Source organism: Parabacteroides sp. 52 (assembly GCF_010500925.1).
Taxonomy (GTDB): Bacteria; Bacteroidota; Bacteroidia; order Bacteroidales; family Tannerellaceae; genus QVMG01.
Genome location: NZ_QVMG01000009.1, coordinates 57,672 through 115,342, shown reverse-complemented (window position 1 = coordinate 115,342; position 57,671 = coordinate 57,672). Strand labels below are relative to the sequence as shown.

Here is a 57,671-nt window from a genome sequence, read left to right as displayed (position 1 = left end):
ATTCCTACATTGACGATGCTTTGTTCGTTCTTTAATAAAGACGGTGAGCCATTGGAGAGTGCTCCCGAATATACCCTACATAAAGCCTGCAATGCCTTTAAAGAGGTTACAGGCATGGAGTTTCAGGCGATGGGTGAGTTGGAATATTATGTGATTGCTCCGGACAATGTCTTATTCCCGGCCAGTGACCAACGCGGTTATCACGAGTCGGGGCCTTTTGCCAAATTCAATCAGTTCCGTACCCAATGTATGCAATACATTGCCCAGGCAGGGGGATTCATTAAGTATGGGCATTCGGAGGTAGGTAATTTCACCCAGGGTGGACTGATCTATGAGCAGAATGAGATTGAGTTTCTGCCCACAGCGGCGGAAGATGCTGCCGATCAATTGATGATAGCCAAATGGGTGATTCGTAACCTGGCTTCTACCTATGGATATACGATTACTTTTGCTCCCAAGATTACGGTAGGGAAAGCCGGTTCCGGTTTGCATGTACATATGCGTATTATGAAGGAGGGCAAGAATCAGATGTTGTCAGGAGGAGTGCTGTCTGAGACTGCTCGCCGGGCTATTGCCGGGATGATGGAGTTAGCTTCTTCGATTACAGCTTTTGGAAACACGAATCCGACCTCTTATTTCCGTTTGGTACCTCACCAGGAAGCGCCCACCAATATTTGTTGGGGAGACAGGAACCGTTCGGTCTTGGTGCGTGTGCCACTGGGATGGACCAGCAAATCGGATATGAGTGTGTTGGCCAATCCCCTGGAGGTCGACAGTGGGTATGATACGACACAAAAGCAAACGGTAGAGATGCGTTCGCCGGACGGATCCGCCAATTTGTATCAGTTGTTAGCCGGTCTGGCTGTTGCCTGTCGCCATGGTTTTGAGATGGACGACGCACTCGCTGTGGCCGAAAAGACCTACGTGAATGTCAACATACACCAGGCGGAGAACCAGGACAAACTGCGTCTTTTAGAGCAACTGCCGGATAGTTGCGAAGCCTCTGCCGAATGTTTGCAGCGGCAACGGGCTGTGTATGAAAAATATAATGTTTTTAGTCCCCATATGATCGATGGTATTATAAAAGGATTGAAGGCATACAAGGATAAAACCTTACGCAGTGATCTGGAAAAGAATCCGGAAGGTATGCGTAAGCTAGTGAATGATTATTTCCATTGCGGCTAAGCCTATGGAAGGGGAAAATATCTTATACAGTACGACACGATGAAAAAAAGGGAAAAAAAACCTTACAAAGTAGGCCTGGCACTCAGTGGGGGCGGAGCCAAAGGTTTTGCCCATCTGGGTGTATTTCGCTTGTTAGAAGAATGCGGCTTGAAACCGGATATCATTTCCGGAACCAGCGCCGGTGCCTTAGCCGGTTGTCTGTATGCTGATGGATATACTTCGGATGAAATCATGCAATTGTTTATCGGAAGGGAGTTTTCGGAGTTTGCCAAGATGCAACTGCCCAAGGCCGGGTTGTTTGACAACTCCAGGCTCTGCCACTTTTTAGAGAAACATTTACGGGCGAAGAATCTGGAGGATCTGGAGATACCCCTGGTGGTGGTCGCTACCGATCTGGATCATGGCATAAGTCATGAGTTCCGGACGGGTTCTATTGTTGATGCCGTGGCCGCCTCTTGCAGTGTGCCGATTATTTTCACGCCGGTGGAGATCGACGGCATTCATTATGTGGATGGAGGTTTGTTTCGTAACTTCCCGGTGACCAATATCCGGCAGGAATGTGATAAGGTGATCGGGGTAAATGTAAGCCCTTTAATACCTATTAAGTATAAACAGACAATATGGCATATCGCTGAACGTTCTTATCATTATATGTTCCGTGCCAATACGACGGAAGATCGCCTGTTGTGTGATGTACTGATCGAAGCGGAAGATGTAGGAGCCTATAAGATGTTTGATTTGGATAATGTAAACGAGATTGCCCATATCGGTTATGAAGCCGCCCTGCATGCTTTTAATGAATTGGTTCAGGACAGCAAATTCGATTTGTTGGTGCGGGAAGTACAAAAGATAAAAGCGCGTACGAAAGCTTAAACCTTTTGGCCCGCTTGTTGGTTATGCATACAAGAAGATGAAAAAACAATGAATGAGATGAATAAAATGGTTATATATCAGGTGTTGCCTCGCCTGTTTGGTAACCTACAGCCCTCTTCCGTAACTTATGGGAGTATTCGTGAAAATGGTGTGGGTAAGTTTGCTGCTTTCACGGCAGAGACTTTAGCGAAGATCAAAGAGCTGGGTATTACGCATATCTGGTATACCGGAGTGATTGAACATGCGACCAAATCCGATTTTACGCGGTATGGGATCCGCAGAGACCATAGTGCCGTGGTAAAAGGGACAGCGGGTTCTCCGTATGCCATCAAGGATTATTATGACGTAGATCCGGCCTTGGCAGAAAGTGTGCCGGACCGGATGAAAGAGTTTGAAGCGTTGGTGGATCGTACCCATGTTGCGGGTATGAAGGTGGTTATCGACTTTGTGCCGAACCATGTTGCCCGGCAATATCATTCCGATGTGCGGGAGTCGTTTGTGGAAGATCTGGGACAACACGATGATACGACCAAAGCCTTTGATCTGAATAATAACTTCTACTATCTCCCCAACCAGACCCTGGAACTTCATTTCGGAGCGAAGCAGGAGGATTTCGAATACAGTGAATTTCCGGCGAAGGTGACAGGCAATGATTGTTTTTCTCCCGCTCCCGGGCGTAACGACTGGTATGAAACCGTCAAGTTGAATTATGGAGTGGACTATATGAACGGAAGAATTGCTCATTTTGATACCGTTCCTAACACCTGGGGCAAGATGTTGGATATCCTTCTCTTCTGGGCCGGTAAAGGAGTGGATGCCTTCCGTTGTGATATGGCGGAGATGGTCCCGGTAGAGTTCTGGCATTGGGTGATACCTCAGGTAAAACAAAAATACGATGTTTTATTTATAGCGGAGGTATATAACCCGGAGGAATATCATAATTATCTTTATACCGGTCACTTCGACTATTTGTATGATAAGGTCGGTTTATACGATACTTTGCGTGCCGTGATTTGCGGGAGTGCACCGGCAAGCGATATCACCCGTTGCTGGCAGGCCTTGGAAGGCATTCAGGCGCGGATGTTAAACTTTCTGGAAAACCATGATGAGCAGCGTATTGCTTCCGACTTCTTCGCGAAAGATGCCCGGGCAGGCTTCCCGGGTATGATTGTCTCGGCCACAATGAATACCAATCCCGTTATGATATACAACGGTCAGGAACTGGGAGAGCGGGGTATGGATGCGGAAGGATTCAGCGGATTGGATGGGCGTACTACTATCTATGACTATTGGAGTATGGAGAGTGTGCGTCACTGGATTGCTAACTGGACATTTGATGGAAGTCAATGTACGAAAGAACAGAAAGAGCTTCGTGCGATGTATGCCAGGCTGTTGAATACTGTTCTTTCGGAAAAAGCCTTTGCGAAAGGCGTGTTTCATGATCTGATGTATGCCAACCTGGAGAATCCCTATTTCAATTCGCAACATCAATATGCTTTTATGCGTGCCTACCGCAATGAGGTCATTCTTGTGGTAGTCAATTTCGATAAGGCAGAACAAACAGTCCGGGTACAAATTCCTCAGGCAGCCTTTGAGGCTTGCCAGATAGAGGATAACCGGCCGGCTACACTGACGGATCTCTTTACAGGAGAATCGACGGTGGGTACGTTGACAACGTCTTGGCCGTACCAGGTCGTATTACCCGCTTATTCGGGGAAAATATTGAAGTTCGTGTACTAATTCTTTGTAGGTAAGGGTAGATATTGATAATTGTTTTGTACTTTTGCGGTACAATTCAAATCTATTTACTTTAAAGATTAATATTCGGAATCAATGGGTGCACAAACTCCTTACCTGGTGTTTTCGGGAACCAACTCCCGTTATCTTGCAGAGAAAATATGTAACAGTCTTAATTGTCCGTTGGGGCAGATGAATATTCAGCATTTTGCTGATGGTGAATTCACTGTGTCTTATGAGGAATCGATCCGTGGAAGAGATGTCTTTTTGGTGCAGTCTACCTTCCCGAACTCGGATAACCTGATGGAGTTGCTTCTGATGATTGATGCCGCCAAACGGGCATCGGCTCATTCTATTATTGCGGTGATCCCGTATTTCGGTTGGGCGCGTCAGGACAGAAAAGACAAACCTCGTGTATCCATCGGTGCCAAATTGATTGCTGATATGTTAAGCACAGCCGGTATTGATCGTTTGATAACCATGGACTTGCATGCAGATCAGATCCAAGGATTCTTTGACGTGCCTGTGGACCATTTATATGCATCCGGCATCTTCCTGGAATATATAAAAGAAACATTCCCGGTAGATAATCTGTGTATTGCTACTCCGGACGTAGGGGGAACCAAGCGTGCCAGCACCTATTCCAAATATTTAGGAACACCGATGGTTATCTGTCATAAATCGCGTTTGCGGGCCAATGAAGTAGCAGAGATGCGTATCATTGGAGATGTGACGGATATGGATGTGATCCTGATAGACGATATGGTAGATACTGCCGGTACGATAACCAAGGCGGCCAACCTGATGATGGAGAACGGTGCCCGTTCGGTACGTGCGATTGCCAGTCATGCGGTGATGTCTGACCCGGCTTCTCTGCGTATAGACCAATCGGCTCTCACCGAAATGATTTTTACCGACTCTATCCCTTACTCAAAGAAATGTGATAAGGTGGTGGTTCTTTCTATTGCCGATATGTTTGCTGAGTCTATCCGCCGTGTATGCAACAATGAGTCGATCAGTTCACTGTATGTGATCTAAAAGAAATACATAATTTACCTTATATAGCGGAGAGCATTTACAGCGTCTTTCCGGTAAAAAGGAAAAGGGGGTATCCGGTTTCGGATACCCCCTTTTCTTTAGTCAAGTGCAACTTATTTTTTGTTTTTGTGGCGATTGGCACGTTTCTTTCGTATCTCGGCTTTTTTCTTGGCCGCTCCGGATCCATGAAGGCCTTTGATATAGGTAGCCTTCTTAGCTTTTGTCTTTACTTTTTCTTCTTGGGGAGGTCGGTCGTCTAATTTCTTCTTGAAAACGATACCGCCCATCATTGCGTCTTCTATATCACTCATGCTTCATTGGTTTAATGTTGTTTTTCTTCTTCTATAATCATACCACTGCCCAGGCAAAGGCGATGGTCTTTGTCGTATACCACGCCAAATTGTCCGGGTGCAATACCCTGGATCTTCTCTGTGGATTCAATGCGATACAAATCGCCGATGCGACGGATGTATCCGGGTGTAAACTCGGGAGTATGGCGGATTTTGAAGGTGATTTCTTTCTCGTCCGTAAATTCTCCCCAGGGATCTTCTGTGATGAAATCGAACCCTTGCAGGTTGATTGTTTTCCCGTATTGCGTTTCCGGGTCATATCCGTTGGAGACATAAATAATGTTTCGTCTGATATCTTTCTGGATGACGAACCAGGGTCCACCGCTTAGTCCCAGTCCTTTTCGCTGTCCGATCGTATGGAACCAGTAGCCATTGTGTTTGCCTAAGACCTTGCCTGTCTCCAGTTCCACAATTTTGCCCGGTCGTTTACCCAGGTAACGTTCGATGAAATCGTTGTAATTAATCTTACCCAGGAAGCAGATGCCCTGGCTGTCTTTGCGTTTGGCGCTGGGCAGCTTTTGTTGTTCTGCTATGTCGCGCACCTCTTGCTTCATCAGGTGGCCGATAGGGAACATCAGTTTCCCTATTTGCAGCCGGGTGATTTGTCCCAGGAAATCGGTTTGATCCTTCACCGGGTCTTTGGCTGTGGAGAGCCATGTCTTCCCGTTAATTTCCGTCGTGGTGGCATAATGTCCGGTAGCAATCTTGTCGAAGTCTTTGCCCCATTTCTCTTCGAAGCAACCGAATTTGATGTATTTGTTGCACATCATATCCGGATTGGGAGTGAGTCCCCTTTTTACGGAATCGATGGTGTAACTGACCACCTTCTCCCAATATTCATCGTGTAGGGATACCACCTCCATGCGGCATCCGTATTTACGGGCGATATAGGTAGTGATTTCAATATCTTCCTCCGCGGGACAGTCGATATAACCATCCTTGTCTTCCATCCCTATCCGGATATAGAATATTGTCGGGTCGTAACCTGCTTCTTTGAGGCGGTGAACAACGACGGAGCTGTCTACTCCTCCGGAGACCAATGCTGCTATTTCCATACATTCAATTGTTTTTCAGCTTACAAAGGTACAAATATTAAAAGGAAAGTCCTACGTGATTTATTAATTCGCTACCTTTGTGAGGTTGAAGAATCAAATGAAAGTACAATATAAAGAATAGATGTAAATGAAAAAGATAATCGTATCAGTTATGACAGTAGTAGCAATGATGGGCTGTGCGGAGCAGAAGAAAGAGAAAAGGGAAGACGTACAGGAAACATTCAATTATGTAGTGGATAAGTTTGCGGACCTGCAGATCTTGCGTTATCAGGTGCCGGGGTTTGAATCGCTTTCGTTGCAACAGAAACAGTTGTTGTATCACCTTTCAGAGGCTGCGTTGATGGGACGCGATATATTGTTTGATCAGAACAACCGGTATAACCTGGCTATTCGCCGTATCCTGGAAACTATTTATCAAAATTATAAGGGAGACCGGGAAAACGAAGAGTTTCAGGCGTTGGAGACTTATCTGAAACGTATATGGTTCTCCAATGGTATACATCATCATTATGGAGAAGAGAAATTCATACCTGCCTTTACTCCTGTTTTCTTTCGTGCATGTGTGGAACAGATGGATGCCTCGAAACTTCCTGTTCGGGAGGGAGAAACGGTTGAACAACTTATCGCAGAGCTTACCCCCGTCCTGTTTGATCCGACGGTGATGGCGAAACGTACGATTCAAAGTGGAGACCAGGATATCATTGTGGCTTCAGCCAATAACTATTATGGCGAAGGGGTTCATCTGAAAGAGGTCGAAGCTTTTTATGGAAAGATGAAAGACCCCAAGGATCAGACACCTGTTTCTTATGGATTGAATAGCCGTCTGGTGAAAGAAAACGGACAATTGACGGAGAAAGTATGGAAAGTAGGCGGTTTGTACTCCGAAGCAATAGAAGCGATAGTAGCTGAGTTGGAGAAGGCCGTTGCCTTTGCAGAGAATGAGGCGCAAAAAGCAGTGATTGAAACATTGATAGCTTATTATAAAACGGGAGATCTGAAGACCTTTGATGCCTATTCGGTTTTGTGGGTGAAGGATACCACATCGGAAGTGGATTTTGTCAATGGCTTTATTGAAACCTATGGAGATCCGCTGGGAATGAAAGCCAGTTGGGAGTCTTCGGTCAACTTCATCAATAAAGAAGCGACCAAGCGTACGAAGGTGATTAGCGACAATGCGCAATGGTTTGAAGATCATTCTCCTGTGGATAAACGATTCAAGAAAGAGGAAGTAAAAGGTGTTTCCGCCAAGGTGATTACGGTAACGATGATCGGAGGGGATTGTTATCCGGCTACTCCCATAGGCATAAACCTGCCGAATGCCGATTGGATTCGCCGGGACCATGGTTCTAAGTCGGTGACCATCGAAAATATAACAGAAGCCTATGACAAAGCCTCTCAGGGAGGTGGTTTAGGAGCGGAATTTATATGGAGTGATACGGAAAGAGAGATCATAAAGAAATATGGTTTCCTTACGGGTAACCTGCATACGGACCTGCATGAATGCCTGGGACATGGATCGGGTAAACTCTTGCCGGGTGTGGATCCGGATGGCTTGAAAGCTTATAGCTCTACCTTGGAAGAAGCACGTGCCGATCTTTTCGGACTTTATTATATGGGAGATGATAAAATGGTGGAATTGGGGCTTGTTCCCGATGCAGAGGCGTATAAAGCAGAATACTATAACTTTATGATGAACGGCTTGATGACACAGCTGGTTCGTGTAGAATTGGGTAAAAATGTAGAAGAGGCACATATGCGTAACCGCCAATTGATAGCCCGATGGGTGTTTGAAAAAGGAGAAGCGGATAAGGTCGTCGAAATGAAAAAGAAGGATGATAAAACCTATGTCGTTATCAATGACTATATCAAGCTTCGCCATTTATTCGGTGAACTTCTGACAGAAGTGCAACGCATCAAGAGTGAAGGTGATTTTGAGGCAGGAAAGAAATTGGTGGAGGATTATGCCGTGAAAGTAGATCCTGTATTGCATGCCGAAGTTTTGGAACGTTATGCCGGATTAAACCTGGCGCCTTATCGTGGTTTTGTCAATCCGGTAATGAAACAGGTTAAGAATGAGAAAGGCGAAGTGACGGATGTTGTGTTGGACTATACGGAAGGGTTTGACGATCAGATGCTTCGTTATAGCAGCGATTATTCTTATTTGCCTACTTATAATTGATCCCCGGATATTGTTTTATGCATAATACACTCAAGGATATCCGCACGCAGTTTAGGCTGAGTATGAATGGGATCGTATCCCAGAGTATGCGGGAAAAGGGAGCGGTTTATAAATTGAACTTTGGAGTCTCTCTGCCTAAAATCAGAGAGATTGCCCAAAGGTATACAAAGGATGCCGCTTTGGCGGAAGCACTTTGGCAGGAAGATGTTCGGGAAATGAAGATCCTGGCGACATTGTTGCAGCCTCTTGATTCGTTTACAGTGGAGCAGGCGGAGTTGTGGGCCGCCGGAGTGAAGCAGCAGGAGATTGCGGAGCAGCTTTGTATGAACCTCCTGCAGGAATTGCCTTTTGCGGAGGAATTGGCCATGAAATGGATCTGCCGGGAGGAAGAATTCTTTGTGGTGATGGGCTTCCTCCTGTTGGCTCGTCTGTATATGAAAGGCTTTTGTTTGCGCCAGGAGTATATGCCTTTATTTATGCGTCGGGCGAAAGAGGTGATGGATGTCGGTTTGTCCCGTTCCCAACGGGCTTCTTTGCTTGCCCTGAAATATTATGGGCGGCAGTCGTCGGAGCAGGCCGATATCGTATTATTGGCTCTCGCCGATTATCCCTTATCCGGTTCTCCGGAGCGAGAGGAGTTTTATGAAGATTTAAAATTTGAATTTCAATATTACCAATAAGATCACTTTGTGTTTCAAATAAATGCGCTACCTTTGTCAGTCGCGTGAAGATACTACCATATGGAAGCAAAGATCTATAGTGATATGCGTAAAAAGTTTACCGGCTATCTTGAACAAAAGAAGCTCCGGAAGACAGAAGAACGGTACACTATACTGGAGTTGATCTGTGCTTTAACCAATCACTTTGATATATTTACATTGCATGAAAAGTTGGAAGAGCAAAATTTTCATGTAAGTAAAGCGACCCTGTACAATACGATTGATTTATTGGTAGAAGCCGGTTTGGTGGTTCGTCATCAGATAACCCCTCAGTCGGTCCAATACGAGTTGCGGGTTTTGGCGGATACACACCAACATCTGATCTGTACAAAATGCGGAGATGTGCGTGAGATCAGGGACCAGGCATTGAAGGCAGATATGAAAAATCTGAAGGTAAGTAGGTTTACTCCGGAGTATTATTGTTTGTATGTGTATGGCATATGCAGCAAATGCACTTTCAAAATGCGGCAACAAAAAAAGTAGAATATTAATAAGCCATATAGTATAATAAAAATGAAAGTAGATGTTTTATTAGGATTGCAGTGGGGAGACGAAGGCAAAGGTAAAATTGTGGATGTACTCACTCCGAATTACGATGTGATCAGTCGTTTTCAGGGAGGCCCGAATGCAGGACACACATTGGAGTTTAATGAACAGAAATACATTTTACGTTCTGTCCCGTCCGGTATCTTCCAAGGTGGTAAAATCAATATAATAGGAAATGGTGTTGTCTTGGATCCCCTCTTGTTTAAACAAGAAGCGGAGGCATTGGCTGCCAGCGGACATGATCTGAAGAAGAAGCTTTATATCTCAAAGAAAGCCCACCTGATATTGCCAACTCACCGGGTCTTGGATGCCGCTTATGAAGCTGCAAAGGGAGCCGGAAAGATAGGTACGACAGGAAAAGGAATCGGACCGACCTATACGGATAAGATAAGCCGCAATGGGGTACGTGTAGGAGATATATTGCATGATTTTGATACTATCTATGATGCGGCGAAAGCCAGGCATGAAGCTATCCTGAAGTCACTGCATTATGACTATGATATACGTGAATTGGAAAAGCAGTGGTTTGAAGGTATTGAATACCTGAAAGAGTTTACCCTGATTGATAGTGAACACGTAATCAATAACTACCTGAAAGAAGGAAAAACTGTTTTGGCAGAAGGGGCACAGGGCACAATGCTGGATATCGACTTCGGATCCTATCCGTTTGTGACCTCTTCCAATACGATTTGTGCCGGTTGTTGTACCGGTTTAGGAGTGGCTCCCCGCAACATCGGTGAAGTATATGGTATTTTTAAAGCCTATTGTACCCGCGTGGGCAGTGGCCCATTCCCTACTGAGTTGTTTGATGAGACCGGAGACAAACTGTGTGAGATCGGACATGAATTTGGATCGGTTACCGGTCGCCGCCGTCGTTGTGGCTGGATTGACCTGGTGGCTCTTAAATATTCAATCATGTTAAACGGGGTAACCCAGTTGATTATGATGAAGAGTGATGTATTAGACTCTTTTGAAACAATCAAGGCTTGTGTCGGTTATTTTATAGACGGTGAGGAAACAACGGAATTCCCTTATAGAATGGATGATTCTATCCGACCGATCTATGCGGAACTGCCCGGATGGAAGACTGACATGACAGAAATGACCAATGAGGATGAGTTCCCGGAAGAGTTTAATGCTTATATCTCCTTCTTGGAAGAAGAGTTGGGTGTGCCTATCAAGATTGTATCTGTAGGACCGGACCGGGCACAAACAATTGTCAGATATACGGAAGAGTAAAGACCCTAAATAAGATACAAAATGGCAGAAGACCCCCTTCGAAGAGGACCGTCTTCTGCCATTTTTGCCTTTGGCAGGCTTTTTGTTTTTGATTTTGTGAATATATAAAATAGAAAAGTATGAGTATTTATTGGATTATTTTTATTGGTGTTGCCTTGTTGAGTTGGTTGGTTTCTTCCAATTTGCAACGCAAATTTGAAAAGTATTCGCATATGCCATTGCCTAACGGAATGACAGGAAGGGATGTGGCAGAGAAGATGTTGCGTGACAATGGGATTTATGACGTACAGGTAATCTCCACGCGGGGGCATCTGACGGATAATTATAATCCTACAAACAAAACGGTTAATCTGAGTGAGTCGGTGTATGCCAGTAACAGCATTGCAGCAGCGGCAGTGGCTGCTCATGAATGTGGGCATGCGATTCAACATGCTACGGCCTATGCTCCATTGAAGATGCGTTCAGCCTTGGTGCCCATCGTTAGTTTTTCATCTAATATCATGACCTGGGTTTTATTGGGAGGGATGTTGTTGATAAATACTTTTCCGCAGCTTTTGCTTTTTGGTATTGTTCTGTTTGCTTCCACGACATTGTTTAGCTTGATTACTCTGCCTGTGGAGATCAACGCCAGTCAACGTGCTTTGGTTTGGCTGAACCGTTCAGGTATAACCAATGTGGCAACACATGACAAAGCGGTTGACGCCTTGCGTTCAGCAGCCTATACATATGTCGTAGCTGCTATTGGCTCTTTGGCTACGCTCTTTTATTATATTTTGATTTTCATGAGTGGGCGAAGCCGGGATTAAGATATATTACAAAATACCTTCTATTTCTTTTAAAGTCTTGACGGTGAAAGTGGGGGTGAATTCCGCAGAGGAGGGTATCTCTTGGGGATTGAGCCATATTTGGTCTATGCCGGAGTGGTAAGCGCCTACTATATCGGCTTCCCAGCTATCTCCTATCATCAGGCTTTCGTTTCGGCGGGAGTTGGTGTTCTTCAGGGCGAAATCGAATATTTCTTTGTGCGGTTTTTGTATGCCCGCATCTTCGGAAAGGATCATCCGTTCTATATAAGGAGATAAGCCTGCATTCTTTAATTTTTTGAACTGTACTTCGCGGAAGCCATTGGATAGAATGAAGAGGTGATAAGAGGGGCGAAGATATTCAAGAAGCTCGATGGCTCCCGGAACTAAGCGTGTTTTGGTTGTGGTACGTTGCAGGAAATCGTTGTTTATGGAGAGTACGGTCTCTCTGTCGTGGATGCCCATGGGAGAAAGGATGTAATGAAAACGTTCGAAGATAAGTGTTTGACGATCTATTTCCTGTTCCCTGTATTTCTTCCATAAGAGTTCGTTGTTGGGCATGTAGATAGCATAGAAAGCCTCGAAGGAGGCGTAATACTTTTCCCAGTGGTAATCGGTATACAGTTCTTCGAGGCATTCTTTGTTATTGTGGTACGTATCCCAAAGGGTATCGTCCAGATCAATAAAGAGGTTCTTGTACTTCATTATCCTACTTGAATAACCAGATATCTTCCCAGACTCCAGAATAATTCTTCGTTTGTAATCTTTAACGTGAGGTTTCCATCCGTATCTTTTACAAATTCATAGGTTCCTTCCGGGTGGGTAGAACGCAATTTGGCTTTGCCTGCAAAAAGAGGAATCTCTTTTACTTCGCGGATATCGATAGAAATGAAATAATCGCGGTTGAAGTCTTCTTCCAATGCTTTGGATTTAGAGAAGAGACCTCCTCCGGTGAGGATGTTCTGATCTTTTAATTCTTTTGAGGTGCCGAAGCAATAATACGCTTTGTGCAACTCTTTGTCTTGTTTGTTTAACGCTTCTGTTTGCAAGGCTGTTGTGGCAGCCAATACTTCTACGTCTTCGTTTAAAGAAGTAACCATATCATCCAGCTCCTGGATACGGATATTCTTCTTTGCCAGATTTTCCTGCAAAGAGGCAATCATCAGGGCTTTCTGATCCATTTCCGAGTTCAGGCGTTCGATGGTTTTACGTAAAGACAGGGAGTTGACGTTGCTTTTCTTTAGTTTTTCTTCCAGTTCACTGATCTGTTGTCGATTTCTTTTCAGTGTCTCGGTGATCAGTTGCATGTTTTGTTTGATCTGTTCCCGTTTTGTTTGATTCAGCTCTCCGCCGGCTTGTTGTTGCAGGGTAAGATAATTCTCTGCTTCACGGATTGCTTGTATATCCACTTCTACATCATTCAGGATGCCGAGCATCTCGTTTAGTTCGGTAGAGTTCCGGGCGGTCTCGATTTTTAGCGAGTCATTTTCTGCTTTCAATTGTTTGTACTCTTTGGAGTTCTGTACGCAGGAAGCCAGCAGTACGGTACTTATACAAATCATTAATACCTTTTTCATATCCACATCTATTTAATTAAACATTCGTTTTTGTTCCTTTTTCTTTTTTCTCTTCCGCCCCTGATACTATAATAACAATTTCCCCTTTCGGTTCGTTCAAGGAGAAATGGGCCGCTAATTCTTCCAGGGAGCCTCTTCTGGTCTCTTCGAATAGCTTGGATATCTCTCGGGATACCGAAGCTGGACGTTCCGATCCGAAATATTCGGCAAGTTGAGTAAGTGTTTTGACAAGCCGGTAAGGCGATTCATAAAAAATCATTGTCCTTGTCTCTGTGGACAATTTTTGTAACCGGGTTTGTCTTCCCTTTTTTTGTGGGAGGAAACCTTCAAAACAGAACTTCTCATTGGGTAATCCGGAAGTGACCAATGCCGGTACAAAAGCCGTTGCCCCGGGAAGGCATTCCACCTCTACTCCCTGGCGTACACATGCGTGAACCAATAGATAACCCGGATCGGAGATCGCTGGTGTGCCGGCATCTGATACCAAGGCAATTGTCTCTCCGGCTTTGATCCGCATGGCTATTTGTTCAACCGTCTTGTGTTCGTTGAATTTATGATGCGATTGCATCCGGTTTTGTATATCGTAGTGTTTCAATAGGAAGCCCGTGGTACGGGTGTCCTCGGCTAAAATAAGATCCGCCTCTTTGAGTACGCGGATGGCCCGGAGAGTGATATCTTCCAGGTTTCCCACAGGGGTAGGTACTACGATTAGTTTGGCCATAACTTATGAAAATCGTTTTTCGAGTAGTTTGATAAAGTCGGCAACTGCTTCATCCTCCATGTCCCATGATAGCTCCTGGTGTAAATAGTTCATGGAGTCTTCGTAGGACTGGATATTGTCCAGGTCGGCAATTACTTTGTTCATACGCTCTTCGTCTGCGTCAAATAGCTCGCGTCGGAAACGGAAGCGATCATTTAAGCTGAATGCTTTTCGGAAATCGGATAAATTTCTCTTTTCCAAAAGGTCATTCAGGAAAGCGGTTGTCTTTTTATCCGTAATAGATACAGGCGTTTCCGTTATTGGTTCTTCGGTGTGAAGAGGCCTTTCTTCTCCGGCTATGGCAGGTACAGTCTCCATTTGCTGTTCCGGTTCTTCCTCCCGTTCCGGCAGGGCTGTTGGTTCCGGCGTCGGAAGGGTATACAGCTGTTGTTTGTGTTCTTCCATTTGCCGGCTTAAAAACTCCAGTTGATCTGCCTCCAGTTGATGAAGGTCTGTCAGGATCTTATGAGCCAGTTCAAAGGTTTGACTAAAAAAAGATACAGGGTAAACTTCAGCATTATGCATAGCGGAGACTTGTTTTTCAAGATCCCGTATGTCTAATAATAGATAATCTATTCTTTCTTTACTTGCCATTTTTCTTTCTGTTTGAGCGAACTAATTGACTACTCTATTGCGACAAAAGTAAGTAATTCCGAGGATTGTTTTATCGTTTGCCTGTGAAATATTGCTTATTCTTCAAATTCCTTGGGCAAATTGACCAAATACAGGCGATGCGTTGCCCGGGTAAAAGCAGTATATAGCCACCGGTAAAAGTCTTCCCCCAACATCTCTTCGGTGATGAATCCGATATCCAGGAATACATTCATCCATTGTCCGCCCTGTGCTTTATGGCAAGTGATGGCATAGGCATATTTTACCTGAAGCACATTGTAGTAAGGATCTGTTTTCATCTTCTTCATCTTGCCCGCTCGGGTCGGTATATCTTCATAGTCTTCCAGTATGGTAAAGAAGAGTTTGTCATTCAGTTCCTTTGGCAATGCCGGGCTATCTGTCTGCAGGGTATCCAGGAGGATTTTTGTATCCATTTCCATGTCATAGTCCGCAAAGCGGATACTAACGTCTGCAAAACGAAAGCCATAAAGCTCCGTTAGGCGGCGTACGCGCAGTATTTGAATGATTTCTCCGTTGGCAATAAAATCCATTTCTTTATTCTCCGCAGTCCAGTAATAGTTGTTCTTGGCCACCATCAGGCGGTCGCCAGAGGAGAGTTCTTCCTCCCGGTAGAGTATCCGGTTGCGAATGCCGTTATTGTATAAGGTGGCACGTTTGTTGCTGCGGGTGATGATCATCGTCTCTTCCATCCCGTCCCGGCTATAGGCGGAGGATATCTCTTCGATCAGTTCTTCTCCGTTGACTTTGCGGATGTCCTGAAACCCTTTGAGGGAAAGCTTAGGGTATATCTCGACCGTATGGGTGCGCAAGGCCTCCCGTAGTTGGGTTGCATTGTACAAGATACCCGAATCTCCGGCCTGTCGCACGATCTGGGTCAGTGTGATCTCCTGTACCGAGAGATTGTATCCTTGCAATACATTGGGGTTAAGCGCCGGACTTTCTGTCTGACCGACAGGAGGTAATTGTGCCACGTCGCCCATTAATATCAGGCGGCAGTTTTCCCCGGAATAGACATAATGGATTAGGTCGTCCAATAGGCGTCCACTGCCAAACGTGAAAGAGTCAAATCCATCGTTGGCAATCATAGAAGCTTCGTCGACGATAAACAGTGTGTCTTTGTGTAAATTGTCGGCCGGTTGAAATCCGGTCGTCTCATTCGAAAATGCCTTCTGGCGGTAGATCTTTTTATGGATGGTGAAAGCTTTTTGGCCGGCATAACCGGAGAATACTTTGGCCGCTCTTCCCGTCGGGGCTAATAAGATTGTTTTTTGTTTCAGTTCATTCCATGTTTTTACCAGGGTGCCCAATAGAGAGGTCTTTCCCGTGCCTGCATATCCTTTGAATAAAAGAACGGAATCTACTTTGTCTGAAAAGAGAAAGTCCGTGATAATTTGTATGGCAAGGGATTGATCTGGGGTTGGGGAATGCGGGAAATGACGGGTGATTTGGTCGACTAAGTAACTATTTATCATTTTGATTGCAATAATTTTCGCGATAAAGGTAACGTATTAAATATTCTTTTTATATTTGCCGAACGAAATAAATACAAAAAACAATACAAACCATGAAAGTTACATTGAAAATCTTACTGACTGCAGCAGTTATCCTGCTTGTTTACATGTGCTATAAGAGCATTATGGGGCCTATTGAATTTAACGAAGAAAGAGATCTTCGTGAAAAGGCAATCATTGCTCGTTTGATTGATATTCGGAAGGCTCAGATAGAGTACAAGAATGTTAACAAAGTACACGCAGGCTCTTTCGCTGATCTTGAAAATTTTCTGAACGAGACGAAGCTTCCTTTTATCATGAAAGAAGGAGTTTTGACTGATGAGCAGTTGGAAAAAGGGATGACAGAGCAAGAAGCAGTAAAGAAAGGTTTAATCGTTCGTGATACTATTTGGGTTGTAGCAAAAGATACATTGTTCGAAAAAGGATACGATGTAAACAATATGCGTTATGTACCGGCTGTACCGGGTGATAAGATTGAATTCTCTATGGATACAGCCACACTTGTTTCGACATCCGGTTATGAAATCAAAGTGTTTGAAAGTGGTGTGAAGTTTGCCGATTATATGCGTGGTATGGATGCTCAATTGCGTTTCAATCTGATTGAAAAGGCTGAAAAACAAAGCAAATATCCGGGTCTGCGTGTAGGTTCTCTGGAAGAAGTGAATAATAACGCGGGTAACTGGGAATAATTTAAGTATATGACTATCAGTGCGCCTGATACGTTAACTAGCGATAATTCTGGAAAATATATACTGTCCATCCGGCTTCAGTCGGATGGACTTTCTTTTTCGGGTTATATACCGTGCAAACCGGGGACTTTCTTTTACCGAAATGTCTCGTTTGACAAAGGGACTTCGTATGTCTCTTCTTTAAAAGATTTTTTCTTCTCCCATGATTTTCTTACCTGGTCGTATAAGCAATTGCAGATCATCATTTGTTCTGATCAATATACCCTGGTTCCTGAAGCTTTATTTAATGAGAATAGAAAGGAAGACTTTCTGACATTTCATTTCTCCTTGCCGGAAACCCGTTGTCTTTCTTATGTATTAAAGGAAGAGCAGGCGGTTATGGTTTTTGGTATAGAGAATGAAGTGTACGAGTTTTGCTCCCGTTCTTTCATCAATCCTCTGTTTATACATCATACGGTGCCGCAGTTGCTCTTTGGGAAACGGGAGAGCATCCAGTCTGTGTTGCGCCGCATGTACGTCGTGCAACACCGTAAGCAGATAGATATTGTCTGTTATGACAAAGGGCATCCTGTCTTTGTGAACTCATTCCGTGTCGATCAAATGGAAGATATGTTGTACTTCATCCTGTATGTATGGCAACAGGTGGGTTTGAATCAGGAGAAGGATCAGTTATTTCTTTTTGTTGAGGCCGATGTGCGTCAACGTATCATGGATACCTTGCAGGTCTACCTTCAATGGGTATTGCCTGTAGATGTTCCGTCCGAAGCCTATTTGTTGGGGTCGGAAATAACACATGCACCTATGGATATAATAGCTTTGTCAGTATGCGGATTATAAGTGGAAAATACGGTCGCCGCCGGTTCAGTGTGCCACATACCTTTCGGGCACGTCCTACTACGGACTTTGCCAAAGAGAATCTATTCAATGTTTTATCAAACCGGATTGATTTTGAAGACTTAGATGCTTTGGACCTATTTGCGGGTACGGGCAGTATTTCTTTTGAGTTATTGTCTCGCGAATGCAGGCAGGTAACAGCTGTTGAGAAGGATAATGCCCATGCTTCCTTCATAGCCAAGGTCGCTAAAGAGTTGAAGACAGATGCCCTGCAGTTGATTCGTGGGGATGTTTTTCGTTTTCTTCAACATGCCGCTCCGGGCAGTTATGACTTTATCTTTGCCGATCCTCCTTATGATTTGAAAGAGTTGCCTGAAGTAGTCACCCTTGTTTTTGAGCGAGATCTCTTGCGGGAAGGGGGTATTTTTGTGATGGAGCATCCGCGACAGTATGACTTTTCCACCTTGCCTTATTTCGACCAGCATAGGATCTATGGGTCGGTCAATTTCAGTATTTTTATGAAGTAGTCAGAGTAGTCAAAGTAGTCAGAGGAGTTAGGGGAGGACTGATGCCGTTCTACTTAACTACTAAGGAGCGAAGCGACTGATAACTACTTTAACTCCTTTGACTCCTTTCTTTTCCCCTAAAGTAACGGAGAGAAAAGTCGCATGAACGACTCGATAAGGCGCTGTTTGATAGGGCGTTTCAGCCAGGATGCCGGGGTGATACGTTGGCAATGTTGCATGTCGTGGAGAAATACTTTACGCATTTGCACGGCAAAATCTTCCTGATATACGTATGCATTTACTTCAAAATTATGTTCAAAGCTCCGGAAATCCATATTCGCAGAGCCGATAGAGCTCACCTTATTGTCTACCACGATCAGTTTGGAGTGCAGGAATCCTGGCTCATAGAAATAGACCTTCACGCCGGCTTTCACCATCTCGTCGAGGTAAGAACGGCTTGCCAGGTTGGCTGTGCGCGTATCAGATCGCTTGGGTAACATCAACCGCACATCGACACCGCCCAAAGCCGCTATTTGTAAAGCCTGGTTCAGTCCTTCCGTCGGCAGAAAATAAGGGGTCTGTATATACACATATTTCTTGGCATTGGCAATCAGAAAGATCGTCGCCTGCAAGAGGGTGCGCCATTGTCCGGTAGGTCCGCTGGTGGCCACCTGCAAGAGATTGTTGCTGTATATCTGCACCGGAGGGTAATAGATCTTATCGTTTAACAACTTCTTACTCACGACATACCAATCGATCAGGAAAACCGATTGCAGCCCATGTACGCCTTTGCCGACAAAGCGAAAGTGCGTATCACGCCAATTCCCCCAGGAGGTGCCTTTGTAATACCTGTCTGCAATGTTCATACCTCCCATAAAGCCCACCTTGCCGTCGATCACGGCTATCTTCCGGTGGTTGCGGTAGTTGACCTTGCTGGACAAGGCGGGCAAGACAACGCGCAGGAAAGAATACACCTCGATGCCGTATGTTTTCATCTCATTGAAAAACGCCTTCTTGACATTCCAGCTTCCCACATCATCGTACATGATGCGTATCTCTACGCCCTCTTTCGCCTTTTGGATAAGGGCGTTTTTCACCTTCCTGCCTATCTCATCGTCGCAAAAGATATAATATTGAATATGGATATGGTGGGTTGCTTTTTCAATCTCCGCCAAAAGATCATGGAACTTTTCATCTCCATGGGTATAGATCTTGATATCCGTGCCGTAGAGTAAGGACGACTGGTTGTTGCGATACAGTAAGGTGGCCAGTGGTTGAAAAGCCTCGGGTACGGAATTGTTCACATCCTCCGGCAGTTTCCGTCGCTGCGGCCCTTTCATGATACGTTTGTATGTCCGGTGGGAGATGATCTTCTGCTTGCGGTTGTCTTGTCCGAAGAGGAAGTAGAACAACAGGCCGACGCCCGGCAGGAGCAATAATACGATTACCCAGGGGATTGTTTTGAGGGGGTTCCTGTTCTCAGTGATAACCACCAAAGCCAAGCCCAATACAGTGATACTGTATAGTATGACAAAAAGGGAGCTAAGAACCGTTTGAATCATCCTCTTCTTCTTTTAGGGTATCGGGGTACTAAGGTAAGAAGGGATTCTGATAAAAGCAAATCCTTTGTTTATTGATTCTTACGGATCAATTCTGCCGATTGATATTCGTCGGACAGATAGGTCTCGATATGACGTTTCTTTTTGTCCTCCAGGATCTCGTCGATGGCTATCAGGATGCCGGTTTCTTCCACTTCGCCGAACTCATGGTTGATGGCAGTGCCGAATACGCGCATTTTGGGCGAAAGACTCATGTAGGCATTGACCAGCGGGGGCACGTTGATATCGAATTTACGTACTTCCTGATTTAATACCTTGTAATTGTCTTTGAAGTTGTCGAAATGAAACAGTTGTTTCATCTTGTCAATATCCGTATTTGTCTGCAAAGGACAAACAGGGGTAATCAGTTTGTCGGGATCCGGGAAATGCCGTCCCAGGAAATACAATATCATATTCCGGGCATCGGTATTATAGGTGTTGTACATGGTTACCTTGCCGAAATAATATTTCAATGTCGGGTCCACCACGGACAGGGCGCCCAGTCCGTCCCATAGATTATCCAAGATGAACAACCCTTTTTTGGATCCTTCGCGGGTTGCCTGAAACTCCAGCGTGACAAATGAACGGCCCAGTTCTACGGTATAAGGGAGATATTCTTTGATGAATTCATCGGAAAAATGGAATAGGTGCGCCGTAGCCAGAAGAGGTTTGCCTGCCTCGTCGAACCGTACATCGCTGCCGCATAAAAAACGATAACCACCCAATATCTGTTCGTCTTCGGGGCTCCATACAACCAGTTGGCGGTAGGCGTCTTCCATGGTGTCGAATTCGTCAATATCAACCGGTTGTCCTGTTCCGCCGCCGTATTCCCGGAAGGCGATTTCCCGCAACCGGCCAATCTCCTGCATGACGTTAGGCGAATCGTGCGCTGTGATGATATAGATCTCGTTTTGAGATTTATTGGTGCTGCGAAGCATTTTCTCTTTGGTGAGCTCTGCTTTCAGTAAAGCGCGATCTATGGGTTTGATGATCTCTTGCATATGGTGTTTGTGTGTTATTGCTTTTTCAATCCGTAAGCTGTTTTTTTCACCCATTCGGCCCATTCTTCGGGTTTCTTGCTCTTGTCGAATGTCTGCCAGGGTATGGGTTTGCCAAAATAAATACGATACGTGGCCCGTTTGCTTTTGAAGACCTCGTCCGAAAGATACAACATTTCGTAATTCATTTTTATGCCCAGTCGGGTACGTATATTGGCCAGGTTGTAAAAGAAGTTCGAGTTTTTCCCCTCGAAATAGATGGGAACAATATCCCGTTGGTATGCCACGGCTTTCTGGATGAATGATTTTTTCCATTCCAGGTCGACAATTTTCCCTTTGTTTTTGCGCGAGCAAAGCCCTGCGGGGAAAGTAATCATCTGGTTGTCGGAGCGGTACGCTTCGTCTGTCAGTATGGCTGTCTGTTTGGCCTGCTTGCCGTGTTTGTTGATCGGAATAAAGATGGAACGCAGGTTGGGAATGAAAAGTAGGAGGTCGTTAACAAAGTATCTGATCTTCCCTTCATAATGTTTTCCCAGGATGGCCGAAAGGCATATCCCGTCGAGCCCGCCCAATGGGTGGTTGGACGCAAAGATAAACCGTCCTTCGGCCGGCAGATTTTCTTCTCCTTCTACTTCCAGTGTGAGTTCGAAATAGTCAATAAGCTTCAGCATAAAGTCCACGCCATCGTCTTCGTGAAAAGTCGTCAGGATATAGTTCAATTCATCCTGATGGACAATCCGGATCAGGTAATTGAGTAAGAAGCCCGGTAACTTTTTGGCGATGGACGGGGCTTTCGTCTGTAAGATCTGTTTTATATCGATGTATTTCGTTCTCTTTTCTTGCTTCATTCCATGCGAGCTAATGGATGTACAAATATAGTATATAAAAACAAAATGGCATGCTTTCGTGCCCTTTTTTCCTTGCTGTGGAGACTTTTCTGTTCCTTTGCTTTTTGCCGGGTGTTTTTTGTTGCCGATGCGCATCGGCAATATTGACGATGCTGTTCAGCAATATTGCCGATGGGCATCAGCAATATTGTCGAAGCCCATCGGCAACAGAATATCCTCTCGTTTCTTCATTTATCTGTTGAAAACTTTTTCTTCTTTTTTTTACCTAAAATTTGGATCGTATAAAGAGAATGTAGTATTTTTACAAACGATATCGTAATGTATTTGCGTATCAGGCAACTAAGTGGGTTTATTTTAAGGAATGGTTTAAGATGAGTGAGTCGGAAATGTGTTATCATGTACCTGTCCTCTTGAGGGAGAGTTTGGATGGTTTGAACATCCAGTCTTCGGGTGTGTATGTCGATGTTACTTTCGGCGGGGGAGGCCATTCCCGTGAAATCTTGAATTGTTTGGGTGCTGACGGGCGATTGTATGGCTTTGATCAGGATGCGGATGCGGAGCAGAATATATTGGCTGATCCGCGTTTTGTGTTTGTACGAAGCAACTTTCGCTTTTTGTATAATTTCATGCGTTATCACGATGAAGTAGGGGAGGTCTGCGGACTTCTGGCCGACCTGGGTGTTTCGTCTCATCATTTCGATGCGAAAGAAAGGGGTTTTTCTTTCCGTTTCGACGGAGCCCTGGATATGCGGATGAACAGTCGTGCCGGACGGACGGCTGCCGATGTTTTGAATGAGTATACTGAATCGCAATTGGCCGACCTGTTTTATCTCTATGGCGAATTGAAGGTGTCGCGGCGGTTGGCTGCGTTCTTGGTAAAAAGGCGGCAGGAGAAAAAGTTCGAAACGATAGAGGATCTTTTGGAAGCGGTAAAGCCTTTTACGGGAAAAGATAAAGAAAAGAAATTTTTGGCGCAGGTCTTTCAGGCGTTACGCATAGAGGTGAACGACGAAATGCGTGCGTTGCGGGAGATGTTGCAACAAGCCCTGTTGGTGTTGAAGCCGGGAGGGCGTTTGGTGGTTATAACCTATCATTCGTTGGAGGATCGCCTGGTAAAGAATTTCCTGAAGACAGGGAATTTCGAAGGAAAGAGTGAGCAGGACTTTTACGGAAATGTGCAGAGCCCTTTCCGTTTGGTTCATAACAAAGTGATCGTGCCTTCCGCGGAAGAGGTAGAGCGTAACCCGCGTTCCCGTTCGGCGAAGCTGCGTATCGCAGAGCGGTTGTGATACCGTGTCTGCTGTCTGTCTTGTATCTGGTGTTTGTCAATGAGTTGCTAAAGCAATAGAGGGATTATGGAAGAGAACATACAACAACCGAAAAAAACAAAAAAGAAGGAAAAACGCCTTTCTCTCTTGTATATTTTAGGCGGTGGGATTCTGAAGGAAGACTTTGTCGTGAAGCATACGCGTATGATTGTCTTGATTGTGATCCTGCTCTTTTTTTTTATCGGGAACCGGTATACCTGTCTGCAAAAACTGCGGGAGATAGACCAGTTGCAACAGAAGCTGCGGGATGTGCGTTTTGAAGCCTTGTCGATCTCTTCTACCCTGACGGGGCACAGTCGGCAGTCTCAGATTGAATCTCTTATTGAAGAACAGGGTGTCGATTTGGAAACGGCCAAGACGCCAGCCTATGAATTGTATAGATAGTTATGTCGGAAGAAGAAGAAAAAAAAGAATCCCCCCAGAAAGTACCGGGTAATAATCGCATATTATTCTGTTATTTTGTGGTGGTTGTCTTGTTGGGACTGATCGCTGTGGGCATCGTTCTCCGTGCTTTCGATACCGCCTTTGTCGAAAAAGAAAAGTGGCTGAAGGTGGCCGAGAGCCAGAAACGTCCGGACCGTTTGATTCTTCCCGGGCGTGGAAATATCTATTCGTGTGATGGGAAATTGATGGCCACCAGTGTGCCACGTTATAATTTGTATATCGACTTTCGTGCCGATGGTTTACAGGTCGATACCTTCCTGTATTCGAAAGCCAATGGGGTCGATTCATTGGCTGTGTATCTCTCTCGTAAGTTGAAAGACAAGACGCCTGCAGGATATAAAAAACATTTATTGAGTGGGTTGAAAAGTAAGAGTCGCCAATATCCCGTCTGCAAACAACGGGTCTCCTATGCCGACCTGAAAGAGATACAGAAATACCCTTTTTTGCGGTTGAACCGGTTCAAAAGCGGATTTTATACCAAAGAGATGGTGCAGCGTGAGAAGCCCTTCGGCACCCTGGCGTCCCGGACCATCGGAGATATCTATGGCGAATTGGAGACGAGTGGTGTGTCGAAAGGCAAAAACGGGCTCGAATTGCAATATGACTCCTTGTTGCGCGGAGAGGCCGGCTTGAGTTCGGTCCGTCGCCTGGGAGGGGGATGGACGAATGTGACGGAGATCGAACCGGTGAACGGCATGGACATCCGCTCGACGATTGATATAAACATACAGGATATCACCGAGAAATCCCTGGTGGATAAATTGAAAGAAATTGATGCCGAATCGGGTACGGCCGTAGTCATGGAAGTGGCTACCGGAGAGATCAAAGCCATTACCAATATGGGGCGTATCCGGGAAGGGGTATACGGAGAGACGAAGAATCATGCGGTGGCAGATGAGATAGAACCAGGCTCGACATTCAAAGTGGCCTCCATCATGGTAGCCCTCGAAGATGGGGTTTGCCAGCCCGGGGATACGGTCGATGTGGGAAACGGGGTCTATATGTATGCCGGTGCCCGTATGACCGACCACAACCTGAACCGGGGTGGTTACGGACGGATCTCGGTGGAACAGGCGATTTGGTATTCCTCCAATATCGGCGTGGCCAAGGTTATCTTGAAAGGCTATAACAACAATCCGACAAAATTTGTGGAAGGCTTGTATCGTATCGGGATGAATGCCGATCTGCGGTTGGAGATACCGGGGGCCGGACGTTCCAAGATACGTATGCCTAACGATTCGCTTCGCTATTGGTCGAAGACCACCTTGCCCTGGATGTCGTTCGGCTATGAAACACAAGTACCTCCCATCAGTACCCTTACCTTCTTCAATGCCATCGCCAATAACGGAAAGATGGTGCGTCCTATGTTTACAAAAGACATCTCCCACAATGGAAAGGTCATACAGACCTTCTCTACCGAAGTGTTGAAATCATCTATCTGCTCGGAACGTACCTTGCGTATGATACAGGATATGTTGGTCGGGGTGGTTGAGAAAGGAACAGGAGGCGCTGTGCGTTCGGACCGGATCCGTATTGCAGGAAAGACCGGGACGGCACAGATTGCCACAGGAGGAGTCTATCGTACCAGTGGGCACCAGGTCGCTTTTTGCGGCTATTTCCCTGTTGAGAACCCACAGTACAGCTGTATTGTGGTGATCCGGCGACCCCGTATCGGTTATGCTTCCGGTGGAACCATGTCGGGGGGAGTGGTTAAGAATATTGCGGAAAAGATCTATGCCAGTGAAATGGTGTTTGATATACGGGATATAGCTCCCGACTCCCTGGCAGTGATGCTTCCGGCGGTTAAAGGAGGCGAACAGCGGGCGGTAGAGAATGTATTGAAACGTTTCGATGTCAACTATGAAAAAGAAGACCTGGAAGACTCCTGGGTGTTGGTCGCCAAAGAGGAAGAGACCGATCAGGTCAAACTGAGTGAATTATCTATCCACGAAGGCCTGGTACCCCGTGTGGTAGGGATGGGAGCGAAAGATGCGGTGTATCTTCTGGAGAAGGCCGGCTTGCGCGTTTCTCTCTCCGGGATGGGGAAGGTTGTTTCGCAAAATATACCACCCGGGCACAAAGTATCGAAAGGACAAACAATTTCTATCACATTGAAATAAAGCATGGAATTAAAGAAGATAATAGAAGTATTGGATCGTCCGGTAACGGAGGGAGATCTCTCTGTTTCTGTCACAGGGATTCAGTCGGATTCGCGGAAGGTCGAGAAAGGAACCTTGTTTGTGGCTGTCAGAGGTACGGTTGTTGATGGGCATGACTATATACAGAGTGCTTTGCAAAAAGGAGCAGCGGCTATTGTATGTGAAGAGATCCCTTTATTATCCATAGAAAAAAAGAATGCTTCGCATCCGGTATTTATCCGGGTGAAAGACTCAGCAGAGGCCTTGGGTAAATTGGCTTCTCAATGGTATGGGAATCCTTCTTCCCGGTTGACTCTGGTAGGGGTGACGGGAACGAACGGGAAAACAACCGTTGCTACGCTTTTGTATGAAATGTTCCGTATGATGGGCCATAAGGTCGGTTTGCTCTCTACCGTCTGCAATTATGTGGATGACGAGGCTGTGCCGACGGAGCATACCACGCCGGATGCCATCACGCTGCAAGCTCTGTTGGCCCGGATGGTGGCCGCCGGATGCACCTATGCTTTTATGGAAGTCAGCTCGCATGCGATCGATCAGCAACGGATCAGCGGACTCTCTTTCGACGGGGGTATATTCACCAACCTCACCCGTGACCATATGGACTATCATGTGACGGTTGAAAACTATCTGAAGGCCAAGAAGACGTTCTTTGACAACCTCCCTGTTTCGGCTTTTGCCCTGACCAATATAGATGATAAAGCCGGACCGGTGATGTGCCAGAATACAGCGGCCCGTAAGTTGACTTATTCCTTGCGTACCCTGGCCGACTTCAAAGGAAAAATACAAGAGTCTCATTTGGAAGGGACAGAGATGATTATTAATGGGACAGAGGTGTTCGTGCATTTTGTCGGACGTTTCAATGCCTACAACCTATTGGCTGTCTATGGGGCGGCTGTCTCTTTGGGGAAAAAACCGGAAGAGGTCTTGTTGGTGTTAAGCGCCCTGCGTTCTGTTTCCGGTAGGTTCGAGACCATCCCTTCTCCCCGTGGGTACATGGCCATCGTGGATTATGCCCATACGCCGGATGCGTTGACGAATGTGTTGAATACCATCCGGGAGGTATTGGACGGAAGAGGCCGTCTGTTTACCGTGGTAGGTGCCGGTGGAAACCGGGACAAAGGGAAACGCCCTTTGATGGCTAAAGAAGCTGTACGATGGAGCGATCAGGTGATCCTCACTTCGGATAATCCCCGTATGGAAGAACCGGATGCCATCATTCAGGATATGCTGGCCGGCCTCTCTGTCGGTGAACAGCAGGAGGTGCTTTGCATCTCCGACCGGGCACAGGCTATCAAGACGGCTGTCATGTTGGCAAAAAAAGGAGATGTGATCCTGGTTGCCGGAAAAGGACATGAAGATTATCAGGATGTGAAAGGTGTAAAAATACATTTTGACGACAGAGAGAAATTACGGGAACTATTTGCAACACAACAATCATAAAAAACAATATAAACGATTATGTTATATTACCTCTTTACGTATCTGGATCAATTGGATCTGCCTGGAGCGGGGATGTTTAAATATATCTCCTTCCGATCCGGCCTGGCATTGATTCTTTCTCTTTTTATCTCGACAACGATCGGGCGCCGTATCATCGACAAATTGCGCAGACTCCAGATCGGAGAGACGGTGCGTGACTTGGGCCTGGAAGGGCAATACAGTAAGAAAGGAACGCCGACAATGGGAGGAATCATTATCATCATTGCCATACTTATTCCTACCCTCTTATGTGCCCGGTTGGATAATATCTACCTGTTGTTGATGGGAGTGACCACCCTATGGCTTGGCTTGATAGGCTTTCTGGACGATTACATCAAAGTGTTCAAAAAAGATAAAGAAGGCTTGCAGGGACGTTTCAAGGTGATCGGGCAGGTCGGACTGGGACTGATTGTCGGCATGGTGCTTTATATCAGCCCCGATGTGGTTATCCGTGAGAATGTGGAGGTTTACAATGGAGAGGAAATAGAAGATGTACATTATCATGCGGAGGGGACCAAGTCTACAAAGACCACCATCCCTTTTATGAAAAACAATAACTTCGACTATGCTCAGCTTGTCGACTGGGCCGGTGACTATAAAGAACCGGCTGCATGGATTGTCTTTATCCTGGTGGTTATCTTTATCGTGACGGCTGTATCCAATGGAGCCAACCTGACGGACGGATTGGATGGGCTGGCGGCAGGGAGCTCGGCTATCATCGGGGTAGCCTTGGGGATCCTGGCTTATATGTCGTCGCATATCGAATTTGCCTCGTTCCTGAATATTATGTTTATTCCGGGTGCGGAGGAACTGGTGATATTTGCGGCCGCTTTCATTGGGGCAACCGTCGGTTTTCTATGGTATAACTCTTTCCCGGCCCAGGTGTTTATGGGAGATACGGGCAGTTTGACTCTGGGTGGTATCATTGCTGTTTTTGCGATTATCATCCGCAAAGAATTATTGATACCCATCCTCTGCGGTATTTTCCTGGCAGAAAGCCTTACGGTTATGCTGCAGGTGTTCTATTTCAAATATACGAAGAGGAAGTACGGAGAAGGACGCCGGATCTTTAAAATGACACCTTTGCACCATCATTTCCAGAAGCCCGGCAATGCGGGTATACAAGCATTGATTCAGAAACCGTTCAATGTGGTTCCCGAGTCGAAGATCGTGGTGCGTTTCTGGTTGATAGGTATTATCCTGGCTGCAATAACGATTGTGACATTGAAGATGCGATAAGAAAGATGAAAAAACGTATTGTCATATTAGGCGGGGGGGAAAGCGGCACAGGAGCTGCTGTCTTGGCCCAGAAAGAAGGATTCGATGTCTTTTTATCCGATCTTTCTATTATTCCGTTGAAATACAAAGAGATGTTGAACCAGCGGAATATACCCTGGGAAGAAGGAAAACATACGGAGGAACTTATCCTGTCTGCCGACGAAGTGATCAAAAGTCCGGGGATACCGGATAAAGCTCCGTTGATAAAGAAACTCAGGGAATCAGGGACGTCTATCGTGTCTGAGATTGAATTTGCCGGCCGGTATACGGATGCCAAAATGATCTGTATCACCGGTAGTAACGGGAAAACGACAACGACCATGCTCACCTGGCACCTGTTGAAAGAGGCTGGACTGGATGTGGGTTTGGCAGGAAACGTAGGATATAGCCTTGCCTATCAGGTGGCGGAAGATCCTCATAGGTATTATGTGATCGAACTCAGTAGTTTTCAGTTGGATAATATGTATGATTTCAAGGCTGATATAGCTGTGTTATTGAATATAACCCCCGATCATCTGGATCGGTATAATTATGAAATGCAAAATTATGTGGATGCGAAATTTCGTATCCTGCAAAACCAAACCTCGGCGGATGCTTTTATCTACTGGAACGATGATCCGATTATCGCCCGGGAGATAGAAAAACATCATCCGCAGGCAACTCTTTATCCCTTTGGACTTACACCGAAAGAAGGCCTGAAGGGATATACGGAAAATAACAAACTAATCATTGACACTTTAAACGGTATATTTACTATGGATGAGGATTTATTGGCGTTGACGGGTACGCATAATTTATATAATTCGTTGGCCTCGGGTATTACTGCCAAGGTGTTAGATATTCAGAATGAGAATATCAGAGCCTCCCTGAGTGATTTTACAGGTGTCGCACACCGGCTGGAAAAGGTAGCGCGTGTGCGGGGAGTCGACTATATCAATGACTCGAAAGCGACGAATGTCAATTCCTGTTGGTATGCTTTAGGCAGTATGCAGACAAAGGTTGTTTTGATATTGGGAGGTACGGATAAAGGAAATGACTATGCCGAAATAGAAGAGCTTGTGCGGAAAAAGGTACGGGCATTGATCTTCCTGGGTATAGACAATAATAAACTGCATGATTTCTTTGATGGCAAAGTGCCTGTGACCGAAGAGGCCCACTCCATGGAAGAAGCGGTGGCGAAAGCATACCGGCTGGCAGAGAAAGGGGATACGGTTTTATTGTCTCCCTGTTGTGCCAGTTTCGACCTCTTTGAAAACTATGAGGACAGGGGAGACCAGTTTAAACAATGTGTTCGCAACCTGTGAAATAACCCTTAAGGCGTAATACGATGGATTTAGCAAGTAAATTATTCAGAGGCGACCGGGTGATATGGGTGATATTCATGTTCCTCTGTCTTATATCGGTGGTGGAGGTCTTTAGTGCGACCAGCACATTGACGTATAAAGGGACAGCCAACCATTGGGGACCGATTGTGCGGCATGCTACCTTTCTTTTGGGTGGTTTTGTTCTGATCCTGTTGATCCACAATGTGCCTTATCGTTTTTTTCCGATTCTGATATTGTTACTGCCTGTATCCATCGGCATGCTTATCCTGACGCCTTTTATCGGGATTGGCGCCAACGATGCCCATCGGTGGATGGAACTGTTTGGTATTCAGTTTCAACCCTCGGAGTTTGCGAAGCTCTCTTTGTTGGTGTTTGTCTCATTCATGTTGAGTAAGCGGAGTCGGTTTTCGGAAGATCAGATATTTAAATACATTCTCATTGTGGCAGCCGTGACCTGTCTGCTTATTTTGCCGGAGAACTTTTCAACGGCTCTTATGCTGTTCGGTATTGTCTTTATGTTGATGTTTATCGGTCAGGTGCCCTTCCTGAAGTTGTTGAAGCTGGGTGGGGTCTTGTTACTTGCCGGGGTGTTGTTCATCGTATTGTTGCGCTTTACCCCCGAAGATGTGACAAAGTATCTGCCGGACCGTTTCAGCACCTGGCAAGCTCGTATGGAACGTTTCTTTGAACCACAGGAGGCGGGGGTGGAGCAACATGCGATTCCTAAAATTACGGACGATAATTACCAGGTGTACCATGCAAAGATTGCCATAGCCCGCGGGGGTGTCTTTGGGAAACTGCCCGGACATAGCTTACAACGGGATTTTCTGCCGCAGGCATATTCCGATTTTATTTATGCGATCATCATTGAAGAGTTGGGAATGGTAGGAGGACTCTTTGTCTTGTTATTATATGTGATGTTGTTGGTACGTGCCGGTATGATTGCCAGGCGATGTGAAAAGCCGTTTGCCAAGTATCTGGTATTGGGCTGTGGATTGGTGATCGTCGTGCAGGCATTTGCCAATATGGCCGTTGCGGTCGATCTTATTCCGGTGACGGGACAACCTTTGCCTCTGGTGAGTCGGGGGGGGACTTCTACGCTTATCACCTGTATCTATTTCGGTGTGGTCCTGAGTATCAGTCGTTTTGGAGCCGGTATGGGCAATGAAGAAGAAGAGAGGATAGAAGAAGAGACAGAGCAGATAGAAGAAGATCCGCAGGAAGGAAATGAAGAGGCGGAGGCGGAAGAACTGGCTGTCCTTCTGGATGTAGAAGAAGTAGAAACAATAGAAGAAGAAAAGATATGAGACCCTATAGACTGATAATAAGTGGCGGGGGCACGGGGGGGCATATTTTCCCGGCTATATCCATCGCAAATACAGTGAAGCAGCGTTATCCAGATGCAGAGATCCTTTTTATCGGTGCAGAAGACCGGATGGAGATGGAGAAAGTGCCTGCGGCAGGATATCAGATCATCGGATTGCCTGTCTGCGGACTGGATAGAGCCCATCTCTTAAAGAATTTCAAGGTGATGATGCGTTTGCAGAAAAGCCTGAGGCTGGCCAAAAAAATCATCCGGGAATTCAAACCCGATATAGCGATAGGCGTAGGAGGATATGCCAGTGGACCGACACTCTGGGCGGCAGCTTCGGCAGGAGTTCCTACCCTTATCCAGGAGCAAAATTCCTATGCAGGAGTTACCAACAAACTCTTGGCTCGCAAGGCCGCTAAGATATGTGTGGCTTATGACGGGATGCAGAAGTTTTTCCCGGCAGAGAAATTGATACTGACCGGAAATCCGGTGCGCAGTGACCTGGAAAAGGCTGTCGGGAAAAAGGAGGAGGCGATGTCTTTTTTTGGTCTCTCTCCGGAAAAGAAAACAATACTTGTCGTAGGGGGGAGTTTGGGTGCCCGTACGATAAACCGAAGCATACAGAAACACCTGGATATGTTTGTGGCTGCCGACGTACAGCTTATCTGGCAAACGGGACGTTCGTATGCCCAGGAGGCCCAAAACTGTTTGCAGGCGTATGAGCAGAAGGGTATCTGGTGCGCTGATTTTATAACCCGTATGGATTATGCGTATGAGGCGGCAGACCTGGTGATATCCCGGGCCGGTGCCAGTTCTATCTCTGAACTCTGCCTATTGAAGAAACCGGTTGTCTTGGTGCCTTCGCCGAATGTGTCGGAAGATCACCAGACCCAAAATGCCCTGGCTTTGGTTTATAAAGATGCCGCCCTGATGGTCGCTGACAAAGAAGCGGAAGAGCAGTTGGTCCCTGTGGCATTGAATGTGGTGGGGAACGACGAGCGGCTTCAGGCATTGCGTACGCATATAGGGTTGTTGGCTCAGCGGGACAGTGCCGGGCGGATAGTTGATGAAATAATACAAATGATCAATAGATAAATGGATATAAACAGCGTACAAAATATCTATTTCGTGGGAGCCGGAGGGATAGGCATGAGTGCCTTGATCCGTTATTTCCTGTCCAAGAACAAACGGGTGGGCGGATATGATAAAACACCTTCCGAGTTAACAGAAACATTGAATAAGGAGGGGGCCGAGATACATTATGAAGATAATGTCGAACGGATTCCGGTGTATTGCCAATCTCCTGCCACAACGTTGGTGATTTATACCCCGGCGGTACCGGATACACATACGGAGCTTACGTGGTTCCGCTCCCATGGCTTTGAAATAATGAAGCGGGCGCGTGTATTGGGAGAGATCACCCGTCATTCGCGGGGGTTATGTATTGCCGGTACGCATGGAAAGACAACGACTTCTTCTATGGTGGCTCATTTATTGAAACAGTCGCATGTGGACTGTAATGCTTTTCTCGGAGGGATACTGAAAGGGTATGAGAGTAATCTGATGCTTTCCGATAAAAGTGATTTGACCGTGATTGAGGCGGATGAGTTCGACCGTTCTTTCCATTGGCTGACTCCTTATATGGCTGTGATCACTTCGGCCGATCCGGATCACCTGGATATTTATGGAACGGCAGAGGCATATCGGGAGAGTTTTGAGAAATTTACTTCCCTGATTCGTCCGGACGGTTGTCTGTTGATGCGCCAAGGGATAGACGTAAGCCCTCGTCTACAGCCGGGTGTGAAGTTGTATACGTATTCGGCAGGTGACGGAGGTGATTTCCATGCGCAGCATATACGCGTAGGGAATGGAGAGATATTCTTTGATTTTGTAGGCCCCGATATTTGTATACCGGATGTGCAGTTAGGGGTGCCGATGAAAGTAAATATAGAAAATGGAGTGGCAGCTATGGCTATCGCCTGGTTGAATGGGGCTAAGCCGGAGGAACTGAAAACGGCTATGGCTGGTTTTGCCGGACCCCGGCGTCGCTTTGACTTTCAGTTGAAACAAGAAGATATCGTATTGATAGATGATTATGCACATCATCCGGCAGAGTTGAAAGCCAGTATATTGTCTGTGAAAGAATTGTATGCCGGGCGGAAAGTGACGGGTGTTTTTCAACCCCACCTTTATAGCCGGACGCGGGATTTTGCAGAGGCATTTGCTGCCAGCCTTTCTTTATTGGACGAATTGATTCTTTTGGATATTTATCCGGCCCGGGAAGAACCGATACCCGGAGTGGATGCACGATTAATCTTTGACAAGGTGACTTTGCATGATAAAACGCTTTGTTCGAAGCAGGAGTTGTTGACAAGGATGCGTCAAGGGAATTACGAAGTCGTTCTAATGGTGGGTGCCGGCGATATCGATCGCTTGGTCGTGCCTGTGAAGAACATACTGGAGGATAAAACAAACCGGATTTGTCCGGATTAAATAAGAGCGTATGGTTCGGTTTATTTCTGTATTGATCGCAGTCTTACTGTTGGGGTATATACTCTTTGCTTTTTTCTTCTTCCCGGAGAGAGAACAGGATATGATATGCCATGATTTGGAAGTGATTGTCAAAGATAGCCTGGATAAACACTTTGTCAATGAACAAGATATTCTTTCTCTCCTGAAGCGGGTGGAGCTCAATCCGATAGACAAACCGATGTCGGCAGTTAATACCGACCAGATAGAGACAGAACTATTAAAAAATCAAATGATTTCCAATGTGGAAGCGTACAAAACGCCTTCCGGAAAGATTAAATTGGAAGTAAAACAAAAAATCCCTATCTTGCGAATCCTTGGGACACAAGGGAGTTATTATGTGGATAATCAAGGCAGTATAATGCCGGTAAGTGCGCGTTATGTCGCATATGTGCCTGTGGTAAGCGGATATGTGGAAAAAGAGCTTGCCATGACTGACTTATACAAATTTGCGCTATTTTTGCAGAAGAATGATTTCTGGAATAATCAGATAGAGCAAGTCTATGTGCATCCGAATAAGGATATAGAACTCATTCCACGGGTGGGAAACCACCGCATTGTATTAGGTTCCTTCGATGGTTTTGAAGAGAAGCTGGATAATTTGCAGTTATTCTATAAACAAACAATCCCTAAGATGGGTTGGGAGAAGTATAGTATAATTAATTTAAAGTATAAGAATCAGATTGTTTGCACAAAAAAATAAACTATGGCATATACAGACTTTATAGCGGCTATTGATTTGGGTACATCCCGCCTGGTGGGGATGGTAGGGGTCAAGAATGCATCCGGTACACTGACGATTATAGCCCACGAGATGGAAGATGCTGGAGCCAGTATACGGAGAGGAAATGTTTTTAACATAGAAGAGACTGCCTCCAAGATTAAGAAACTTGTCTATAAACTGGAAACGCATCTGAACGGTTCCAAAATAGGGAAAGTATATGTAGGCACAGGAGGGCAATCCCTGCATTCCATCGATCATTCCATTGTGAAAGAAATGGAAGAGAATAGTGTGGTGACAGAGGAAATTATTGATATGTTCCTGGAAGAATGCCGCGCTTATAAACCGGAGATGCTGGATGTACTCGATATTGTCTCTCCTTCTTATTATGTGGATGGCAAACTGGAACCCCAACCGGTGGGTATCCCTTGTCAGACAATAGAAGCCCGCTTTAAATTGATCGTCGGACGTCCGTCCGTCAGACGCCATATAGAAAACAGTATTGCTGAAAGAGCGCAGGTCAAACTGGCCGGTATTCTTATCTCTCCTTTGGCTCTTGCCGAAGTGGTATTGAGTGAGAATGAAAAAGAATTGGGCTGTGCATTGATCAATTTTGGTGCCGGAGTGACTTCTCTAACGGTATACAAAGGGGGGAAATTGGTGAATATGAGTGTCATTCCTTTGGGAGGTAACTTGATAACAAAGGACTTGACTCGTCTTTATCTGGTGGAAACGGAAGCGGAGAAAGTAAAGATAATGTATGGCAATGCCCTGGAAGATAAAGAAAATGATACCTATATTCAGGTGAATTCGGTAGATGGCACAGGCATGCGTGAGATTGGTCTGGCAGATGTGAATATGGTGATTGAGTCACGCGTGAAAGAAATTCTTGAAAATGTATTTGCACAGTTGGAATCAGATGACCTGGTCAAAACATTAGGCGCCGGTGTCGTTATTACCGGTGGCGCTTCTTGTTTACGGAACCTGGCTGAGGTGATGCAGAAACGATTGAAGATGGAGGTGCGTTATGCCTCTGTGCGCAAAGGATTGGTAGAAAGAAGTGAGATCGCTTCGCTTTCTGATTATGCCGGTGCCTTAGGCTTGCTATTGCAGGGTACGGAGAATTGTGCGACCTACATCCCTCCCGTTGTTGAACAACCGGACACGCTTTTCCCGGAAATAGAAATAGAGGAGGAAAAGAAAACACCACCCAAAAAAGAAAAGAAAGATCCTGCGAAGAAGAAAGGTGGATTTAAAGATTTCTTTAATAAAGGAATCGATAAGATCGGAACTCTTTTCGATGAAGATGATATGCGATAAGAAAATCTGTGAATGCAATAAAACCGGAAGGCAATGAACGAAGATACATTATTAGAATTTGATTATGCAACAGGTAATCCTACTATCATAAAGGTAATAGGTGTAGGAGGGGGCGGTGGTAATGCCGTCAACCATATGTATGAAGAAGGTATACAGGATGTTTCTTTCGTCTTGTGTAATACCGACAGCCAGGCATTGAACCGTTCCAATGTGCCTGACAAAATTGTGTTGGGAAGAAAGATTACACAAGGATTAGGTGCCGGAAATAAACCGGAAAGAGCCAAATTGGCGGCAGAAGAAAGCATGGATGACATCCGCAATCTGTTGAGCGACGGTACAAAGATGGTTTTCATCACTGCCGGAATGGGGGGAGGAACCGGTACCGGAGCAGCTCCTGTTATTGCCCGCATTGCCCGCGATATGGGACTTCTTACGGTAGGTATTGTTACTATCCCTTTTCTTTTTGAAGGAGAACCCAAGATTATCCAGGCATTGAATGGGGTAGAAGAGATTGCAAAGAATGTAGATGCCTTATTGGTTATAAATAACGAACGTTTACGGGATATCTATTCCGACCTGACTGTGTTGAATGCTTTTAGGAAGGCAGATGATACACTCACGACAGCAGCCAAAAGTATTGCAGAGATTATTACCCAGCCGGGTATTATCAATCTTGACTTTGCCGATGTGAAAACGACCATGAAAGATGGGGGCGTTGCTTTGATGAGTAACGGATTCGGCGAAGGAGAAGACCGTGTACGTATCGCTTTGGAGGATGCACTAAACTCTCCTCTGTTGGGTAATAAGAATGTGAAGAATGCCAAACGCGTACTTCTGAACGTTTGCTTCAGCGAACATGCGGAATTACTGATGGAAGAAATGAACTATATCCATGAATTTATGTCGGAATCGAACCGCTATGTAGAGGTGATTTGGGGTACGGCTATCGATAATTCATTGGATAAAAAAGTTAAGGTTACCGTATTGGCTACCGGTTTCACGATGGATGATATTCCGTTGATAGCAGAAAAGCGTCAAGTAGAAGCCGAACAGGCGAAGATGACTGAACAGGAGCTTATTGAGAAGGAAGAGCATACCAAGAGCCTGATAGAAAAATATTATGGCCCTATCAAACGAACCGGCAATTACGGTGCGCGCGACTATGTCGTGGTATTGACTCCGGAAGAATTGGATGATGATGCCCTGATTGCTCTTCTGGAGGAGAATCCTACCTATTCCCGTGATCCTAAACTTATTTCTTCTATGCGTGCGAAAGTGGCTGTAAAAGAGGAGATTCCTTCCGCAGCGGAGAAACAGGAGAATAATCCTTCTATTACCGGAGGTAAGACAATTATACAATTCTGATAACGCTATTTTAAAAAAAGATATATACGACTATGAATTTATTTGATCAAATAAGTGAGGATATAAAAGCGGCTATGTTAGCCAAAGATAAGATTCGTTTGCAAGCTTTGCGGGGGGTGAAAAAAGAATTCCTTGAAGCCAAGACTGCCAAAGGAGGAGACGGTGAATTGGATAATGATGTCGCCTCTAAGATCCTGCAGAAGATGGTAAAACAACGCAAAGAAAGTGCTGCTATCTATGTAGAACAGGGCCGTCCCGAACTAGCTGAAGATGAATTGGCTGAGGTCGCCCACATTGAGATTTACCTGCCCAAACAAATGTCGGCAGAAGAACTGGAAATAGCCCTTAAAGAAATTATAAACCAGGTAGGTGCCTCCGGCCCTCAGGATATGGGAAAAGTGATGGGCACGGCAACCAAAATATTGGCCGGCAAAGCCGAAGGACGTATGATCTCTGATACGGTAAAGCGACTTTTGGCATAGGCCTTTCTTTAGTGATTAGTGTTTAGTGGTTAATCGTTACTTAATCACTAAACACTAAACACTAATCATTAACCACTAATCACTAATTATTCATCGTTTTCATTGGTGCTCCGCCCGCAACAGGTCATTCACTGTTTTTACCGGATTGAATGTATCGATAGGAACTTCTACAAAGACAGTGTTCCAATCACTCATAGCTCCATTCCACAAGCCGGGAAGCTCCAAGGCTTTCAATTCACGTCCGTCTTTGCTTTTCGTTGAAATAAAACCAGTATTTTTATCTACATAATCCGGTAGATTGTACTTTTCTCCCTGATTGTTTCTTACGGCACATACCAGGTCGACCGGGTTGAAGTGGGTGCCTTGTTCAAACATTGCTTTTTTCTCCGGGTCATGGATGTCGATCTGGCTGTTTTCCAGTATTTGAGGAGATACCGTTCCGTCCGCATTCACCGCCAGGAAAGGACCACCTCCCGGCTCTCCTACATTGCGGACCATGCCGCATACCCTTAAGGGGCGGAGCAGTTTGTTCTTTATGTACAGGATCAACTCTGCATCTTCCATGAATTTCATCTCCCGGCTGCGAATGCATAAATCGTCCTGTAAGAAATGGATCATCTCTTCTATCTGTGCATGTGTATATTTCCCCCCATCTATCAGGTTCAGGTAGTGGAAGATGCGTTCCTGTAAGCTCACTAATACACCGGCAATGATCTTTTTATGGATGATCGTTGAGCATTTGAAACTATCCGGAACGACATTGTCTATATTCTTTATAAAGATCACATCGGCATCGATATCATTCAGATTTTCTATCAAAGCCCCGTGTCCGCCCGGTCTGAATACTATTTTCCCCTCGGCATCCCGGAAAGGCTCATTGTTCATATCGGCGGCAAGGGTGTCGGTACTTGCTTTCTGTACACTGAAAGAAATAGAATAGTCGACAGAGAAATCCTCTTCATACCTGTCTTTTTTCTGCTCCACCAAGGATTCAAAGAGAGCTTTATGCTCCGGTGATACCGTGAAGTGTATATTCACTTCACCGGCATTGTTTTTCGCATACCGGGCTCCTTCTGTCAGATGTTCTTCCATGGCGGTACGCTTTTTCCCGGGATAATTGTGGAAGAGTAACAAACCTTTAGGCAATTGCCCGTAGTTCAGGCCTTTGGACTCCAGTAGATTGGATACGATCGCTTTGTGTTCACCGGCGGTGATCAGTGTCGGTATCGTTTTGCCTTCGTTCGCCACGCAGATATCGTTTAATGCCTCATAAAAGGCAAAAGATTTTATGCCATCGAAGAATGTCTGCATAAAGGCATTCAACGGTTCTTTGTCCTCGGAAGAAAGGAATGAATACAAGTCTTTAAACATCCGGCTGGCAGCTCCGGAGGCAGGAACGAACTTGACAATCTTTTTGTTTTGTGCCAGATAGGCATCCCACGCATCCATATAACAGGCCTGTTGATCTTTGGGGATAACCTTGATCCCTTTTTCCGTAGAGGCCGATGCTGCAATCTCCAGGAATGGAAATCCTTTGACAAAACAAGTCAGTTGTTCTTCGATTTGCTGTTCGGAAATACCTTTGGAGGCAAGTAGTTCTAAGTCTTTTGTATTCAACATAGTATATTGTTTTGAGCGATTACGGATTAACGAATATCCGGGGATAAATCCCAGTATTACCGTACTTCCCTTTGTAAATCATAAATTATAAACCGTTAACCGTCGTCTGTTTGATACGCGCAAATGTATAAAATAACCCGAAGAATCCGCCGCTATTTGCTGGAAAAAAGATACTTTTACAGCATGTTTTACAGGCTACCACCTGGGGTAGTATATAAAGAACTAGGGCTATGGATGAACAGGCATACTTTACGGCAGAAGAAAAGAAACAGTTTTTCTCATCATACAGACATTTACTTGACAGCCTCTATTCTTTCCTGGTAAAAGAAGATATCCGGAAGATGAAAGAATTGATGAAACGCGTGGTTTCATTGGATTGTTACGGGAGGGATAAGAATGGTATCAACGGGATATTGCGCAATATAGAAACCGCCCTGATTGCGACCACGGAGATTGGTCTGAAGCGGGCTCCGGTGATTGCCTTATTGCTCTATCGACCCGTCCTCAAGCGGATTATCACCCTGGAAGAGGTGGAGAAAATATTTGATTCGGATGTGAAACATCTGATCAGCCTATTATTGAAAACCTCTGATCTCTATGCACGTAATACGGCGGTTAATTCTGAAAATTTCCACCATCTACTTTTCTCTTTTGCCGAAGATGTGCGGGTTATCTTATTGATGATTGCCGACCGTTTGTATATGATGCGTGTAGGCAAACAACTGGTGAGCCCGGAAGACCGCCTGCGTTTGTCCTCCGAAGCCTCTTACCTCTATGCTCCCCTGGCGCATCGCCTGGGTCTGTACGCCATAAAGAGCGAATTGGAAGACCTCTCCCTGAAGTATACCGATCCGGAACAATTTGCCTTTATCAAACAGAAACTGAATGAGACGAAGCGTTCCCGCGATATTTACATTGCCGAGTTTATCGCACCGGTCAAAAAGAAACTGGAAGAAGCCGGACTCTCCTTTGACATCAAAGGGCGTACCAAGTCCATTCATTCCATCAACAACAAACTGAAGAAACAAAAGATCGAATTTGAAGGGATATACGACCTCTTTGCCATTCGTATCGTTCTGGATACCCCTGCGGAAAAAGAACGTGCCGAATGCTGGTATGCCTATTCCATCATTACAGATATGTACCAGCCCAACCCGAACCGCATGAAAGACTGGATCTCTATCCCTAAAACCAATGGATACGAGAGCTTGCATATCACCGTGATGGGACCTCAGATGAAATGGGTAGAGGTGCAGATCCGTACCAAACGCATGGATGAGATTGCCGAGAAGGGATTGGCCGCTCACTGGAAATACAAAGGTGTCAAAGAGGATTCCGGTCTGGATGATTTCCTGACAAATGTCCGCATGGCGCTTGAATCCAATGAAAGTAGTCCTTTCGACCTGATGCAGAACTTCAAGATGAATCTGTATAAGGACGAGATCTATGTCTTTACCCCTAGTGGCGAGTTGATTAAACTGCCTCAGGGATCTACCGTGCTCGACTTTGCCTTTTCTATTCATACCGGATTGGGCAGTAAATGTGTCTCGGCCAAGGTAAATGGCAAAAACGTACCGATCAAACACGTATTGCATAGCGGTGATACGGTATCGGTGGTCACCGCCCCTTCACAATCACCTAAACGCGACTGGCTCCATATGGTGGTTACCTCCAAGGCACGGGTAAAGATCAAACAGGCCCTGCGGGAAGAGGCCGCTAAAAATGCCGAATTTGCGAAGGAGACCTTGCAACGGCGTTTTAAAAACCGGAAGATAGAATTGGAGGAAGCTATCCTGATGCGTTATATCAAGAAAAGAGGATATAAGACGGTTACCGACTTTTATATGGAGATGGCCGAGGAACGCCTGGATCCCAATGATGTCATAGAGGACTACCTGGAGATGGTCCGCAAAGAAACCGAAGGCAGTGACCATCATGGAGAAACCCGCAGCGCGGAAGGTTATATAGCCCCTGTCGGGGAAGAAGTGGCTACCGGTGAAGAGGTTCTGATTGTCGGCGAAAACCTGAAAGGTGTTGAATATAAAATGTCTAAATGCTGTAGCCCTCTCTTTGGGGATGAGATCTTTGGCTTCGTCTCGATGCAAGGCATACGCATTCATCGCATGGATTGTCCCAATAGGGCGGAGATGGAGCGGCGCTTTGGTTATCGTATTATCCGGGCCGAGTGGAGCCGCAACGGTAAAAGTGCCTATAACTCGGTGGTGACCTTACGCGTATTGGGAAGGGACGATATCGCTATCGTAACCAATATAACCTCTGTCATTGGCAAAGAAAAAGGAGTGACCCTGCGCTCGCTCAATATCGACTCGGACGATGGCATATTCCAGGGGAATTTCATTGTGATGATACCGGATACTGCAACATTGAACCGGTTGATAAAGAAGATTACGGAAGTAAAAGGTGTGAAGACCGTAGAGCGGGCGAATGTCCAAAAACTGCAATAAAGTAAAAGGAGCCGCTCTTCACAGGGCGGCTCCTTTTGTTCTTATCTTATGCTTACATAAATTAGCTTATAAGATTTTGGTTAAGCGATTATACTAATAGTGTCTCATTTTAATAATGCAAAGATACCGGCTCCGGTAAATCCCTGCAATACCTATATATATGTAAAACGAATCCGCTTCGTACCTAGTAATGGTGACTTGCGATGAACGATGAATAGTTAGTGATTAACGATTAATGGTTAACAGAGGAAGGAGGAGTGGTTAGAGGTTAGTGATTAGTGTTTAGTGATTAGTGATGAATGATGGGTGAAGCGTGAAAGATTATAATTTACAATTTACAATTTATAATTAACAATTAATTATTAGTGACTAGCACTATCTTGGCTCCTCTTCTTGGCGAAGAAGAGGGGGACCACTGCTTGCAGTGGTGGAGCAGTTTGAATTCTTTATAAATGTATATACCTATTTTAGAGTAACTATTTACACCTGTTTCTTATTACTTTCCCTAGAGGTATCTATTTGATATACAATGTGATAATATATCGAACTGCTCCACCACCGGCTGTGCCGGCGGTCCCCCTCTTCTTATCCAAGAAGAGGAGCCGAGATAGTGTTAGTCAACGCAGTTGGTATTTGGGTTATTCTCAATAAGATAACGATGTGAATACAGGTCGCTTGCATATACAGGTGACTTATATATACAGGTAAATAGGTAGTAGGGATTACCCCGGAGGGGGTTTCTGTGAATAACCGTGGGATGCATCCCACGGTCGCAATACATCCCCTTATATCAGCCCTGAAAGGGGTGAACCGGTTGTTGTCATGGGATAATTCTACTGTTGATAGCTATCGTCAGTAGTAACGATAGCTATCATCAGTAGTAACGATAGCTATCATCAGTAGTAACGATAGTTATCATCAGTACTGACGATAGCTATCAACAGTAGAATAATGCCAATTTGAACACTTCAACCTGCCTGAAAACTCTTCTTTATCCCCGGGAGGCATCCCTTATTTCTCCGTCTTTATACGAAAACCCTCTCTTGGGGGATGTGGGTGTGCACCGGTAGTTTACAGAAAACAACTATTTTAAGTTTATTTGAGGTGAAATCAACCTTCTTTTTTAATACCTTTGCGTTGGAAAAAAAAGTAGCGACTATTTACCTTTTATAAACTAAATATCATGGCATTAAAATTTATGACAGCAGAGGAAGCTGCCCAACTCGTTCACCACGACGAGCATGTAGGATTCGGAGGTTTTACTCCGGCAGGATGTCCTAAAGTAGTTCCTACTGCTATTGCAAAGAGAGCGGAAGCAGAACATGCGAAAGGCAACCCTTTTCAAATCGGAATGTTTACGGGGGCATCTACCGGCGATTCTCTGGATGGTGCGTTGGCACGTGCCAAAGCAATTAAATTCCGCACCCCTTACCAGTCAAACAAAGATCTGCGCGCACTTTTAAATGCCCGGGAAACACAGTATTACGACTTACACTTATCCGAGTTGGCACAAAACTTACGTTATGGTTTTCTGGGGAAAATCGACGTGGCGATTGTAGAAGCTTGTGATGTGACAGAAGATGGAGAAATCGTTCCGACTTGCGGTATAGGTATTGCACCTACCGTTTGTCACCTGGCCGATCGCATCATTGTCGAATTAAACAGAAAACATCCGAAGGAAATCCGGGGCATGCACGACCTTTACGAACCGGCTGACCCGCCTCTGCGTCGTGAAATACCTATCTACACCCCTTCCGACCGTATCGGTAGCCCTTATATAAAAGTAGACCCGGCTAAGATCGTCGCCGTTGTGGAGACAAACGAGCCGAACGAAGGTAGTCCTTTTGCTCCTCTCGATGAGGTTACGATGGCTATCGGTCGCAATGTGGCCAACTTCCTGGTTGAAGAAATGAAAGCCGGGCGTTTGCCTAAAGAGTTTGTGCCTCTTCAAAGCGGGGTGGGCAATGTGGCCAATGCCGTATTAGGCTGTATGGGTGAAAACAAAGACATTCCTGCCTTTAACGTATATACGGAAGTAATCCAGGATGCTGTTATCAGTTTAATGAAACAGGGACGGGTGAAATTTGCCAGTGGCTGTTCTTTATCTGTCAGCAACGAAGTGATCGATGAGATTTATAACAACCTGGACTTTTTCAAAGACAAAATATTACTTCGCCCCCAGGAAATTTCAAACAACCCGGAAGTGGCTCGCCGCTTGGGACTGATAACGATCAATACCGCTCTCGAAGCCGACATTTTCGGAAATATCAACTCCACCCATGTTTCGGGAACACGAATGATGAACGGTATTGGTGGATCGGGTGATTTCACCCGTTCGGGAATGCTTTCTATCTTCACTACCCCTTCCACAGCGAAAGAGGGAAAGATCAGTGCCTTTGTACCGATGGTATCACACCTGGATCATAGCGAACATTCTGTGAAGATAATTATTACGGAATACGGTGTAGCCGACCTGCGTGGTAAATCGCCTATACAACGTGCCTATACAATCATCGAAAATTGTGTGCACCCCGACTACCGTCCATTACTCAAAGAATATGTAGAGATGGGTACCAAGGGACATACTCCTCAAAACTTAAAATGCTGTTTTGCTTTCCACGAAGAACTGGCCAACAGCGGAGATATGCACAATGTAGATTGGAGTAAGTATAATAAATAAACGCTCCATCTCCTCCATAACAAAAGCGGGACAAAAAGTATAACTCTTTGTCCCGCTTTTTATATATCTATTTTCAATAAAAAATCAACGAATGGCAATCTTTCGTACAGTCTCAGCCACACGAACAATATAATATCCTTTGGCTAGATTCACCACATACTCACCAGAAGTATGTTTCATCTCAATCTCTTTCACCTTAATGCCTACCACACTATAGATCTCCAATGTACTTCCTACCGGCACATTGGAAACGACAATACGGTTTTCAGCGACAGAGATCTCTATCGAATCGGGCTCTTCCTGCTTTACGGTAACGGGCGTAGCAGTAGCTGCCGTTTTCTTCTCCTGAGCAGAAACCGTATACCCAACTTGCAGAGCAAGTAATACTATGAGAGTCAATATATTCTTCACCTATTTGCCCTATTTCTCGCAAATGTAGGAAGAATTCTCTAAATGAAAAAGATTTTGTGATTATTTCACGGATCGTTAAAGAGAAATAACCATGCCTTCGTTTCCCAAAAGGGTGTCTTTATAGACTTCTTGGGCTTCTTGTAATAAGGGGGATAGATCGTCATAGCGGGCGGAGTAGTGGCCGATCACAAATCGCTTCACCTCTGCCTGAGTTGCTATCTGAGCTGCCTGCCGGGCGGTAGAGTGAAAGGTCTCTTTCGCACGTGCCTTTTCCTTTTCGCCAAAAGTGGCTTCGTGATATAACAAATCGACTTCTTTTATATAAGGAACAATCGCCGGATTATATGCCGTATCCGAACAGTAAGCATACCTGCGGATCGGTGCTGCCGGGCGTGTCAACCGGGCGTTGGGCACAACCACTCCTTCCGGTGTTATAAAATCCGCCCCTTCTTTAATCTCTTTTATCGAACGCACGGGTACCTGATAAAAGTCAATCATTTCCCGGATGATATGCGCCTCTTTGGCTTTCTCCACAAAAAGATAACCACAACAAGGAATACGATGTTTGAGAGGAAGTGAATACACCTGCACAGAACGATCCTCCATGACCAGGGAGTAGGCAAATGGATCCACCGTATTAAACCGTACCTTATAAGGCAGGTCTTTACAAAAAGAATCGAGTATGAAAGACAAATACGATTCAACCTCTTGGGGACCATGTATCATCAGATCACCTCTTCTGCCCAACATGCCTAAGGTAGAAATCAAACCGGGAAGACCCAAACAATGATCTCCATGTAAATGAGTAATAAAAATATGATTCAACCGACTGAACCGAATACGCATATGCCGCATTTGTAACTGGGTGCCTTCACCACAATCAATCATATACAACTTATCACGTAAATCAACTATTTGAGAGGAAGGTAAGTGACGGGTCGTTGGTAATGCCGAGCCACAACCCAAAATGTGTATTTTAAAATCAGTCATAAAAAGCGCAAGATGTCATTGGTACAAAGATAATACAAAACGAATGCCTGTTTGTGAAAAATAACAAAAAAACAAGAGTGAAATGACGTTAAGATAAGTAAGAATGCGTATATTTGCTACGCTCAAAAGAGTAATATTAGAGAAGTACTTTATTCATTGGACTTTAGAGTATTTTTCGAAAAAATAAAACCTTAACTAACTTTTTCTTTTTGTTTAAAACGGTTAAATGTGGAAACGGCCAGGCGGGAGCTTCGCCGTTTCTTTTTTTATTATATTAACAAAAAAACTTCCCCAAAAGTTCCGGAATTACAACTCATTCAAAAATAAAGAGGCTGTCCTGAATAAGGACAGCCTCTGTGTAGAAAATATTCTTTTTTTTTGTCTATTGAGTTTTTTTCATTAGAATATTTTCATGCCAAATTCACTCCATACGAAGAACTTGCCTCCGGTCTTATTTTTAGTCACTGTAAAGCGAACAATTTTGAAAGGTTTACCAACCATTACCTGTGACACATACGATTGTTTTCCTTCCGTAGGCAATCCACTATCCAATGTATTGATCTTACTGAATGAAACACCATCCATACTTCCTTCAATAATGATTTCAACCGGAGCGGCATTACCATTCGCCGACCGTGTTGTATAATTGAAGCTGAGAGCAGTACTTTCTGTTGGTAATGCAACCTGCAGGTAATGGTTTCCGTCAACGGCTACACTCCAGGCCGAGTGGAAGAATGTTTCCACATTGCCGTCCAACAGATTCGCCAACGATCCTTCGGAAGGTTCCACAGCATTCGAAGAAAGCATATCAGCCTTCAGGGCTACACTTTTCAGTTTGCTCTTATCCGGCACATAAGAAATACCGTACAAACAAGCATCTTTCTCCGGATCGATCACAAATCCCTGTTGCGTACAATCCGTCAGGCGCAAGGGTAATACATAGTTCCCATAAACCAATTTGGTCCGGTCTACCATTATTTCCAGATCCTTCTGACTGTATTCGGTCGTAAAGGGCACAACGCCATTTCCGCTCAATGTATAGGCATTTTCGGGCAGCAATGCATAATCTGTTTCTTGCTCTTTATTATAAGCATCAAGAAGGGATGCGTCCATGCCGACTTTACAGTCGAATGTCCACTTGTTCTTCATCGGCAGGGCTATCGGCAACTTAAATGTAGCTTGTTCCGCTCCTCCGTCAGCAAATGTATTAGACACAAAACCTGTTTGGTTGAAATAAACCGTAGGAATCAACACCGTAGGGATCAACAGGGTATAACTCTTTTTCTGATTGATCGAGTCTTTCGATTCGGACAAGGCTATAGGTAATACATATTTTTTGTCGGAAGACAGTTGGTAGATAAGATCTGTTTTGAATACTACATTTACTAATTTGTACAGATCATCCGCATTAAAATTCAGTTTGTTTTCCTGAATCTCATAACAGTTCTCCGGCAACCGGGCATAATCTGTATTGTATGTCGCATTGTAAGTTGACAATGCGGCATCATCCAATACGTTTATACCGACAGATGTTGTATTTGCCAGGTCGGATCCAGCTTTATTGACGGTCACCGGATATGCCATATCTTCTCCTGTCTTGTATAAGGTCAGGGGGTGTTCGCCACTTTCTTTAAAATAAAGTATTGTATTATAGTCGCTCAAAAACTCGTCTTTGTTGTCATCACATGCAATGAAGGAGACTCCGCAAGCGAATAAAAGCGATAATAGGCCTATTTTTTTCATAAATAATTTCTTTTTTGATTCGTAAGACTTTCTTTTACCAACCATAATTTTGGGTTAACAGCTTATTCCGATCCAATTCGCGTTGGGAGAATGGATAAAGATAATGGTTGTTCTCAAACACGCGGGTTTCAAACACCGTTCTTTCCCAGAACTCAACAGGCGTTGTACTTCCGCTACCCGGGAATTGGGTATTCATACCATACATCGGTCCACCATCTGTCTGGGGAGCGATCATCCATGTACGTGTGTCGAAATAGCGGTGGTTTTCGAAAGCCAATTCCACACGGCGTTCCTTGCGGCAGAGTTCGATCAGCTTTTCTGTCGTAGCGTTCGGATACACTTCCGTAATGGCAGGAAGACCGACGCGGTCGCGCAAGTCAGCCCAAAGCTCCATTGCTTTAGCTTCATAACCTGCAGGCATGCCGACACTGTGTCTCTTACATTCAAGAACCGCTTCAATAAAGTTGAGGTACATTTCAGCCAAACGGAATGTCGGGTATACGACATTTCCCCATTGTCCACTGGCGGAGTTGAGTGTATGGTCATAGAAACGGTTGATCAGATAACCTGATTTCGGATAGTCATGCGATTTGTTCGCATTCGCTCCTTTGGCAAAAGAAACCATTGTCTGGGCAGAGCCGTGACGCCAGTAGTTGCCACCGAAAAAGACGTTTACATAGAAACGCGGTTCTCGGTTCTTATACATATTCGGTGCTTTCAGATCATAAGCCGATCCCCCTCCCCAAGCGGGATATTTCCAGGTTGTCATTTCAAACTCATCCTCATTATACCCTGATTCTTTATCGACAACCGGAGTCTTTCCGGCATATCCGGTAATCGGATAGCGGCCATTGGCCATGGCATAAGCATCGACATGCTGTTGCGTCGGGCCGATACCTCCGTAAGCCGTTCCACTGACAGCAGTCGGTACGGTATGTACACCCATATTATAACGTCCTTTATACCCTGTACTCCAGATCAGTTCCGAATTCCAGTATGTCTGTGTAATGCCGTAATAGTTTTTGTATGGATCCGATCCGTTACCATCGCGGTATAATTTGTACAATGGGTTGTCGATTAACAACTTTGCAGCGTTTGCCGCTTCCAACCATTTATTGGCATCGTAGTTCTGCGGGAACAGATTCACTCCCGACAGTTCCGGGAATTTATCCATCACCGGGTTCTTCACGAAAGCATACAATTTGTTGCCGTTAAACAGATCGCGGGCGGAATAAAGTTTCAAACGGGCGATTACTGCCTGGCAAGCACCTGTGGTAGCCAGTCCTTTTTCCGCATCGGTATATTCGTCTTGCATAGCCGGATCTTTGATACAAGCTTCCATTTCGCTTACCACATAATTGACACATTCTTCCCATGTATTACGCGGACGGTAAAGTTCTTGCGTAGAAAGGGTAAAGTCAATCAGCTCATCGCCTACCAGGAATACCGGGCCATAGATGCGAATCAACAGGAAGTAATAATACGCGCGGGCAAAACGACTTTGTACCTTCCATTGTGCCAGTTCCTCTTTGGTCACAATCGGGTCGGAGCAACGGTCTACGTTCTGCATAAAGATATTACATTCGCGGATTCCTTTATAGTAGGCATCCATTCTGTAATAAGGCACATTGCTGGCATTCCATGAGCCGAAGTTTATCAAGCGATAACTAGAGTCATCATACGTAATTGTACCTTCATCAGAAGCACCCAACCAAGGTGTATAACGGAAGTCACCGGCATCATTGGGCAAGAAGCTCATGGCGTTCAGCCAATATTTACGCGTATCGTCTCGCGTTTCCCATATCTTGTCGAAAGTCAACTTTTCATCTTCCTGCCTGTCCAGAAAATCTTCGCAAGAAGATAGGCTAAATAGGCCTATAACAAAGCAGATAAGTAGAAATATATTTTTGATTGATATTTTCATTTTTATTTCTGTTTTATAATTAAAGATTAATATTGAGGCCAACCGTTACGATTCTGTTGGGTGGGTAACCCGATCCGTCTCCATTACCTTTTTCCGGATCCCACAATTTGAATTTACTGAATGTCAATAAATTGTTTCCAGACACATAAATACGCATCGATTTGATAAATGTTTTGTTTGTCAGACTTTTGGGTATAGTATAACCCACTTCGAAGTTTTTCAAACGCAAGAAACCACCGTCACGTATCCACCAGTCAGAGGTTTGTGAGTTGTTGCTCGATCCTGCCGCACCACTCCAGCTCAGGCGAGGGTAAATAGCCGCTGCATTTTGTTCTTCCGTATTTCCCGGTCTCCATACATTGTCATACACATCTCTGTTGATGGATGCACGTTCCATATTACCCGAGTTAAAGGGTGTTTTAATGGTAGATCCGTTCAGGAAGAAGTTTACATGGCTGACTCCTTGGAAAAATACGTTGATATCCCATTCTTTCCATTGTGCGGTAGCACCAAACCCATAAACCATCTCCGGCATATTCGTATAACCGATAGCCACCTGGTCTTGTGAGTTAATGACTCCGTCTCCATTGACATCCTGGTATTTGATATCCCCTATACGGTATTCACCAAAGGATTGTTTCGGACTATTGTCGATCTCTTCTTGCGATTTGAAAAGCCCCAATGCATGGTAGCCGAAGGGTTGAAGCGATCCTCCCGAACCAAACGGTTTGCCGATACGGTTCTGATACTTATATTCCCAATCCGGTTGGTCATTATTTACCAATTCGTTTCGGTTGTATGTGAAGTTACCACGTGCAGTCAAAGAGACTTCACCCACTTTTTGTGAATATTCGATTGTTCCGTCAAATCCTTGGTTCTTTGTTTCACCGATATTCGTATAAGGAATGGTTGACAACCCGGCAATTGCAGGAAGTCCATCCCGTTGCAAGAAAATACCCGTACGTTTTTCAGAGAAGTAGTCCGCTTGTACGCGTAGTTTGTTGAATAAAGAGAATTCAACACCCGCATTCAATTTATGTGCTTCTTCCCAAGAGGCTGCAAGGTTTTCAACATCTCCCACGCGAATACCTGTACCTCCGTTTGCATTTGCCGAACCATAGTTCCAGCTACCTCCGTTAACGATCGTTGACTCATACACCCAGCGGCGTTGTCCACCGATATCGTCATTCCCTACAATACCGTAGGATCCTTTCACTTTAAACATATCGACCACCTTGGTTAAAGGTTGGAAGAATTTCTCATTCGACACCATCCATCCGATAGCCCCGGCAGGGAAAAAGCCGAAACGATGTCCACGGGCAAAGTTTTCCGAGCCGTTATAACCCATATTCACTTCCGCGAAATACGTATCGTTGAACGCATAAGTGATACGTCCAGCAATACCTTGGTTTTTATAAGGCAATGATTTGAACTTATCCCCTTCTTGTGTGCGGGTATGGATTTTATGGTTGTAGAGGAAGAGTGCACCCAAGCGGTGTTTTTTGTCAAACAGGCGCGAATAGTTCAACGAGCCTTCCATATAGGTGGTCATCGTTCCGTCGCGACCGATAGTATATGCCAATTCTCCGCTACCTGTACGGATCGGATTTCCGAAAATAAGGTTACCTTCTTCGTCACGGCCACTGGCATGATATTGCGTCGGTCCTTTGCTTCGACGTTGTGTAGTCGTATTCCACGCATCCCAGGAGAATTTAAAATTCGCTGTCATTCCTTGCAAAGGTTCCCAAAGAGCACCTATGTCTTGTGTCAATCCAACCAATGATTGCGAAGAGTTCCAGAATTGCTGGCGATAACCTGAGTGTACCAGGATATTCCAGGGGTTGAATCCCGAATCACTCGATGGAGCCGAAATCGTTCCGTCGGAATATTCTACCGGGAAAGCATTCGGAGAAGTCAGGTAGGCGTATGTCCAGATGTCGTTGTCGTTATCCCCGTGACCCGGTCCGAAAGACTTTTCATAAATATTGGCAAGGTTTAAATTCAATGTTGTGCTTTTGGTCAATGCGAGGTCTACATTCGCCCGGAAGTTGAATTTGTTGTAATTGATCGATGAGTTATAATCGTATCTATCACCGGCATTCTTGAAGATAGAACTTTCGTTATAGAACGATCCGGAAATATAGTATTTTACAATTTCCGTACCCCCGGTGATGCTCAGGTTCACCCGTTGGTTCGCTGCCATATCGTCATAAAGGGCATCCAACCAGTTCACATTCGGATAAAGGTCGGGATCTGCTCCTGTGCGATACAACTCCATTTCTTCCGGTGAGTAATACCCCGGTTGGATATCGTTATACAGGTCAGCCCATTGGTAAGAGTTGAGGAGCTTAGGCATACGTGTTGGGTTGGTAACCCCTGCTTCGGCACGTACGTTGATCGCCGGTTTACCGATATTCCCCTTTTTGGTGGTGATAAGAATTACCCCGTTTGCACCGCGTACACCATATACCGCGGAAGCGGAAGCATCTTTCAGGATGGAAAAAGAAGCGATATCATCGGTGTCTACCAGGTCGAGTTCACGTTCGATACCGTCGACCAATACCAAAGGAGTAGAGCTTCCTTTGAACGAAGACACCCCGCGGATATAAAAGTCGGCAGCACTGTTTTTTCCCGGTTCGCCCGAGCGGGTCATCGCCACTACACCGGCTAATTGACCGGCCAATACATTCGAGATCGAGGAACCCGGAACTTTCAACTGGCTCACATCGATGGTCGAAATCGCTCCGACAACACTTTCTTTTTTCTGGCTACCGTAACCTACAACGACTACCTCTTCCAATACTTCGTCGTCGGTACGCATAGTTACATCGATTGTCGTTTGGTTGTTGATTGCGATCTCCACCGTTTTCATCCCCATATAAGAGAATGTCAGTACACCGCCGACACCTTCTGTTTTGATGGTGTATTTCCCGTTGATGTCTGTTACGGCTCCTACCGAACTGTTCTTCAACCATACATTCACCCCGATCAGCGGTTCTCCGAAATCGTCAACAACGGTACCTGATATAGGACCGTTTTTCGCTTGTGCCACAACAGGCTGTTGAACACTTGCCCGGTTTTCTTTCTTTTTTACAATTACCTGCTTGCCATTCATATGGTAGGTCAGGCTGGTTTTCTCCAACAAAGGATTCAATATCTCTTGTATCGAACCTTCTACTTTACTTGGATTTACTTTTACATGCAATTCGCTTTTAATCTCATCGGAATAGAAAAAAACATACTCTGTTTCGTTTTCTATCAGTTCAAACACATCCAACAGGGTGGATTGCTTTTGTTCTAAGAAATGCTTTATCGAGATAAGCGAGTGGTTAGTTGCGTATGTATAAGAAAGACTTATACTTAGCAACAATACAATTATATGTATATGTCTGATTTTTTTCATACATTTGTATGTCTTTAAGATTTTTATTTTAAGTGTATACTTCTAATGTAAAATCAGCTCGGATGATCTAGTACATCGTCCGGGCTTTTTTGTGGGTCTTTTCGGATAGTTTCACTTCATAGGCAACTGTTTTTTGTAGTTAATATCATTCTATAAATAAAGTTTCTGATTCAAAGCGATAATGCGTATCATACAGGATAGAAAAGGTCTCCATCACCTGATCAATATCTTCGAAAAGGACTAATTTGCCGGAAGAGCGACGCTGCTCGATTCCTGCCTGGTATTTGATCGGCACATTATAGTAACGACTTAAGCGGGACAGGATATTGCCCATCGTCTCGCCATTGAACTGAAGAATACCGTCTTTCCAGGAGATATAATCATACACATTTACCTGCTCTATACTCTTTCCGTCTTCTGCCAAAGTCAACTTCTGATCCGGCGAAAGAACGATTTTTTCATATACACTTGTTTCGACCTGTACACTTCCTTCTGCCAGGACAACAGACCTTTCTTTCTCCTCTTTATAAGCTGTGACATTGAATTTGGTTCCCAGTACATTGACTGTGAAATCGTTTGTCTTTACATAAAAGGGTATTTCGCTTTTGGCCACTTCGATATAGGCTTCTCCTTCCACTTCTATCGAACGATGAGAGGCGTCGAAATGAGAAGGGAAATGAAGTTTACTGCCGGAGTTCACCCATATCTTCGAACCATCCTCCAATAACAAAGAAGAACGTCTTCCCCGGGGAACAATCAATGTGTTCATTTCTACGTTTTCTCCTTCCACTGTATGGGTCTGCGGGGTGATGATCCGTTCGTTTGTTTGCGTTTCCACCGCGATATCCGCCTGGTAAGCAATCAATGTATTATCCTCTACCCACAGCGTATCCCGGCTGTCAGAAATCAGGGTGACTTCCGTTTGCAACTCCTCAAACAAAGGAGTGGCATCCACCAGGTTGTCTTCCAACAGCCCGTTTGCCTGCCACAGCCAACCGGCAACACCCAGTAGAACAACTGCCGCACAAGCTGCCGCATTCCGGAATATCATCCGGCGTCTCTTGATACGATTGGCTTGCATGGAGTGTTGCAAACGTTGCCAAAGCTGTTCGGATTTCTCCTCCGAAATAGTGTAATCATTCAGACGAAGGGAACATAGTATATTACGCGCCTGTTCAACAGCCGGTCGTTCGTCCGGATGTTCTTCCATCCAGGAATGCCAAAACGCATCCAACTCCTCTGTAGGAGCTATGTGCCAAGCTGTAAAGCGGTAATCATGTAGTAATTTTTGTATTGTTTCCCTTTGAGGTGTATCGCCCATTCTAAATTCTTTTTACACGTTGTTTTTAATACATACGCATAAAAAGAAAAAATGACCCCATTAAAATGGAAAAATATCTTTTAATAAGAAAAGATAAAGTAAAGACACGGATCCGTATTGTTCACGCAGACGATCGATCGCACGGTAAATCAACTTACGGGCACCTTTAGGAGTTAGATCGCATAATTCCGCTATCTCATTGTATTCCAACCCTTGCATATAGCGCAAATAGATGGCCTCGCGCTGTCGGCTGGTAAGACAGGCTAACATTTGTTCTATTTGCCTGCCTGTCTCTTTCCGCTCCTCTTCTTCTTCTATACGATCTAAGCCGGTAATAGATATCTCAAAGTCGTACTCTTCAATATCTGTGAGGGCTACCTGATCAACCTCTTTTCTTATCTGCGAAATGAAGCGGTTCTTCAAGCTACGTAACAGATAAAATTTCCCCTGTTCGCCTTGGGCTATCTCATTCTTATATTCAAACAGATGAAGAAAAATGTCATGGATAAAATCATACAAAACATCATCGGCAATGCCCAACGACTTACCGTAGGAATACATTTGATTTATGTATTTCTCATACAATATTTTGTAATCGTTTTGTTTTGTTTTCAACATTTTTTACCAAAAGAGGGAAAGATTATCGTAAAACATAAAAATACCACAAAAATAGGGAAATATTAGTATTATCCGGATTCAAACCCATCATTCTTTTCACATTCTTTTTCATAAAATGCTTTTGTTGCCTTATTTCATAAATCGGACTGTTGGTGTATCTCAATAGCAACCTCCCCAATTTCAACCCTTCCGATTGCCCCGACTTCGTTTTATAGGTACAAAAAAGGGAATAAATAAAATTGCTGACATCTGTCGGCACAATTGCCGATATACGTCGGCAATTGTGCTGATATATATCGGCAAAAGTGTCGACATATATCAGCACAAGTGTCGACGGCTATCGACACTTTTAATTGACAGGAAGTAAGGGGTTGGAATACCTGCGGGTGGTAATAAAATCCGGGATAAAGGGGATAAGGACTCTTTACGCCTTCTTCAACGACTGATAAATCAATTCGGCGGCACGTTGGGAGGCACCGGGAGCACCTAAGATAGAGACGATCTCTTTATAGTCGGAGATCATTTTCTCGCGGTAGGATGCATCCTGAAGGATTCTTTCCAACTCTTCTTTTATGTTTGAGAGAGAGAAGCGTTCGCCGAACAATTCCTGCACGACTTCACGGCCTGCAATCAGGTTGACAAGCGAGATGTAGCGGATATGAAAGAAATGACGAAAAACAAAATGGACCCATTTCCCTGCCGGTGTATAATAACAGACGACCTGGGGGACTAAAAACAAAGAAGTCTCTAGCGTTGCCGTGCCCGATGTCACCAAGGCGGCACTACTCTGTTGCAAAAGGGCATATGTTTTATCAAAGACAATCGTGACCGGGTGGTCTCCGATATACTGTTTATAATAGGTCTTGTCGATACCGGGAGCACCGGCAATCACTGCTTGGTAGTCCGGGAAATGGGCGATCGCTTCCAGCATGACCGGCAGATTGTCTTTTATCTCTTGCTTGCGGCTACCGGCCAAGAGGGCCAGGATGGGTTTGTCGGAGAGGGAAGCTTCTTTTTTTAATGTATGCAAGGAAACGGGATGATTCGTCAGGTAGTTATTTACCGAATCGACAGAAGGGTTGCCTACATAGTCAATGGCATAATTATGTTTTTGATAAAAGTCTTTCTCAAAAGGAAGAATACAGAACATACGGTCTACATACCGCCGGATACTCTTGATGCGGTATTCTTTCCAGGCCCATATCTTGGGGGATATATAATAATAAACCGGCAATCGCAGTACCGTCTTAACAAACTTTGCAATCTGCAGGTTAAAGCCCGGATAGTCCACCAAGATAACCACATCCGGTGCATACCGGCGAATATCCTCTTTGCAGCTCTGCATATTCTTCAATATCGTACGCAAATGGAGTAAGACAGGGATAAAGCCCATATAGGCCATCTCCCTGTAATGTTTCACCAGAGTACCACCCACCTTTTGCATCAGGTCTCCTCCCAGAAAGCGAAAATCTGCCTCCGGGTCTTGCTGTTTCAGCGAGGCCATTAGATTAGAAGCATGTAAGTCTCCGGATGCTTCGCCGGCAATTAGATAATAACGCATATGTATTGAAAATTGAAAATGGAGAATTGAATCGCAGATCGCTTAGCGAAGCGTAAAGCAAAATGGAAAATGAAATCAAAGATTACTCGGTAAAGTATATCTCCATTGAAAATAAAAAGAATTGTTCTCTTCTTCATTTTCAATTATCCATTTTGCTTTACGCTTCGCTAAGCGATCTGCGATTCCATTTTCCATTATCAATGTATTTCCCAATGATTTATCTTACACATAAAGTCATAGTCTGTCACATCGATCTTGCAGGGGACAAGAGAAGCATATCCGCTGTCCAAAGCCAGGGTGTCGTTGTCGGGATGAATGGGTTTGGCATTTTCAAAGTTGCCCGTCAACCAGAACACAGACTCTCCGTTCGGTGCTTCGCTGCGCATAAATTCGCGCGTCCAGCGTCCGGCAGCCTGGCGACAGATCTTCAATCCTTTTACCTCGGATTGGTTGGGAACGTTCAGGTTCAGGTACGTACCGCGGGGAAGCCCGTCCTTTATCACCCGCCGGGCAATCATACGGCCCAAACGGCAGGACTCTGAGAAGTCTGCATCCGGCGAGCTGTCCAACAGGGAAACACCCAACGAGGGTATATCGAAAATACATCCTTCGGCAGCTGCTCCCATCGTTCCCGAATAGTTCACCGCAATGGCCATATTTCCCCCGTGATTGATACCGGAAACTAAGAGATCGGGTTGACGATCCAATACCTCGTTTATCGCCAGCTTCACACAATCGACAGGCGTACCGGTACATTTATACACTGTTAAACCTGGCTCTTTCTTTAATAAGGCATATTTTATCGGAACCAAAGAAGTGATAGCGCTTCCCATGCCTGAACGGGGACCGTCCGGAGCAAATACAACCAGTTCTCCCAGATCGCGGAGACATTTTACTAACTCATTTATGCCTTTGGCATACACACCATCATCATTTGTAATCAGAATAAGCGGACGTTCGTTTACCATACCTTTATTTGTTTTCTCTTTGCTTTTTCGAAGCAAAGATAGGAAAAGTATATCTAATCTGCGATTCGTTCATCGTTCATCGTTTGTTTATGGATAAGGCTTTCTGCTTTGGCAACAGCGTGGTTGATGTCGCTGCAGATGTTTTCGATTCCTATCTTCTTGTCGAAGCCGGATTTGACCAGCATATGGCGCACTTCGGTGTTTACACCTGAAAGGATGATTTGTATGTTTTCAGACTGGGAGAGGCGCAACAGGCTTTCGAGGTTATGCAGTCCTGTTGAGTCCATGAAAGGTACTTTCCGCATACGGATGATACGCACTTTGGGTTTGTCTCCGAGGGTCTGCATCACCCCGTCAAACTTATTGGCAACCCCGAAGAAGAACGGACCGTCTATCTCATATACTTCGACCCCTTTAGGCAGTATGAGTTTCTCTTCGTCGCGTTGTATTTCTCCTTCCTGGGAGAGGTCGACGACGTCCCGGACAACGGATACACGCGTCGTATGCATCACCCGGCGCATGAAGAGCAACATGGCCATCAGTAATC

The 57,671-nt window shown here is 45.0% G+C and carries 48 protein-coding genes (2 of these 48 cut by a window edge); 27 read left to right on the top strand and 21 right to left on the bottom strand.

Features of this window, described 5'->3' with window-relative positions; all coding sequences use genetic code 11:
• From D0T51_RS07205 to D0T51_RS07190, 4 genes are all read left to right on the top strand, one after another.
• Window positions 1-1,185 carry the 3' portion of a glutamine synthetase family protein gene (locus D0T51_RS07205; RefSeq protein ID WP_163727239.1) on the top strand. It extends 318 nt beyond the left edge of the window, so the window shows 1,185 of its 1,503 coding nt (coding positions 319-1,503); its start codon lies off the left edge, out of view; its stop codon occupies window positions 1,183-1,185.
• Window positions 1,186-1,224: 39 nt separating this feature from the next.
• Window positions 1,225-2,058 carry a patatin-like phospholipase family protein gene (locus D0T51_RS07200; protein ID WP_163727237.1) on the top strand — a complete coding sequence of 278 codons (834 nt, stop codon included), beginning with the start codon at window positions 1,225-1,227 and terminating at the stop codon, window positions 2,056-2,058.
• A 48-nt stretch (window positions 2,059-2,106) separates the two neighbouring features.
• Complete coding sequence (locus D0T51_RS07195; protein WP_163727235.1) at window positions 2,107-3,798, top strand: alpha-amylase family glycosyl hydrolase; 1,692 nt, start codon at window positions 2,107-2,109, stop codon at window positions 3,796-3,798.
• 93 nt (window positions 3,799-3,891) lie between these two features.
• Window positions 3,892-4,833 carry a ribose-phosphate pyrophosphokinase gene (locus D0T51_RS07190; protein ID WP_163727232.1) on the top strand — a complete coding sequence of 314 codons (942 nt, stop codon included), beginning with the start codon at window positions 3,892-3,894 and terminating at the stop codon, window positions 4,831-4,833.
• 113 nt (window positions 4,834-4,946) lie between these two features.
• Here the strand turns inward: D0T51_RS07190 and D0T51_RS07185 are convergent, their stop codons facing one another.
• Together D0T51_RS07185 and mnmA are read right to left on the bottom strand one after the other, a co-directional pair.
• Window positions 4,947-5,144, bottom strand: a complete 198-nt coding sequence (locus D0T51_RS07185) for a hypothetical protein (RefSeq protein WP_163727229.1) — start codon at window positions 5,142-5,144, stop codon at window positions 4,947-4,949.
• An 11-nt stretch (window positions 5,145-5,155) separates the two neighbouring features.
• Window positions 5,156-6,238 carry a tRNA 2-thiouridine(34) synthase MnmA gene (mnmA, locus tag D0T51_RS07180; RefSeq protein WP_163727226.1) on the bottom strand — a complete coding sequence of 361 codons (1,083 nt, stop codon included), beginning with the start codon at window positions 6,236-6,238 and terminating at the stop codon, window positions 5,156-5,158.
• A gap of 127 nt (window positions 6,239-6,365) precedes the next feature.
• Between mnmA and D0T51_RS07175 the strand changes: the two genes are divergently transcribed.
• The 5 genes from D0T51_RS07175 to D0T51_RS07155 all read left to right on the top strand — a co-directional run bounded on the left by D0T51_RS07175 (window position 6,366) and on the right by D0T51_RS07155 (window position 11,727).
• Window positions 6,366-8,417 carry a dihydrofolate reductase gene (locus D0T51_RS07175; protein WP_163727223.1) on the top strand — a complete coding sequence of 684 codons (2,052 nt, stop codon included), beginning with the start codon at window positions 6,366-6,368 and terminating at the stop codon, window positions 8,415-8,417.
• Window positions 8,418-8,434: 17 nt separating this feature from the next.
• Window positions 8,435-9,097 carry a DNA alkylation repair protein gene (locus D0T51_RS07170; protein WP_163727219.1) on the top strand — a complete coding sequence of 221 codons (663 nt, stop codon included), beginning with the start codon at window positions 8,435-8,437 and terminating at the stop codon, window positions 9,095-9,097.
• A 60-nt stretch (window positions 9,098-9,157) separates the two neighbouring features.
• Complete coding sequence (locus D0T51_RS07165) at window positions 9,158-9,619, top strand: Fur family transcriptional regulator (protein WP_163727214.1); 462 nt, start codon at window positions 9,158-9,160, stop codon at window positions 9,617-9,619.
• A 30-nt stretch (window positions 9,620-9,649) separates the two neighbouring features.
• Complete coding sequence (locus tag D0T51_RS07160) at window positions 9,650-10,921, top strand: adenylosuccinate synthase (protein WP_163727211.1); 1,272 nt, start codon at window positions 9,650-9,652, stop codon at window positions 10,919-10,921.
• A 119-nt stretch (window positions 10,922-11,040) separates the two neighbouring features.
• On the top strand, window positions 11,041-11,727 hold the full coding sequence (locus D0T51_RS07155; RefSeq protein WP_163727208.1) for a zinc metallopeptidase: 687 nt from the start codon (window positions 11,041-11,043) through the stop codon (window positions 11,725-11,727).
• Window positions 11,728-11,733: 6 nt separating this feature from the next.
• Here the strand turns inward: D0T51_RS07155 and D0T51_RS07150 are convergent, their stop codons facing one another.
• The 5 genes from D0T51_RS07150 to D0T51_RS07130 all read right to left on the bottom strand — a co-directional run bounded on the left by D0T51_RS07150 (window position 11,734) and on the right by D0T51_RS07130 (window position 16,166).
• On the bottom strand, window positions 11,734-12,429 hold the full coding sequence (locus D0T51_RS07150; RefSeq protein WP_163727203.1) for a YjjG family noncanonical pyrimidine nucleotidase: 696 nt from the start codon (window positions 12,427-12,429) through the stop codon (window positions 11,734-11,736).
• Complete coding sequence (locus D0T51_RS07145) at window positions 12,429-13,301, bottom strand: hypothetical protein (protein WP_163727201.1); 873 nt, start codon at window positions 13,299-13,301, stop codon at window positions 12,429-12,431. The genes D0T51_RS07150 and D0T51_RS07145 overlap by 1 nt, the downstream gene beginning before the upstream one ends.
• 16 nt (window positions 13,302-13,317) lie before the next feature.
• Window positions 13,318-14,022: a 16S rRNA (cytidine(1402)-2'-O)-methyltransferase gene (rsmI, locus tag D0T51_RS07140; RefSeq protein WP_163727198.1), complete on the bottom strand. Its 705-nt coding sequence runs from the start codon at window positions 14,020-14,022 to the stop codon at window positions 13,318-13,320.
• Between the two features lie 3 nt (window positions 14,023-14,025).
• Window positions 14,026-14,655, bottom strand: coding sequence for a hypothetical protein (locus tag D0T51_RS07135; RefSeq protein ID WP_163727195.1), 630 nt, complete (start codon window positions 14,653-14,655; stop codon window positions 14,026-14,028).
• 95 nt (window positions 14,656-14,750) lie between these two features.
• The gene (locus D0T51_RS07130) at window positions 14,751-16,166 is read right to left on the bottom strand and encodes an ATP-dependent RecD-like DNA helicase (RefSeq protein ID WP_163727192.1); all 1,416 of its coding nucleotides are present in this window, start codon (window positions 16,164-16,166) and stop codon (window positions 14,751-14,753) included.
• Between the two features lie 92 nt (window positions 16,167-16,258).
• Here D0T51_RS07130 and D0T51_RS07125 point away from each other — a divergent pair, with 92 nt between their 5' ends.
• Genes D0T51_RS07125 through rsmD form a run of 3 tightly spaced genes read left to right on the top strand, consistent with a single transcriptional unit; the run spans window position 16,259 to window position 18,255 of the window.
• Window positions 16,259-16,894 carry a hypothetical protein gene (locus tag D0T51_RS07125; protein ID WP_163727189.1) on the top strand — a complete coding sequence of 212 codons (636 nt, stop codon included), beginning with the start codon at window positions 16,259-16,261 and terminating at the stop codon, window positions 16,892-16,894.
• A gap of 9 nt (window positions 16,895-16,903) precedes the next feature.
• Window positions 16,904-17,731 carry a DUF3822 family protein gene (locus tag D0T51_RS07120; RefSeq protein ID WP_163727186.1) on the top strand — a complete coding sequence of 276 codons (828 nt, stop codon included), beginning with the start codon at window positions 16,904-16,906 and terminating at the stop codon, window positions 17,729-17,731.
• Entirely contained in the window at window positions 17,719-18,255 is a 537-nt protein-coding gene (gene rsmD, locus D0T51_RS07115; RefSeq protein WP_163727184.1) for a 16S rRNA (guanine(966)-N(2))-methyltransferase RsmD, read from the top strand. Before D0T51_RS07120 ends, rsmD begins: the two co-directional genes overlap by 13 nt.
• Before the next feature lie 116 nt (window positions 18,256-18,371).
• On the opposite strand, the gene cls is transcribed toward rsmD, so the two are convergent.
• From cls to D0T51_RS07100, 3 genes are all read right to left on the bottom strand, one after another.
• Entirely contained in the window at window positions 18,372-19,796 is a 1,425-nt protein-coding gene (cls, locus tag D0T51_RS07110) for a cardiolipin synthase (RefSeq protein WP_163727182.1), read from the bottom strand.
• Window positions 19,797-19,864: 68 nt separating this feature from the next.
• Window positions 19,865-20,833: a GNAT family N-acetyltransferase gene (locus tag D0T51_RS07105; protein WP_163727256.1), complete on the bottom strand. Its 969-nt coding sequence runs from the start codon at window positions 20,831-20,833 to the stop codon at window positions 19,865-19,867.
• Between the two features lie 14 nt (window positions 20,834-20,847).
• Window positions 20,848-21,678: a 1-acyl-sn-glycerol-3-phosphate acyltransferase gene (locus tag D0T51_RS07100; RefSeq protein WP_163727180.1), complete on the bottom strand. Its 831-nt coding sequence runs from the start codon at window positions 21,676-21,678 to the stop codon at window positions 20,848-20,850.
• A 371-nt stretch (window positions 21,679-22,049) separates the two neighbouring features.
• Here D0T51_RS07100 and rsmH point away from each other — a divergent pair, with 371 nt between their 5' ends.
• The 13 genes from rsmH (at window position 22,050) to D0T51_RS07035 (ending at window position 37,420) form a co-directional block, all read left to right on the top strand.
• Window positions 22,050-22,967, top strand: a complete 918-nt coding sequence (gene rsmH, locus D0T51_RS07095; protein WP_163727177.1) for a 16S rRNA (cytosine(1402)-N(4))-methyltransferase RsmH — start codon at window positions 22,050-22,052, stop codon at window positions 22,965-22,967.
• Between the two features lie 66 nt (window positions 22,968-23,033).
• Window positions 23,034-23,390 (top strand): FtsL-like putative cell division protein, encoded by a 357-nt coding sequence (locus tag D0T51_RS07090; RefSeq protein ID WP_163727174.1) that lies wholly within the window; start codon window positions 23,034-23,036, stop codon window positions 23,388-23,390.
• A 2-nt stretch (window positions 23,391-23,392) separates the two neighbouring features.
• On the top strand, window positions 23,393-25,570 hold the full coding sequence (locus D0T51_RS07085) for a penicillin-binding protein (protein WP_163727171.1): 2,178 nt from the start codon (window positions 23,393-23,395) through the stop codon (window positions 25,568-25,570).
• 3 nt (window positions 25,571-25,573) lie between these two features.
• Window positions 25,574-27,049, top strand: coding sequence for a UDP-N-acetylmuramoyl-L-alanyl-D-glutamate--2,6-diaminopimelate ligase (locus D0T51_RS07080; protein ID WP_163727168.1), 1,476 nt, complete (start codon window positions 25,574-25,576; stop codon window positions 27,047-27,049).
• A gap of 18 nt (window positions 27,050-27,067) precedes the next feature.
• On the top strand, window positions 27,068-28,327 hold the full coding sequence (gene mraY / locus D0T51_RS07075; RefSeq protein WP_163727165.1) for a phospho-N-acetylmuramoyl-pentapeptide-transferase: 1,260 nt from the start codon (window positions 27,068-27,070) through the stop codon (window positions 28,325-28,327).
• Window positions 28,328-28,332: 5 nt separating this feature from the next.
• Window positions 28,333-29,670: a UDP-N-acetylmuramoyl-L-alanine--D-glutamate ligase gene (gene murD / locus D0T51_RS07070; protein WP_163727162.1), complete on the top strand. Its 1,338-nt coding sequence runs from the start codon at window positions 28,333-28,335 to the stop codon at window positions 29,668-29,670.
• 23 nt (window positions 29,671-29,693) lie between these two features.
• Window positions 29,694-30,998, top strand: coding sequence for an FtsW/RodA/SpoVE family cell cycle protein (locus D0T51_RS07065; RefSeq protein ID WP_163727159.1), 1,305 nt, complete (start codon window positions 29,694-29,696; stop codon window positions 30,996-30,998).
• Window positions 30,995-32,098 carry an undecaprenyldiphospho-muramoylpentapeptide beta-N-acetylglucosaminyltransferase gene (murG, locus tag D0T51_RS07060; protein WP_163727157.1) on the top strand — a complete coding sequence of 368 codons (1,104 nt, stop codon included), beginning with the start codon at window positions 30,995-30,997 and terminating at the stop codon, window positions 32,096-32,098. The genes D0T51_RS07065 and murG overlap by 4 nt, the downstream gene beginning before the upstream one ends.
• Window positions 32,099-33,496, top strand: coding sequence for a UDP-N-acetylmuramate--L-alanine ligase (murC, locus tag D0T51_RS07055; protein WP_163727155.1), 1,398 nt, complete (start codon window positions 32,099-32,101; stop codon window positions 33,494-33,496).
• A 10-nt stretch (window positions 33,497-33,506) separates the two neighbouring features.
• On the top strand, window positions 33,507-34,235 hold the full coding sequence (locus D0T51_RS07050; protein ID WP_163727152.1) for a cell division protein FtsQ/DivIB: 729 nt from the start codon (window positions 33,507-33,509) through the stop codon (window positions 34,233-34,235).
• 3 nt (window positions 34,236-34,238) lie between these two features.
• Window positions 34,239-35,573: a cell division protein FtsA gene (ftsA, locus tag D0T51_RS07045; protein ID WP_163727148.1), complete on the top strand. Its 1,335-nt coding sequence runs from the start codon at window positions 34,239-34,241 to the stop codon at window positions 35,571-35,573.
• A gap of 33 nt (window positions 35,574-35,606) precedes the next feature.
• Window positions 35,607-36,938 (top strand): cell division protein FtsZ, encoded by a 1,332-nt coding sequence (ftsZ, locus tag D0T51_RS07040; protein ID WP_163727146.1) that lies wholly within the window; start codon window positions 35,607-35,609, stop codon window positions 36,936-36,938.
• 32 nt (window positions 36,939-36,970) lie between these two features.
• A complete protein-coding gene (locus tag D0T51_RS07035; RefSeq protein WP_163727143.1) occupies window positions 36,971-37,420 on the top strand; it encodes a GatB/YqeY domain-containing protein in 450 nt (149 codons plus the stop codon).
• Window positions 37,421-37,519: 99 nt separating this feature from the next.
• Here the strand turns inward: D0T51_RS07035 and D0T51_RS07030 are convergent, their stop codons facing one another.
• A complete protein-coding gene (locus D0T51_RS07030; RefSeq protein ID WP_163727140.1) occupies window positions 37,520-39,040 on the bottom strand; it encodes a DUF4301 family protein in 1,521 nt (506 codons plus the stop codon).
• Window positions 39,041-39,270: 230 nt separating this feature from the next.
• On the opposite strand from D0T51_RS07030, the gene D0T51_RS07025 reads away from it, so the two are divergent.
• Both D0T51_RS07025 and D0T51_RS07020 read left to right on the top strand, forming a co-directional pair.
• Window positions 39,271-41,505 carry a bifunctional (p)ppGpp synthetase/guanosine-3',5'-bis(diphosphate) 3'-pyrophosphohydrolase gene (locus D0T51_RS07025; protein WP_163727137.1) on the top strand — a complete coding sequence of 745 codons (2,235 nt, stop codon included), beginning with the start codon at window positions 39,271-39,273 and terminating at the stop codon, window positions 41,503-41,505.
• A gap of 1,183 nt (window positions 41,506-42,688) precedes the next feature.
• On the top strand, window positions 42,689-44,185 hold the full coding sequence (locus D0T51_RS07020; protein ID WP_163727134.1) for an acetyl-CoA hydrolase/transferase family protein: 1,497 nt from the start codon (window positions 42,689-42,691) through the stop codon (window positions 44,183-44,185).
• 84 nt (window positions 44,186-44,269) lie between these two features.
• Here D0T51_RS07020 and D0T51_RS07015 read toward each other — a convergent pair whose 3' ends face one another.
• The 10 genes from D0T51_RS07015 to D0T51_RS06970 all read right to left on the bottom strand — a co-directional run.
• The gene (locus D0T51_RS07015) at window positions 44,270-44,596 is read right to left on the bottom strand and encodes a T9SS type A sorting domain-containing protein (protein WP_163727131.1); all 327 of its coding nucleotides are present in this window, start codon (window positions 44,594-44,596) and stop codon (window positions 44,270-44,272) included.
• A 75-nt stretch (window positions 44,597-44,671) separates the two neighbouring features.
• Complete coding sequence (locus tag D0T51_RS07010; RefSeq protein WP_163727128.1) at window positions 44,672-45,586, bottom strand: ribonuclease Z; 915 nt, start codon at window positions 45,584-45,586, stop codon at window positions 44,672-44,674.
• 399 nt (window positions 45,587-45,985) lie between these two features.
• Window positions 45,986-47,329 carry a BT_3987 domain-containing protein gene (locus D0T51_RS07005; protein WP_163727126.1) on the bottom strand — a complete coding sequence of 448 codons (1,344 nt, stop codon included), beginning with the start codon at window positions 47,327-47,329 and terminating at the stop codon, window positions 45,986-45,988.
• Window positions 47,330-47,363: 34 nt separating this feature from the next.
• On the bottom strand, window positions 47,364-49,253 hold the full coding sequence (locus tag D0T51_RS07000; protein WP_163727123.1) for a RagB/SusD family nutrient uptake outer membrane protein: 1,890 nt from the start codon (window positions 49,251-49,253) through the stop codon (window positions 47,364-47,366).
• Window positions 49,254-49,272: 19 nt separating this feature from the next.
• On the bottom strand, window positions 49,273-52,656 hold the full coding sequence (locus D0T51_RS06995; RefSeq protein ID WP_163727121.1) for a TonB-dependent receptor: 3,384 nt from the start codon (window positions 52,654-52,656) through the stop codon (window positions 49,273-49,275).
• A 145-nt stretch (window positions 52,657-52,801) separates the two neighbouring features.
• Complete coding sequence (locus D0T51_RS06990; protein ID WP_163727119.1) at window positions 52,802-53,977, bottom strand: FecR family protein; 1,176 nt, start codon at window positions 53,975-53,977, stop codon at window positions 52,802-52,804.
• 60 nt (window positions 53,978-54,037) lie between these two features.
• A complete protein-coding gene (locus tag D0T51_RS06985) occupies window positions 54,038-54,595 on the bottom strand; it encodes an RNA polymerase sigma factor (protein ID WP_163727117.1) in 558 nt (185 codons plus the stop codon).
• Window positions 54,596-55,019: 424 nt separating this feature from the next.
• Window positions 55,020-56,156, bottom strand: coding sequence for a lipid-A-disaccharide synthase (lpxB, locus tag D0T51_RS06980; RefSeq protein ID WP_163727115.1), 1,137 nt, complete (start codon window positions 56,154-56,156; stop codon window positions 55,020-55,022).
• 197 nt (window positions 56,157-56,353) lie between these two features.
• A complete protein-coding gene (surE, locus tag D0T51_RS06975; RefSeq protein ID WP_163727113.1) occupies window positions 56,354-57,124 on the bottom strand; it encodes a 5'/3'-nucleotidase SurE in 771 nt (256 codons plus the stop codon).
• A gap of 53 nt (window positions 57,125-57,177) precedes the next feature.
• A protein-coding gene (locus D0T51_RS06970; RefSeq protein WP_163727111.1) for a SulP family inorganic anion transporter crosses the window boundary here: on the bottom strand, window positions 57,178-57,671 show its end. 1,213 nt of this gene lie beyond the right edge of the window; only the last 494 of its 1,707 coding nucleotides appear in the window; the start codon falls outside the window, past its right edge; its stop codon occupies window positions 57,178-57,180.

What these genes read in the sequence shown, in the direction of transcription:
- D0T51_RS07000 (WP_163727123.1), bottom strand. Translation starts at nt 49,253, where the DNA reads ATGAAAATATCAATCAAAAATATATTTCTACTTATCTGCTTTGTTATA.
- D0T51_RS07005 (WP_163727126.1), bottom strand. Translation starts at nt 47,329, where the DNA reads ATGAAAAAAATAGGCCTATTATCGCTTTTATTCGCTTGCGGAGTCTCC.
- D0T51_RS07130 (WP_163727192.1), bottom strand. Translation starts at nt 16,166, where the DNA reads ATGATAAATAGTTACTTAGTCGACCAAATCACCCGTCATTTCCCGCAT.
- D0T51_RS07150 (WP_163727203.1), bottom strand. Translation starts at nt 12,429, where the DNA reads ATGAAGTACAAGAACCTCTTTATTGATCTGGACGATACCCTTTGGGAT.
- rsmI (WP_163727198.1), bottom strand. Translation starts at nt 14,022, where the DNA reads ATGGCCAAACTAATCGTAGTACCTACCCCTGTGGGAAACCTGGAAGAT.
- D0T51_RS07120 (WP_163727186.1), top strand. Translation starts at nt 16,904, where the DNA reads ATGACTATCAGTGCGCCTGATACGTTAACTAGCGATAATTCTGGAAAA.
- murD (WP_163727162.1), top strand. Translation starts at nt 28,333, where the DNA reads ATGAAAAAACGTATTGTCATATTAGGCGGGGGGGAAAGCGGCACAGGA.
- D0T51_RS06985 (WP_163727117.1), bottom strand. Translation starts at nt 54,595, where the DNA reads ATGTTGAAAACAAAACAAAACGATTACAAAATATTGTATGAGAAATAC.
- D0T51_RS07025 (WP_163727137.1), top strand. Translation starts at nt 39,271, where the DNA reads ATGGATGAACAGGCATACTTTACGGCAGAAGAAAAGAAACAGTTTTTC.
- D0T51_RS07155 (WP_163727208.1), top strand. Translation starts at nt 11,041, where the DNA reads ATGAGTATTTATTGGATTATTTTTATTGGTGTTGCCTTGTTGAGTTGG.
- D0T51_RS07085 (WP_163727171.1), top strand. Translation starts at nt 23,393, where the DNA reads ATGTCGGAAGAAGAAGAAAAAAAAGAATCCCCCCAGAAAGTACCGGGT.
- D0T51_RS07165 (WP_163727214.1), top strand. Translation starts at nt 9,158, where the DNA reads ATGGAAGCAAAGATCTATAGTGATATGCGTAAAAAGTTTACCGGCTAT.
- D0T51_RS06995 (WP_163727121.1), bottom strand. Translation starts at nt 52,656, where the DNA reads ATGAAAAAAATCAGACATATACATATAATTGTATTGTTGCTAAGTATA.
- D0T51_RS07170 (WP_163727219.1), top strand. Translation starts at nt 8,435, where the DNA reads ATGCATAATACACTCAAGGATATCCGCACGCAGTTTAGGCTGAGTATG.
- D0T51_RS07185 (WP_163727229.1), bottom strand. Translation starts at nt 5,144, where the DNA reads ATGAGTGATATAGAAGACGCAATGATGGGCGGTATCGTTTTCAAGAAG.
- D0T51_RS07090 (WP_163727174.1), top strand. Translation starts at nt 23,034, where the DNA reads ATGGAAGAGAACATACAACAACCGAAAAAAACAAAAAAGAAGGAAAAA.
- cls (WP_163727182.1), bottom strand. Translation starts at nt 19,796, where the DNA reads ATGATTCAAACGGTTCTTAGCTCCCTTTTTGTCATACTATACAGTATC.
- lpxB (WP_163727115.1), bottom strand. Translation starts at nt 56,156, where the DNA reads ATGCGTTATTATCTAATTGCCGGCGAAGCATCCGGAGACTTACATGCT.
- murC (WP_163727155.1), top strand. Translation starts at nt 32,099, where the DNA reads ATGGATATAAACAGCGTACAAAATATCTATTTCGTGGGAGCCGGAGGG.
- murG (WP_163727157.1), top strand. Translation starts at nt 30,995, where the DNA reads ATGAGACCCTATAGACTGATAATAAGTGGCGGGGGCACGGGGGGGCAT.
- D0T51_RS07125 (WP_163727189.1), top strand. Translation starts at nt 16,259, where the DNA reads ATGAAAGTTACATTGAAAATCTTACTGACTGCAGCAGTTATCCTGCTT.
- ftsZ (WP_163727146.1), top strand. Translation starts at nt 35,607, where the DNA reads ATGAACGAAGATACATTATTAGAATTTGATTATGCAACAGGTAATCCT.
- D0T51_RS07105 (WP_163727256.1), bottom strand. Translation starts at nt 20,833, where the DNA reads ATGCAAGAGATCATCAAACCCATAGATCGCGCTTTACTGAAAGCAGAG.
- D0T51_RS07065 (WP_163727159.1), top strand. Translation starts at nt 29,694, where the DNA reads ATGGATTTAGCAAGTAAATTATTCAGAGGCGACCGGGTGATATGGGTG.
- mraY (WP_163727165.1), top strand. Translation starts at nt 27,068, where the DNA reads ATGTTATATTACCTCTTTACGTATCTGGATCAATTGGATCTGCCTGGA.
- D0T51_RS07190 (WP_163727232.1), top strand. Translation starts at nt 3,892, where the DNA reads ATGGGTGCACAAACTCCTTACCTGGTGTTTTCGGGAACCAACTCCCGT.
- rsmH (WP_163727177.1), top strand. Translation starts at nt 22,050, where the DNA reads ATGAGTGAGTCGGAAATGTGTTATCATGTACCTGTCCTCTTGAGGGAG.
- mnmA (WP_163727226.1), bottom strand. Translation starts at nt 6,238, where the DNA reads ATGGAAATAGCAGCATTGGTCTCCGGAGGAGTAGACAGCTCCGTCGTT.
- D0T51_RS07195 (WP_163727235.1), top strand. Translation starts at nt 2,107, where the DNA reads ATGAATGAGATGAATAAAATGGTTATATATCAGGTGTTGCCTCGCCTG.
- D0T51_RS07145 (WP_163727201.1), bottom strand. Translation starts at nt 13,301, where the DNA reads ATGAAAAAGGTATTAATGATTTGTATAAGTACCGTACTGCTGGCTTCC.
- rsmD (WP_163727184.1), top strand. Translation starts at nt 17,719, where the DNA reads ATGCGGATTATAAGTGGAAAATACGGTCGCCGCCGGTTCAGTGTGCCA.
- surE (WP_163727113.1), bottom strand. Translation starts at nt 57,124, where the DNA reads ATGGTAAACGAACGTCCGCTTATTCTGATTACAAATGATGATGGTGTG.
- D0T51_RS07080 (WP_163727168.1), top strand. Translation starts at nt 25,574, where the DNA reads ATGGAATTAAAGAAGATAATAGAAGTATTGGATCGTCCGGTAACGGAG.
- D0T51_RS07160 (WP_163727211.1), top strand. Translation starts at nt 9,650, where the DNA reads ATGAAAGTAGATGTTTTATTAGGATTGCAGTGGGGAGACGAAGGCAAA.
- D0T51_RS07035 (WP_163727143.1), top strand. Translation starts at nt 36,971, where the DNA reads ATGAATTTATTTGATCAAATAAGTGAGGATATAAAAGCGGCTATGTTA.
- ftsA (WP_163727148.1), top strand. Translation starts at nt 34,239, where the DNA reads ATGGCATATACAGACTTTATAGCGGCTATTGATTTGGGTACATCCCGC.
- D0T51_RS07030 (WP_163727140.1), bottom strand. Translation starts at nt 39,040, where the DNA reads ATGTTGAATACAAAAGACTTAGAACTACTTGCCTCCAAAGGTATTTCC.
- D0T51_RS07200 (WP_163727237.1), top strand. Translation starts at nt 1,225, where the DNA reads ATGAAAAAAAGGGAAAAAAAACCTTACAAAGTAGGCCTGGCACTCAGT.
- D0T51_RS07135 (WP_163727195.1), bottom strand. Translation starts at nt 14,655, where the DNA reads ATGGCAAGTAAAGAAAGAATAGATTATCTATTATTAGACATACGGGAT.
- D0T51_RS07050 (WP_163727152.1), top strand. Translation starts at nt 33,507, where the DNA reads ATGGTTCGGTTTATTTCTGTATTGATCGCAGTCTTACTGTTGGGGTAT.
- D0T51_RS06990 (WP_163727119.1), bottom strand. Translation starts at nt 53,977, where the DNA reads ATGGGCGATACACCTCAAAGGGAAACAATACAAAAATTACTACATGAT.
- D0T51_RS07020 (WP_163727134.1), top strand. Translation starts at nt 42,689, where the DNA reads ATGGCATTAAAATTTATGACAGCAGAGGAAGCTGCCCAACTCGTTCAC.
- D0T51_RS07175 (WP_163727223.1), top strand. Translation starts at nt 6,366, where the DNA reads ATGAAAAAGATAATCGTATCAGTTATGACAGTAGTAGCAATGATGGGC.
- D0T51_RS07100 (WP_163727180.1), bottom strand. Translation starts at nt 21,678, where the DNA reads ATGAAGCAAGAAAAGAGAACGAAATACATCGATATAAAACAGATCTTA.
- D0T51_RS07010 (WP_163727128.1), bottom strand. Translation starts at nt 45,586, where the DNA reads ATGACTGATTTTAAAATACACATTTTGGGTTGTGGCTCGGCATTACCA.